Source organism: Micromonospora sp. ANENR4 (assembly GCF_015354395.1).
Lineage (GTDB): Bacteria > Actinomycetota > Actinomycetes > Mycobacteriales > Micromonosporaceae > Micromonospora > Micromonospora aurantiaca.
In genome coordinates this window covers 1-56,120 of the sequence record NZ_JADKYQ010000015.1, presented here as the reverse complement: position 1 = coordinate 56,120, position 56,120 = coordinate 1, and the positions used below count along the sequence as shown (strand labels likewise).

Below are 56,120 nucleotides of genomic sequence, written 5' to 3'. Positions count from 1 at the left end.
TTTCTGGCTGGGGTGAAGTGAGCCAGCCGGGCAAGCTTCATCTCCGTCAGCTCGGCGGCGACCGCGAGGTCGAGCGGCCCAGTCATGGGGCCACCGTCACCTGGTAGAGGCCCGAGCCGGCTGACGGGAGTAATGGGGTCAGCTCACCGGTGTGAGTGATGATGAGTTCGTCGCGGGCGCGGGTGACGCCGACGTAGAGCAGTCTGCTCTCCCGGGCGGCGGCCTCATCGTAGCCGAACGCGGCTACCGTCTCGGGGTCGGGACATCGGTCGGTGCCGCAGAACGGTAGGAATACCACGTCGAACTCCAGGCCCTTCGCGGAGTGATAGGTGCCGGCGTATACCCCTGCCGTAATCTCCCACTGGTCAAGGCCGTCGTGCAGCGCGCGGACTCCGGGGATGCCCCGTGAGGCTCTGCGGGCTTCGGCGCGGGTGCGGGTGAGGATGCCGACCCGGGAGACTTTGCCGAAGCTGGCCGCGTTCGCCGCGACCGCGAGCGCCTCGACCTCAACCGACGAATACCGGACCAGCGTCGGTTTCGCGCCGGCCGCTCGCTGCGGTGCCCGCGGCTCGACCAGGTCGGCGGAGTCCTGGAAATGCGGCATCTCGCTCATGCCGATGGCCAGCCGGGCGATCTCCGGGCTGTTGCGGTAGTTGTCGAGGAACTCCTCGGTCTTGGCCACCGTCAGACCGCAGGACCGCCAGGACACCCGCTGCCCATAGATCTGCTGGGCGTAATCAGCGAACAAGGTCAGGCTGCCGTCGGCCGGGATAGCTGCGGCGAGGGAGCGGATCGCCTCCGGCGATAAGTCCTGCGCCTCGTCGACCACGATGTGCTTGTACCGGCGCGGCTGCACGTCATCGGCGAGCGCCGCGCGCACTGCGGACGGCACACCGGCCCAGTCGTAGGGCAGCCCGGCCCCCGTGCGTGTGGCGAGATAGCTCGTGCGGATCGCCCAAACCGCCTGTCGCTGCGACGGTTGCAGTGGTTCCATCCGGCCGACGCGCCGCACCGCGAGGTAGTCCGTGGGCGTAGCAAGGCCGTTACCGTCGATCCACTCTAGCTCGTCGAGGAAGAAGTCAGTCGGCCGGTCAAAGAACGGGCTCGGGCGGTAGGCGGTGGCCGTGGCCTTGACCGCCTGCTCGACGTAGTAACGCCGTTGGCCTGGGGTCGCAATCTGGTGGTTGCCCATCCGGCCACGAGCGGCCAGATATCCGCGGCCGAACCGGCCGTACGTCTCGACCGTGACCCCGGGCAGGCCGGCGGCGAAGTGCCGCAAGTAGGCAACTAGCGAGTTGGTGTAAGTCAGCAACAGCGTGGAGCCGCTGTTCTGGGTCCGCGGGTCGGCCAGATGCGCCGCACGGTGCACGGCCATTACGGTCTTGCCCGTGCCGGCAGTGCCGAGGATGACGTGGTGCCCTCGCCCAGCCATGTAGACCACGTCGTGCTGACGGCCCTGCGGTGTCGGCAGACTCATGCCCACTCCCTGTAGATCACCGGCGGGCGGGAGATGCCGCCGAGAGGCTTACGACCCTATCAGTAGATCCACAGTCGACACCCGCTGAGCCGTTCTCATCACGTCGGGGTTGCCGCGGTAGGCGCCGTCGGCCATGACCGGCCGTCCGGTCAGCTTCTGGTCGATGCCGCTGCTCCGGTAGACGATGGTGTCGTTGCGGTTGCCGGGTTGCGGATCGCCGAGAGCGACGACGAGGCGGGTGTGGGCGTCGATGGCGACCTGCAGGTTCGTTAAGTTGGCCGTTGTCGTTGAGCCGGCCGATTGCGTCCGTTTCGCGGATTTCGAACTCGGTCAGATCGAGCGCGGCGTCGATGAGCGCCGTCCGGCCGACCGGCGTTCGGGCGTACTCGATCACCTCGCTCTGCGAGAACCCGGTGATCGCGATCCGGCCGGCGAGGCCGGTCAGCTGCTCGGTGTCGCCGATGAACTCCAGCTGGGTGGAGCCGTCCTCGAAGTACGCCCGGCGCACGAGGCACCGCGCATGGCCACGGGTAAGGACGACCTCGACAGTCGAGCCGGAGGTGAGGGCGTACTTGAGCCGGGAGTTGACCTCCTTGCGAACCTGGGGGGAAGTCGCCGGCGTCGGTCTGCTGGTCGAGGGCGAACCGGACCAGCTCGATCAGCAGCGACTTGCCGGCGCCGGTCCCGCCGAGCAGGCAGTTGAGGTCGCACGAGAACTGGAACCGCTGTCCGTCGAGGAACCCGCCGGTCACGGTCACCGACTCGATCACCGTGTGCTCCGGCGCTCCGGGCTCGTCCAGGCCGACACGCAACTCCGGATCCGCCAGTGCGTGCCGGAGGCCGCGCAGGTCGGGCCGCGACGCCTTGATCCAGGTGCGGCGATGACCGATGCCGCGCAGGACATGCCAGCTCACGCCGGGTGCGGTGGTGTCGGAGCTGCGGACGAGCGCGAGCTCGCGCCGGCCGTCGAGCCGGGCCTTAATCCGCTCAGCCTCGGTGACCTCGACGATCTCGACCGCGCTGATGGCGTCGTCGAGCAGCGTCTGGTTGATCCGGTCGGCGACGGCGAGGCGGAGCAGGCCCTTCTCCCGGTCGGCGTGCGCCGGGATCGACAGGCCGCCCCGGCCGGCAATGATCTTTGCGGTGTCGGCGAAGCCCTTGTCCAGGGCCTTGTGCAGGTCACCGTGGTCGGAGCGGACAACGCCGAGTTCGACGAGCACGTCCTCGAGATGCTGTGCAGGGGTGCCCTCCTCCCGGATGGCGAGGAGATGCCCTTCGGGCCGTGCTGAGTTCCAGACCGGGCAGCACCACGAGGGTCGTGTCGCGAGCGGCCTCGGCCATCCGGTCGCACCAGCCGGCGGTGTTGTGGTCGGTGACGGCGATCGCGTGGAGTCTGGCGGCGATCGCCGCGTCGACGATCTGCCGGGGCTCGGTGGCGCCGTAGGTGTGCACGTCGACGTCGCGCGAGGCTGGGGTGTGGACGTGGAGGTCGACAGCTCAGAACCGTGCGGGTCCGTGCTTCGCGCTCACCGGCGATGCTGCCTGGCTGCTTTCCGTTGGTGCCGTTGCTGACGTCAAAGCACTCGCTCCGATCATTCGCCGCCGTCTGAGCGTCCGGCTCGACACCCTAACGCTGAGTGAGCTGAAGAAGAGGGGCGACACTCGCCCATACGTACGAACAGGCGCCAACCGGATGAAGGTTCACCGGACCATTGGCTCGACCAGCCGTCCGATCCGCCGAGGCGTTCCGGCTTGGCGGGTGGTCGGCCGCACCGGTCAAGGACGAAGCCAACCACCCGCACGTTCCGTTACCGACCCGTGCTGAAGCCCGCAGGCCTTCTGGCCCTGATGGTCGGCAGCCGCATCGTGTCCAACGGCTGCAGCACCGCGCCGATGCGTCCTTCGACCCGACGCACGATAGTCACCTCGGTGTCCGGGATCAGCGGCACCACCATCAGGCGGGTCCAGCGTGTGGCCAGACCGGCTCGTACATGCTCCTGGATACGGTCGTCCACGTTGGCCAGCCCCGACCGGACCGCGCTCCCGACGTAGCGAACGGCGTTGTTCGAGTCGGCCGCGATGTAGACGGCCGTCGCGAACTCCGACCACAGCTTCTCCTCGACGATCTGTAGCAGCGTCGCAGCCGCCGGGATTCGTCGTAGGAGGCTCGCGCCGGCAAGGTCGCAGGCGGTGTCATACGCCTCCGGGCTCAGCGCCCGCCTTCGGCGGGTCACTCTTCGCCCCCGCTGTCGTCCAGATCGGCACGCATCCGGTCGGCTCGGCGACGTGCGGCCCGCCATTCCGAGACGAGATCGGAGACTGCGGCGAACATGCGCTTCATCTCGGGATCGTCGTAGCCCTTGGTGTCGACCAGAGCGACGCCCTCGCCGTCAACGACCTCGTTCAGGTTGATCGCCGCGGCGTGCAGCTCATCGAGGCGGTCGCGGAACTCCCTGATCGCGGCGGCGAACAGGTCCTCGGGACTCTCGTGCGTGACGCTCTGCTCGTCGGAGATCTGCGCGAGCTCGCGCAGCCGGCTGGCCGTCAGCTTTTCGGCCCGCAGAAAGCGCCTGTTCTTGGGCATCGTCCCGTCGGGCAACTCCTGCGGGTCGCGACCCGCCCGGCCGTCGAGCACGACCTGGCACAGCTGGCGGAGACCGCCCTCAGACCTCGTCATCTGCCGGAGGATCTGCTGGGGCTCGGCGTTGCTCCCGCGCCCGCCGAACTCGGAGCGGGTCAGCAGCTGGGCCTTCGCCGCGACCAGGTGGTAGCTGGCGAGCGTGGCGAGCTCTGCGGTGGCCGGGCCGACGCCGTCCACATCGTCGAGTTCGTCCTCTGCTTCGGCCAGGAGGTCGAGCGGCTCCGAACGGGACAGCGCGACGCTACGAAGGGCCGACCAGCGCCACGCCCGTTCCAGCGCCGAGCGCAGCGCCGTGAGCCGCTTGTCCGCCGGGAAACCGCGCAAGGCGACCTCGGCCGCGAGCTGCGTGCGGTCGTCGACCTTCGGCCGCGCGCCCGTGAGGTCGATGATCGCCTCGTTGACCGCCCGGGCCTGCCGCGTGTTCGCCTGAGGGTTGAGCGCACCACAGGCCAGGACCGCGAGTTCGTCGTCGAGGAGGTCGTGGTCGCGGTCGGTGCCGTCGAGGATGTCGCGGATCTCCTCGGCGGTCATCTCCCCAACGGCCGGCAGTTGGTCGCGGTGGTAGAGCTTATCGACCGCAGCGTTGGCCTTGGCGTTGAGCGTGGTCGCGGTGGTGAAGCTCATCGGCGGCGCCATATGCAGGTGCGCCACGAACCGCCGACGGGCCCGGTCGTACTCGCGTGAGGCGTTGAAGTCGATGATGACCCGGGCGTTGGGCATGATCGAGCAGCGGACCTTGCGGGCCTTGTCCTCGGTGACGTCGTCGCTCTCAGCCCACTCGGCCAGGTTGCGGTGCAGGGTGAGCGCGCGACGGCTTCCCGGCCGCAGGTTCCAGACCGCGTCCTTGAACGTGATCCCAAGCCCTTGGTGAGCAGCGACGGTGCGGCCGAACCCGTCCGTGGACTCCAGGACGGTCACCGACCCGAGGTCGGTGGTCAGCCGCAAGAAGCTCAGCCACCCGGGCGTCTCGATGCCCCGGTCCTGGATGGAGGCGACGTGCGGGTTGTGCGCGGCCATGTCGGCGATCCTCGGCGCCATCTGGTCAATCACGTCCTCGGCCGAGTCCATCTCGAAGGTCAGCAAGGGCTGCCCCTCGATCGCCCCGAATCTGGGCATGTTAATCGCGCCGCGGGCGTGCTCACCCTCGAACCGGATGTTGTCCGGCGACGGCACGATCCGCCACGCGAGGACGTCGAACTCGACGTACGTGAACTCATCCGTACCGAACCGCTGGACCTTCGGCGCCCGCAGTGCCCGCCGGAGTTCCTGCTGGTCGGCGGCGGCATGGGCCAGCGTTTCGGCGAGCTCCTCGCTCAGCCCGGCGGTTACACCGGCTGCGACGCTCTTGGCGATCACCGCCATCGACGCGGGCGGGCGCAGCCGCGCGCCGATCAACTGGTGATCAACGATGTCCGACTCGTCTGCGGGGTCCGGCTCGACGGTGGGCGCGGAAACGGGCGCCATGGAAGTCCTCCTCGGCTCTGACCTGCTCACCACGATGGTCAACAGAAGGGCGAGGATCCGGCCCGACGCGGCACCGTCTCCCCACCTGTCCCTCCCGGCCGGGTGGCCGTCCAGGGTGTGTGGCGCGCCGCCGACTCACCGCTCCTTCAGGGCACCCGCCGATCAGTGACGGGTGGAGCCTTGGCTCGGTCGGGACCTCGGAGATCAGGCGACCGAGCTGGAGACAACGATCCAGCGACGAAACAACTAGCGACGGCAGGCTAGCAGACCCGCTCGCGCGCCGCCGTCGATAAAGTACTCGGTGGTAAACACTCCGCCTGCTCGTGGCACCGACCATCCGGCGGCAACATCATCACCGCCGTGCCGGGCCTCCCGCTCAACCAGCGGCGGCTTGATCGCGGTTCCGGCGCGACGCGTACCGGTACGCAGGGTGGTTTCTCAATACGCCACCGTGTCCACATCGACGTCCTGGCGAAGCTGCCGCTCCAGCACGACTGCGCACCGGACTGGTCCCGGGGCCCCCGGCCCGTCGGTCCTGAGCATGTGAGCTGTTTCCGCGTGGCACAAGCCGTGCTTGGTGCTCGACTTTCAACGGGTGACCTGAGCCGGCCGGTTGCCATTCCGGCTTGGCGTCGGTACGCAGGGAGCTCCCTGCTCCCAATCTGCTCCCAATTTAAGGGGCAACAGCCGAGAAGCCCGTTACCGGTGGTTCCGGTAACGGGCTTCCACATGCGCATATTCATGGTGGGCGATACTGGGATCGAACCAGTGACCTCTTCGGTGTGAACGAAGCGCTCTCCCGCTGAGCTAATCGCCCTCAGCGCGCATGACTCTACCCGATCACCCGCCCGGACCAAAAACCGGGCCTCAGTGCGTCGCGAGGTAGTGCAGCGCCTCCGCCACCACGTCGATGCCGAAGCTGTACTTGAGCGACAGCCACACCACCACGGACACGAACGCGAGCCCGACCGCGCCGAGCACGAACCGCACACCCAGCGACCGCATCTTCACCCAGCGCGTCCAGGAGTTGACGTGCCGGCGGGTGAACGCGAGCAGCCGTCGCGCCCAGTGGAACTCGACCGCCCAGACGCCGAGGCCGGCGATGACCAGCAGCCAGCCGGGCCCTGGTAGCGGGATCAGCGCGATGCCGACTGTGACGACGATGGCGCCGAGGATGCCGATGAAGATCTTCAGGGCGACGCGGCCGGTGGGGTTGGCGCGGATCAGGTCGAGCGTGGTGTGCAGGCGCCCGCGCCAGCCCCGTCGCCGCCGGCGCTGCTCCATGAGAGCGCCTTGCGACCGCCCTTCCACCGGCACCTCGTACCCCCGACTTTTGGCTGCTCGGGCCGCACCTTTCGGCGATTCGGCCGTGGCCCGCGACGTCACCGAGGAGCCCCTCGTGACCATTTCCACCCCCAGTGTGGCGCGGGACCGTCACCCCTGCTCACGACTGGACGTTACCGGAGTAAGTCGACGACTGAACCACCCGTTGCCGGGCGGAACGACGGAGTGGGCGGAACCGGAAATTCTACGCGGGGCCACGCGGTCCCGGGGGCTTTCGGAACCCCTTCCCACCACTGGGTGAAGTCAGCGTATGGCGGAGCGTAGCCAGGAGCAGCACCTGAGTATGGGAAAAGCGGGACACGCGCGTTCCGCAGCGGTGCCGGGGGGAGAACGTCCATGAGTGTCATCCGACCGACGACCGTAGAGGTCGAGACGTCGCTAAGGCTCGTCGCGCCTGACGCCACCGCCTTGCCGGTGCGTGCCAGCCTGCGTTACGACCCTGCTGACCCGTATGCGGTCCATGTCCTGTTCCACGCCGAGTCCGCCGGCGGCGAGGCGGTGAGCTGGTCGTTCGCACGCGAACTGCTGGTCACCGGGCTCGACGAACCGGCCGGCATCGGTGATGTGCGGGTCTGGCCGTGGGCCACCCCGCGCGGCGACTTCGTCGCGCTGGCGCTGTCGTCGCCGGACGGCAACGCCCTGTTCGAGGTTCCGCGCAGCGTGCTGGTGCGCTTCCTGCGCCGGACCTACGTCGTCGTCCCGCGCGGCCGCGAGGCCGAGCACCTGGACGTCGACACCGCGGTGAACCGGCTGCTGGCCGGTCGCTGACACGGCGACACCCGGGGCCGCGCGGATCTGCCGAGTCCGCGCGGCCCCGGGCCGTCTGCAACCGGGGGTACGCCTCAGCCGCGCGTGGTGATCCCGCCGTCGACCGGGATGACCGCTCCGGTCAGGTACGCGCCCGCTCGGGACGCCAGGTAGATCGCGGTGCCCGCCATGTCCTCGGGGCGGCCGATCCGGCCCAGCGGCACCTGCTGTTCGATGGCCGCGCGCGACTCGGGGTCGTCCAGCGCGAACGCCATCATCTTGCTCTCGAACGGTCCGGGCGCGATCGCGTTGACGGTGATCTGCTCGCCGGCGAGCTGGTGGGCGAGGCCGCGGGTGAGCATGTGCACCGCTGCCTTGGTGGCGGAGTACGCGTACACCTCCATCCACGGCACCCGGATGCCGTCGATCGACCCGATGTTGATCACGCGGGCCGGGTCGTCGGCGCCCGCCGCGGCGCGCAGTTGCGGCAGCAGCGCGGTGGTCAGCCGGAAGACGGCCTTGACGTTGACCGCCCAGAGCTTGTCGAAGGCGCCCTCCGGGTACTCCTCCAGTGGCGCGCCCCAGGTGGCGCCCGCGTTGTTGACGAGCACGTGCAGCCGGTCATGGCGCTCCCGCACGGCCTCGGCGAGCGCCAGCGCGCCCGCGTCGCTGCCCAGGTCGGCCGGGATCGCCTCGCAGTGGCCCTCGGCGGACAGTTCCTTGGCGACCGACTCGCACACGTCGGCCTTGCGCGAGGAGATGATCACCTTCGCGCCGGCCCGGACGAAGCCCCGCGCGATCATCAGCCCGATGCCGCGTGAGCCGCCGGTCACCAGGACCGTCTTGCCGTCGACCGAGAACAGATCCGTCATGCCCATCCCATCGCCGTCGCCCGGCCGCGGGCCGGTCGGCCGGGGCCGCGTCGGCCGGGTGCACGACGCACACCGGCCCCAGGGTCTTACCGATCGGTAACCTAACCGTCCGGCTCGGGTGCCGACAAGAGCGGCCCGAGCGGGTGAAACCGTCGAGATGCAACGTGCGGGCGCTCCGGTTACCGTCGGGATGATGGTCACTACCGGTCAGCCCTCCCCGGCCACCCGCACCGGCCTGCCGGAGCTCCGCCCCGGCACCGACGAGATCGTCACCGGTGTGCTCGGCGACCTCGCCGCCGAGCCCGGCTGGCCCCGCCCGGTCCTGCTCGACCGTGATCTGCTGATCCTGGTCACCCACGGGCACGGCACCGCCGAGCTGGACTTCCGTCCGGTCCCCTGCCGTCCGGGCACGCTGCTGCGCGCCCGTCCCGGCCAGGCGCTGCGGTTCGTCGGCGCGCAGCTCGACGCGACTGTGGTGAGCTGGCGGCCGGACGCGCTGCGCGGCCTCGACGTCGACCCGGACGCGGTGCCGGCCCACCGTCAGCTCGCCGGCGAGGACGAGGACGCGGTGATCAGCGAGGTGAGCCAGCTGGCAGTGGACGCCGAGCGCCACGCGCTGGTGCCGGCCGCCGCGGCGCTGCTGCGCCACCAGCTCGCCGTCCTGCTGCTGCGGCTGAGCCTGCTGCCGCACCCGCGCGACGGCGCGACGCCCCGGGCCGAGACGGAGACGTTCCGGCGGCTGTGCCGCGAGGTGGAACGCGGCTACCGGCACACCCGCCGGGTGGAGGACTACGCCGCCCAGCTCGGCTGTTCGGTGCGTACCCTGACCCGGGCCTGCCTGGCGGTGACCGGCCGCAGCGCCAAACAGGTGATCGACGAGCGGGTGGCGTTGCAGGCGTGCCGGCTGCTCGCCGCCACCGACGAGTCGATCGCCGCGATCGGCCGGGAGCTGGGTTTTCCCGAGCCGACGAACTTCGGCCGCTTCTTCACCCGGGAGGTCGGGGTGAGCCCGGGGACCTTCCGGGCCGAGCGGGAACGCCCGTTGCCCGTCCGTCTGGTGCGACCCCGGCCGCCCGCCGACTCCCCCGTACCCGGCGGCCAGGCATGATGGCACTGTGCAGATCTCCGCGCGCGGCGACTACGCGGTCCGGGCAGCCCTGAGCCTGGCCACCGCGTACCCGACCCTGCTGTCCACCCAAGCCATCGCGGCGGAGCAGGACATGCCGCGCAAGTTCCTCGAGGCGGTCCTGGCCGACCTGCGCCGGGCCGGGGTCGTCCGGGCACAGCGCGGCGCCGAGGGCGGCTACACGCTGGCCCGGCCGCCGCGCGAGATCACCATCGGGCACGTGTTGCGCGCCGTCGACGGTCCGCTCGCCGGGGTACGCGGGCTGCGCCCCGAGGAGACGCAGTACGAGGGGGCGGCGGAGAACCTGCCCCGGCTTTGGGTGGCGGTCCGCGCCTCGGTGCGCCGCGTGGTCGACGAGGTGAGCCTGGACGAGCTGGTCAGCGGCCGGCTGCCGGCCCACGTACGCAAGCTGACCGCCCAGCCGGACGCGTGGGAGCCGCGCTGACTCACAGCGTGTCGACCACCTCCTCGTAGGGCAGGCGCGGCAGCCGTTCCCGCCAGGCGTCCGGCGCCGGGCGGCCGATGTTCATCAGCAGCAGCACCCGGTGCCGCCCGCCGGGGAAGAACTCCCGTTCCACGCCTGCGGCGTCGAACCCGGCCATCGGTCCGGCGGCCAGCCCGGCGGCGCGGACACCGACCAGCAGGTAGCCGATCTGGAGCGCGGCGTTGAACCGGGCCTGCGCCTCCCGGCCGACCGGGTCGCCGGTGAACCAGTCGCGGGCGCCGGGGCGGTGCGGGAACAGCTCGGGCAGCCGGTCGTGCCAGTCCACGTCGGCGGCGAGCACAGCGGTCAGCGGCGCGGAGGCCGTCTTGTCCCGGTTGCCGGCGCTGACGTACGGCAGCAGCCGCGCCCGGGCCGCCGCGGAGCGCAGCAGCAGCACCCGCAGCGGCTGGGCGTTCATCGCGGTCGGGCCGTACCGGATCAGGTCGTGGACGGCGCGGACGTGCTCGTCGGCGACCGGCTCGTCGGTGAACGCGTTTGCGGTGCGGGCCGCCCGGAACAGCAGGTCCTGGGCGGCCCGGTCGAGCGCGATCAGCTCCTCGGCGGCGGTGGTCACCACGCCTCGGGCCAGTCGCCGAGCGTGGTGGTGTAGGTGCCCCGGTGGTGCAGCAGCGGATCGCCGTCCTCGCCCGCGCCGAGCGCGAGCGGTTCGCCGAGCAGGATGGTGTGGTCGCCCGCCTCGATTCGGCGGACCACCCGGCACAGCAGCACGGCGAGCGCGTCGCCGATCAGTGGCACGCCGAACGGCCCGGTGGTCCAGCCCGGGTGGGCGCTGAACCTGTCGATGCCGCTGGTGGCGAAGATCTGGGCGATCTCCTGCTGGCCGGAGGCGAGCAGGTGCACGGCGACGTGCTCGGCCTGCTCGACTGTGGGCCAGCTCGACGACGCGTGGCCCAGGCAGACCGAGACCAGCGGCGGGTCGAGCGACACCGACGTGAACGAGGTGGCGGTGAAACCGGCCGGCGGCAGGTCCGGCCGCATCCGGTTGCCGCGCAGGCCGGGGGTGGTGACCACGGTGACGGTGGACGCCTGGCGGCGCAGCAGGCCGCGGAACGAGTCGACGTCGACCGGGCGCAGCTCGACGGTGGTGGCACCGGGCCGGTCCACGGTGGTCACGACGCCACCAGCTCACGACGTGACGGTGCATGCACGTGGTCCACGAGAGCCTCCAGTCCAGGGGTAGCAGCGGCGGCGCTGTGTTCTCTCTCGGTACCCCCGGATGAGGGAGGCGATGCGGGGCGACCCGGCACTCATGCTGCCGACCACTCACGGCGCCGGTCAACGCCCTTCCAGTCAGTGAGACTTTCATCGCTGGCTTTGTTACAGCGCGTATCCACCAGCATTTACTACTCCTTAACACCTACCCGTTGGATAGAGATTCTGCCGGGCGCCGGTCCCACCGTCCAGAGCGGATCGGGCAGGGTTTCGCGAATCGTCGATCCGGGCATGTTCGATGCCGCGAAGGCATGCAGACGACTGCAGAGGCAGGGAGACGAAGGAGGCACCCCCGATGGGCGTCCAGTTCCGCAAGCGTAAGAAGTACGGGCCGCTGATCCTCCACTTCACCCAGAACGGCTTCTCGTCGTGGAGCATCAAGATCGGCCGCTGGTCCTGGAACTCGAACACCCGCGCCCACCGCGTGGACCTTCCGGGGCCGCTGTCGTGGAAGCAGGACAAGGCCTGACCTTCCAGGCGACGAGCGGGGTGCCGGCGATTCGCCGGCACCCCGCTCGTCGTCTGCGGCCGGGATCGCGGTTCAGCCCGTCACGGCGTTGCGGTGGCCGGAGAATCGCCACATGGCGGACCTGTTGCTGCGGCGGATACGACGGCGGGCCGTGGCGGCCTGCCTGCTCATGCTCGTCGGCTACTTCCTGGTGCCGGTCGAGGCCGACCCGAACGGCCTGCGGCTGGTCCTGCGCTCGGCCGGCACGCTGGTCCTGGTGGCAGTGATCGCGTTCCTGGTCACCGGCCAGGTCCGCCGCCAGCTCGTCAAGGACCAGCCGACCGGCCGGGACGAGGACCGGGCGCTGACCCGGCTCGCGGTCGCGCTGATCGCCGGGCTGCTGGTCTTCGCGCTCGGCGACTACGTGGTGGCGAACACCCGGCCCGGCGAGTTCGTCGGCCTGCGCACCCGGGTCGACGCGCTCTACTTCGCGCTCGCGACGCTCACCACTGTCGGCTACGGCGACGTGCACGCCCAGGGTCAGATCGCCCGGGTGGCGGTGTGCGCGCAGATGGTGTTCAGCATCGGCGTGGTCGCCACCGGGGCGTCGATAGTGGTCAAGCAGATGACCCAGCGCTCGGGACGACGCTGATCGACACGTCCCCGCCGAGCCGGCCGTGCTCCGGGTCGCGGGTCACCGCGCCCGAGGCGAGCAGCGAGGCCAGCGCCCGGTTGGCGTCGGCGGCCCGGTAGACGGTCGCTGTGGTGGCGAAGCGGCGCAGATCGGTGACCGTCTGCGGGCCGGAGCGGGCCAGTTCGGCCAGCAGTTCCCGGCGCAGCGGGCCGGGCTCGGGATCGAGCGAGATGTCGAGCAGGCGGCCCTGCGGATCGGCCGGGTCGCGGTAGCGCACGCCGGCGTACTCGTCGACCGCCCAGAGCGCGTCCTTGACCGCCTCCAGCCCCCTGTCGGAGCCGGTGGCGTAGCCGAGCAGCCGCGCCGGGCCGTCCCCGTCGGGCACCAGCTCGACCTCGGTGACGAGCGGGAACCCGGCACCGGTGAGCGCCGGCCGCAGCGACCGTCCGGGCGTGGTGACGAGCAGCAGCTCGGCCGGGCGCCCGGACGCGGCGGCGGCGAGCAGGGCCGGGTCCGGGTCGGCGCCGTCGGCCACGACGAGCAGCGGCGCGCCGGCCGCACCTGCGGCCTTGAGCGCCACCGGCAGCCGGTCCGGGCCGCCGGGCACCAGGTGCACGGCGACGTCGGCGGGCAGGGTGGCCTCGGCGGCGCCGAGGCGTACCGGCAGGTCGGTGCCGTCGTCGGCGACCACCAGCACGGTCAGCCGCCGCCCGCGCAGCCGGTCGGCGAACTCGGCCACCACCCGCAGCGCATCCTCCGCGCCGGTGGCGTCTCCCCCGGCGTACGCGAGCGCGAGCGTGGCCCGCCGCGCCCGGTGCAGCGCGGCGGGGAGCCAGTGGTCGAGCTGGCGGACGAGCAGCTCGCGCAGGACGGCGTCGGTCGGCATGGTGCCGTTTCTACCGCACGGCGCGGCGGGCCCGGCCGCGAACCCCGCTCAGACCGGGACGGAGATGCCCACGCCGCCGCGGGTCTGCCCGCCGTAGCGCTGCCGCTCGCGGTCGAGGTCGAGCCGTCCGATGCGGGTACGCGCGGCGAGCGCGGCGTCGTCGAGCAGGTCGGCCGGGACGATCCAGACGATCTCGAACTCCAGCCCGTCCGGGTCGCGGCCGTAGAGGCTCTTGGTGGTGCCGTGGTCGGACGCGCCGACCAGCGCTCCGGCGGTGGAGAGCCGTTCGGCGGTGGCGGCCAGCTCGTCGAGCGTGTCCAGCTCCCAGGCCAGGTGGTAGAGGCCGACGGTGGCCCGGCCGGCCTGGGACGCCCCGGCCGCCGCGCCGATCTCGAACAGGCCGAGGTCGTGGTCGTTCGTGGAGTCGGGCGCCTGGAGGAACGCGGCGCCGCGGAAGCCCTCGGGCGTCATCGGCACCCGGCGGAAGCCCAGCACGTCGCCGTAGAAGGCGACGCTGCGTTCCAGATCACTGACGTAGAGGACGGCGTGGTTGAGTCGGTGGATGCCCATGTCACCGACCGTACCCCGGTTTTGTTGAGCGTTCAACTATCGACGGTATGATGGGCGCCATGACCCGGTGGCTGGACCCCGACGAGCAGCGGACCTGGCGGGCCTTCCTGACCGCCTCCCGAGGGCTCATGGAGACGCTCGACCGCGAGCTGCAACGCGACGCGGGCATGCCGCACGCGTACTACGAAATCCTGGTCCGCCTCTCCGAGGCCCCCGACCGGCGGCTGCGGATGAGCGAGCTGGCCGAGCTGACCGGCTCGTCGCGCAGCCGGCTCTCGCACGCCGCCGCGCGGCTGGAGGCGTCCGGGTGGATCCGCCGGGAGGGCTGCCCCACCGACCGGCGCGGGCAGGTCGCCGTGCTCACCGACGAGGGCTTCGCCACCCTGGCCGCCGCCGCGCCCGGCCACGTCGAGGGGGTACGCCGGCACCTGTTCGACGCGCTCAGCCCGGCCCAGGTCGACCAGCTCCGGCGGATCAGCGAGACGCTCGCCGACCACCTGACGGATTCGGGACCAAACTGATCCACTCCGGGTCTTGTACATACCGTCGCCGGACGAGCACGATGGGGCGTGTCCTCCGGCTTCGCTGACCTGACCGTCCAGGCGCACCATCTGGTGTCCGAAGGCGACCTCGACGGCGCGCACCGGCTGCTCGCCGACGCGCTCAGCGACGCCGATCCCCGACCCGGCAACGCCTCCCCCGAGCTGGCCGAGGCGGCCGGGCTCCAGGCCAAGGTGCTCGTCGCGCTCGGCGAGCCGCACTCCGCCCGCGGCTGGGCCGCGTTCGCGTACGCGGCCGCCACCCGGCTGTACGGCCGCTCCGACGAGCGCACCGTCACCGCCGCCGCGACGCTCGCCGCGGTGCTGCACCGGGTCGGCAGCGACGCCCGGGCCGCCCGGCTCTACTCCGACGTCATCATCGAGCTGACCGCCCGCAACGGCCCGGAGTCGCAGCAGGTGCTCGCCGCGCACGCCGATCTGGCCACCGTGGAGTACGCGCGCGGCCAGTGCGAGGTGGCCCGCGACCGGTTGCAGGACGCCTGGGAGCTGCACCGGGAGGTGTACGGCGACGGCCACCCCAGCGGCATCAAGATGCTGGCGAAGCTCGGCGCGATGGAACGCGACTGCGGCCGGTACGCCGACTCGCACGAGCACCTGACGCTCGCCGAGGAGCTGTGCCGCCTGCACCTGGACTTCGACGACCCACTCGCCGCCCAGGTGGCCGGGCTGGCCCGCGCCGCCGCCGACCCGGACCACGTCTGCCCCGCGCCCGCCGCTCCGCCGCCCGAGCCGCCGCCCGCCCGGACCACGCCCGTGGTGCCCGCCGCCCGGGTTCCCCCGGCCACCGAGGGCCCGCACGACCTGCCGCCCTACAGCCCGCCCGCGCTCGACGAGCCGGTCGAGACGCCGCTCTACCACCCGCCCGGCCGGGCCGCCGAGACAGCGCACGTGCCGACACCGCGTACCGCGCCGGAGGCCGACGGCGACGCGTTCGACGACTACCCGTGGCCGCCCGACGAGCCGGCCGAGCAACCGTGGCGACCGGGCGCGGACCCGCTGCCGCCCACTGTGGTCGGGCTCGCCGACGACCAGCCCGACGGGGTACGCCGCGTGCCGCCGCCACCGCCCGAGCCGCCGTCGCGCTACCTGCCGGTGCACGTGCCCCGGCCACCCGCGGCCGAGCGGCGCGCCCGTCCCTGGCTGCCGCTCGTGGTGCTCGGCGTGGCGGTGGCGCTGCTGCTCGGCACCATCGCGGTGATCGCCGGCGTGTCCCGGGTCGACGACGGCCGCGGCACCCCGCCGCCGGCCTCCAGCGCGCCGCCGGCGACCTCCGCCGCTCCCGCGCCGTCCACCCCCGCCGCCGCCGAGCCCGGCACGCCGCCCGGACGGCTCACCCTCACCGACCGGCGCGACAGCATCGTGCTGAGCTGGACGTACCCGGCCGGCGCGGAAGGACCGGTGGTGGTCGCCGGGGGCCGGGCCGGGCAGCCGCAGGGCACGTTCGCGACGCTGCCCGCCGGGTCGGCCGACTACATCGCCTACGGGCTCGACCGCACCACCGACTACTGCTTCACAGTGGCGCTGGTCTGGTCCACCGACAGCGTCGCCCGCACCGGGCCGGTCTGCACGAAACGCCGATGACCGCTCACTCCGGCTCGGGCTCGGCCAGCACGGGCAGCCGTACCGTCGCGCGCAGCCCCGGCGCGGCGGCGCCGGGCGTCGCGTCGGCGAGTTCCACCGTGCCGCCGGCCCGGCGCACCAGCTCGCGCACGATGGCCAGGCCCAGACCGGCGCCGCCCGCGTCGCGGGCCCGCGCGTCGTCGAGCCGGGTGAACCGGGCGAACACCCGCTCCCGGTCCGCCGCCGGGATGCCCGGACCGTCGTCGGTCACCGTGATCAGGTGGTACGCACCGTCCGGCCCGCTCACCGCCAGATCGACACCGGTGTACGCGTGCCGCAGCGCGTTGTCCACCAGGTTCACCAGCACCCGGCGCAGCTCCCCCGCGTCGCCCTCGACCCACCGGGGCGCGTCGGGCGGCGTCAGGCGCAGCGGCGGCGACGGATAGCGGGCGGCCACCGTACGCAACAGCTCCCCCAGCTCCACCGGGCCCACCGGGGACGGCCGGGCGTCCTGCTCGTCGAGGCGGGCAAGCAGCAACAGGTCGTCCACCAGGCGGCTCAGCCGCTCGGTGTCGGCGAGCAGGTCGTCGGCGACCGCCGGCCAGTCCGTGTCGTCGCCGAGACGCCGGGCCACCTCCAGCTCGGTACGCATGTTCGTCAGCGGGCTGCGCAGCTCGTGCGCGGCGTCGGCGACGAACGCCCGCTGCCGGTCCCGGGACGCGGCCAGCCGGTCCAGCATGTCGTTGAGCGTGACCGCGAGCCGGTGGATCTCGTCCTGCCCCGCCGGTACGGGAAGCCGCTCCGCCCCGGCCCGGCCGGTGATCTCGGCGGCGCCGCTGCGCAACTGCTCGACCGGCCGGAGCGTCGCGCCCACCACCCGCCAGGCCACCACGCCGAGCCCCGCCACCAGCAGCGGGAAGCCGACGAGCAGCAGGTTGCGGACCACGTGCAGGCTGTGCCGCACGTCGGTGAGCGACTTGGCGACGAGCACCGTCCGCGGCTCCTGCGGCGTGCCGGCCGGCACCGTGACCACCCGGACCGGGCCGGGCATCCCGGCGCGCCGCCCGTCCACCACCAGCCGCTGCCGCTGCCCGGGACGCAGCTCGTCCGGGCCCAGCATCGGCACCAGGCGGTCCGCGTCGATCGAAGCGGCCCGGATCCGGCCCTGCGCGTCGACCACCTGCACCCGCAACTGCCCGCCCGCGACAGGCAGCGGGTCCGGCAGCGCGTCCTCGGCGGTCAGCAACGCGACCGCGTCGGCGGTGCGCAGCGCCTCCTCGTCGACCGAGCGTTGCAGCGTCCAGCCCAGCGCGCCGAGCAGCAGCGCCCCGCCGAACGCGAACCCGACCACGAGGCCCAGCACGCCCAGCGCGAGCAGCCGGGCGCGCAGGCCCAGGCGCGGCAGCGGGCCGCGTATCCACCGGCTCATGTGGCCAGCCGGTAACCGGCGCCGCGTACCGTCTCCAGCCGCTCCCGGCCGATCTTGCGCCGCAGGTAGCCGACGTAGACCTCCACCGCGTTCGGCGCGGTTTCGACAGAGGCGTCCCAGACGTGGTCCAGCAGCTCGGTCTTGGAGACCACCTCGCCGGGGCGGCGCATCAGGTAGTCCAGCAGCGCGTACTCCCGGCTGGTCAGCACCACCTCGACGTCGGCCCGGGTGACCCGGCGGCGGGCCGGGTCCAGGCGCAGGTCGCCGACGGTGAGCACGGCCGGCCGCCGGGGCGCGCCACGGCGCAGCAGCGCCCGCAGGCGGGCCAGCAGCACCACGTACGAGAAGGGCTTGGTCAGGTAGTCGTCGGCGCCGCAGTCCAGGCCGTCGGCCTGGTCGTACTCCCCGTCCTTGGCCGACAGCATCAGCACCGGCAGCCAGCGCTGCTCGGCGCGCAGCCGACGCACCACCTCGTAGCCGGACAGGCCGGGCAGCATCACGTCGAGGATCATCGCGTCGTACTCGCCGTGCCGGGCAGCGTCCAGCCCGTCCGGGCCGGTAGCCGCCACGTCGACCACGAAACCCTCCGCCGACAGGCCCCGGCGCAGCGCCGCCGCGAGCCGCGTCTCGTCCTCCACCACCAGCAACCGCACCGGTCCAGGGTGCCACCACGGGCTCACCCGTAGGGGATCTCCTCAGCGTGGTCACAGCGACGGTCGCGCAGCATGGAGCGCAGGAGGTGCACACTATGTCAGTGATGAAGAACCGCGCCGTGCTGCGCTGGCTGGTCCCGGTGACCGCGGGGGTCGCCGTGATCGGCGGTGGCGCCGCCGTCGGCACGTTCGCCGCCGGCGCCGACCCGGCGCTGCCGCCGCGCAGCGCCGCCCAGCTCCTGGAAGACCTGCGCACGTCCCGCCTGGACGGGCTCTCCGGCACCGTGGTGCAGCGCGCCGACCTGGGCCTGCCGCCGATCGCCGCGCTCGCCGGCCAGGCCACCGGCAACGACCTGGCCGGCCTGGTCTCCGGTACGCACACGCTGCGCGTCTGGTACGGCGGCGAGGACCGGCAGCGGCTCGCGCTCGTCGACACGCTCGGCGAGCAGGACATCCTGCGCAACGGCCGCGACGTCTGGACCTGGAACAGCCGGGAGAACACCGCCACGCACCGGAAGTTGCCGGCCGACGCGCCGGAGCGGGCCACCGTGCCGGCCACCCCGGCCGACGCCGCGGACCGGGCGCTGGAGGCGATCGACCCGACCACTGCGGTCACCGTCGGCCGCACCGCCACAGTCGCCGGGCGGGACGCGTACGAGCTGGTGCTCACGCCGCGCGACAAGGTGTCCCTGGTCCACCAGGTCCGGATCGCGCTGGACGCGAAGGAGCACGTGCCGCTGCGCCTGCAGGTGCTCGCCGACGGGCAGGACGAGCCGGCGTTCCAGGTGGCGTTCACCCAGGTCGACTTCCGCACGCCGGAGGCCGACCAGTTCCGGTTCAACCCGCCGCCCGGCGTGAAGGTCACCGAGGCGACCGAGGGCGAGCGGCCCGGACCGGCGGGCAAGCGGTTCGAGAAGAAGGACGCCGAGAAGCCGGACGTCCGTACCGTCGGCACCGGCTGGACCACGGTGGTGGTCGCCAAGATCGGCGACGCGGCGACCGGCGGCGGTGCGAAGCCCGGCGCGGACGCGCCGGACGCCCAGATGCTGGCCGGCGTGCTCGGTGACCTGCCGAAGGTCAGCGGCGACTGGGGCAGCGGCCGGCTGCTCAGCGGCAAGCTGTTCAGCGTGCTGCTCACAGACGACGGCCGGGTGATCGCCGGTCTGGTCGCGCCGGAGCGGCTCTACGAGGCGGCAAAGGGCTGAGAATCGCCGTGCCCGGGGCTCGGTCGGCTGACGCCGGCCGGGCCCCGAGTCGTGTCCGGGCTTGGTCGGGTGGCTGCCGACGCGCTATCTTTCTCAGTTCAGGCACAAAAAAGGAATGGCTTCTGAATGCCATTCCTGCGGCAATTTTAGTCAATGAGGAGCCGGATTGTCAACGCACTCCGACGTGTCGGCTGACCTGCGCCAGGACGACGAGATCGGCCGGGAACAGGAATACGTCTCGATGCTGTACGACCGGCTGGACGGCATGCGGGAACAGGCCGCCCGGCGGCTCGACGAGGAGTTGCGCCACACCGGTGGCACGCAGCAGGCCCGCTCGCAGCGCGACTCGACAGTGGCGATGTACGCCGACCAGGTCGAGCAGTTCTCCGCGGTGGAGAGCGGCCTGTGCTTCGGCCGCCTCGACGGCGACGACGGCGCGGTCCGCTACATCGGCCGGATCGGGATCTTCGACTCGTCCGGCGAGTACGACCCGCTGCTGATGGACTGGCGCGCCCCCGCCGCCCGGCCGTTCTACCTGGCCACCGCCGCCAACCCGCAGGGCGTACGCCGCCGGCGCCATCTGCGCACCCGCGACCGCAAGGTGACCGGGCTCAACGACGAGGTGCTGGACATCACCGCCGCCTCCCCCACCGCGCACGAGGAGCTGACCGGCGAGGCGTCGCTGCTCGCCGCGCTCAACGCCGGGCGTACCGGCCGGATGCGCGACATCGTCGAGACCATCCAGGCCGAGCAGGACCGGATCATCCGCGCCGACCTGCCCGGCGTGATGGTGGTGCAGGGCGGGCCCGGCACCGGCAAGACGGCGGTGGCGCTGCACCGGGCCGCGTACCTGCTCTACACCCACCGCCAGCAGCTCTCCACCCGGGGCGTGCTGCTGGTCGGCCCGAACGCCACGTTCCTGCGCTACATCTCCCAGGTGCTGCCCACGCTGGCCGAGACCGGCGTGCTGCTGCGTACCCAGGCCGACCTGTTCCCCGGCGTACACGCCCGCCGCGCGGAGCCGGCCACCACCGCGGCGCTCAAGGGCCGCGCGGTGCTGGCCGACGTGCTCGCCGCCGCCGTCCGCGACCGGCAGTGGGTGCCCGACGAGCCGGTCACCATCGAGCTGCCGCAACGGGAGGTGCTGACGCTCGACCCGGAGACCGTGCGGCAGGCCCGCGACCGGGTACGCCGCACCGGCCGCCCGCACAACCTGGCCCGGGCCCTGTTCGACGTGGAGATCGTGCACGCGCTCGCCGACCAGGTGGCCGAGCGGATCGGCGCCGACCCGCTGGGCGGGGAGAACCTGCTCTCCGAGGCCGACCGCGCGGAGATCCGCCGCGAGCTGCGCGAGGAGCCGGAGATCCGGGCCGCGCTGGACGAGCTGTGGCCGGTGCTGACCCCGCAGCGCCTGCTCGCCGACCTGTACGCCTCGCCGGAGCGGATCGCCACCGCCGCGCCGATGCTCACCGATACCGAGCGGGCCGCGCTGCACCGCGAGCCGGGCGGCTGGACGCCCGCCGACGTGCCGCTGCTGGACGAGGCCGCCGAGCTGCTCGGCGAGGACGAGCGCGCCGCGGTGGCGCGCCGGGAGCGGATCCGGGCGCTGGAACGCGAGTACGCCGAGGGTGTGCTGGAGATCTGGCGCGGCTCCCGCTCCATCGACGTGGAGGACGAGGCAGACGGCGGTGAGATCCTCGGCGTCACCGACCTGATCGACGCCGACCGGCTCTCCGAGCGGCAGGAGGAGTCCGACCGGCTCACCACCGCCCAGCGCGCCGCCGCCGACCGTACCTGGGCGTTCGGGCACGTCATCGTGGACGAGGCGCAGGAGCTGTCGCCGATGGCGTGGCGGCTGCTGATGCGCCGCTGCCCGAGCCGGTCGATGACGATCGTCGGTGACGTGGCGCAGACCGGCGCGCTCGCGGGCACGCCGTCGTGGGGCGAGGCGCTGGCGCCGTACGTGGCGGACCGGTGGCGGCTGGAGGAGCTGACGGTCAGCTACCGCACCCCGGCCGAGATCATGGCGGTCGCCGCCGACGTGCTGGCCGCTATCGACCCGGCGCTGCGGCCACCCCGCTCGGTACGCGCCACCGGCGTACCGCCGTGGGACCGGACCGTACCGGCGGACCGGCTGGTGGCGGAGCTGGTCGAGGCCACCGCCCGGGAGGCCGCGTCGCTCGGTGACGGGCGGCTCGGCGTGCTGGTGCCGACCGGCCGGGTGGCCGAGCTGGGCGGCGCGGTGGTGACGGCACTGCCGGAGGCGACAGTGGGCGAGCAGCCGGAGCTGGCGAACCGGATCGTGGTGCTGACCACCGAGCAGGCAAAGGGCCTGGAGTTCGACTCGGTGCTGGTGGTCGACCCGGCCCGCATCGTCTCCGAGTCCCCGAGGGGCCACAGCGACCTCTACGTGGCCCTCACAAGAGCCACCCAGCGCCTGGGCATCCTCCGCACCCCGTAACCCCCACCCCCTCCCACCCTCCCACCCCGTTGATCATGAAGTTGGCGGCGATGTGGATCTCCAAATCGGCCGTCAACTTCATGGTCAACGGGGTCGAGCACGTGCTGCCTCAAGTCCCGCTGCGCCCCCTCTCCGCCCCCTCTCCGCCGTCGCTCCGCTCCGCGATCATGGAGTTGCGGCCCGTTCGCCAGATCGGGGAAGTTGCTACATCACGGCCACCCTCACCACACCACTTCCCCGAAGTGGCGGGACGTCGCCAGCGCCAGCCGGGGAAAGCACATGGCCAGAGAGGGCGGGATCGGGTGCGGCGAACACGCCAGCGCCGGAGTGGTGGTCGCGTGCGCCACATCGGGGAAGTTGCCACAACATGGCCGCCCTGACTGCGCCACTTCGGCGAAGTGGCGCAGTCAGGGGTGCGCATGGTGGGGGCGGCCGGAGGCCGTCCCGCCGTCCCTGCCTCGGTCAGCCCGGGTTGGAGCGGTTGTTGGTGAAGTTGCCAACCTGGGCACCGGTGGCCGAGTTGTCGCTCGTGGAACCGCCGGCCGGGGTGCTCAGGCCACCCGTACCGGCGTCACCGGTCGTCGTGGGCGCCACCTTGCCCGGGTGCTTCTCGGGCTGGCGGGCCACCCGGCGCACACTCGCCGGCCCCGCCGTACCGCCGGTCGTGGTCACCGCGCCCTGACCCCGGGTCGGTCCGCCGTCGCGCAGCACCGTCGGGTCGACGGGTACGTCCGCCGGGTCGTCCGGGTCGAGTTCCTGCCGCACCCGCTCCACGTCGGTCTGCGGCACGTTGACCTCGTCCAGCGCGCCCTCGCCGTACACGCCTCCGGCGACCCGCTGCTCGGCCCGCCGGGCGGCGTCCTGCCGCATGTCGTCCTCACGCACGTCAACCACCTCGCAGCTCTCTCGGGGTATCGGTGGTGCGTGCCCGAGGGCGGGTGGCTGAAACCGGAAGCGGCGGCGGGAGGACCGGTGTGCGCCCCGGTGTCCGGTTCCGGCCGCGAGCCGAGCGCGGCGGCCATTCGACGGTGACCGGCGGTTACCTTGTCTCCGGCCCCGGGTAGACCCAGGGTGCCCCCGCCACAGAGCGCGAACCGCGCCGTGGCCGACCTGCGGTAGCGGGGCGAGGGTGTGCAGGTACGACTCATCAAATCCTGAGGAGGACCAGATGAGCACGCAGGCTGCATCCACCAGGCCGATGAACCGGCCGATGTCCGACGTCCAGAACCGGTCGAGCATGCAGGACACGTCGACCCGGCACATGCCGTCGATGCACGACGGTCACCGGGAGAACATGCCGTCCCCGGGTACGGAGACGAAGCAGGCGTTCCTGACCACCGAGTTCTGGGTGTACGCCGCAGCGGTCGCGGTCGTCGTGATCGCCGCGTTCTGGCGAGGCGCCGCCACCAACGGCCTGAACATCAACAACCCGAACCAGGCGTGGTGGTACCTGACCGCGCTGACCGGCGCGTACCTGGTCAGCCGTGGCCTGTCGAAGGCGGGCAGCGCGCGCCGTTCCGGCAAGGAGCGCCGCGGACGTTGACCGTACGCCGCGCGAACGGCGACGCCCCCGGGATCCGTCCCGGGGGCGTCGTCGCGTCCGCTCACTCCTCGCCGAAGTCCCCGAAGTCGTCGCCGCCGCCGTCGAACGCGTCGTCGAGCATCTCCCCGGCGATCATGCCGCCGGCGACACCCAGCGCGGCGCCCGCGACCACGCCGCCCATGCCCGGGCCGCGCCGCCCGTGGCCGGCATAGCCGTGGTGACCCGGGTAGCCGTGGCCGCCGTGCGGCATGCCGAAGCCCTGGGCCCGCATGCTGCCGTAACGGCCGGTGGTCTCCCGCAGCCAGCCGTCGACGACCTGCACCCAGTCGGTACGGGTGGCGTCCGTGTGCGGGACCGAGTAGCGGCCGATGACGTCGTGCCCGGGGCTGAGGAAGCCGCCGCGCTTGTCGCACTCCAGGATCACCTCGACGCCCTGCTGGCTGGTCACGAACGTCAGCTCGACCTCGGTGACCGTCTGCGCGTACTGCGGCGCGGCGAAGAACTCGATCTCCTGGTAGAACGGCAGCGTCTGCGGCACGCCGTAGATGTGGCCGCGCTCCAGGTCGGCGTGCTTGAACCGGAAGCCGAGCGCCTGGCACGCCTCCAGGATCCGCTCGTGGATCGGCAGCGGGTGCACCGACACCTGGTCCAGGTCCGACTTGTCGACGGCGCGGGCCACCGCCAGCTCGGTGCGCAGGCCCATCGTCATGCCGTGCAGGCGCTGGCCGTACACGTCGGTGATCGGGGTCTCCCACGGCACCGGCATCTGGAACGGGATGGAGAGCTGCTGCTTGGGGGCCAGCTCGAAGGCGCCGCTGACCGGCATCCGGTGGAACTCCATCACGCCCGCGTACTCGTGGTCGCCACCCTCGATCTCGACGCGGGTGACCAGGCCGAGGTTGATCTGCTCGATCCGCGCCGGGCTGTCGCCGCCGACCAGGTTGACGTGACCGTCCAGGGTCAGCCCGGGCCGGGTGTTCGGGTTGGTGAGCACCGTGTCGACACTCGGGCCACCCACGCCGAACGCGCTCAACATCTTCTTGAAGACCATCGGTCACTCCCGCTGAACGGCACTCCGACATGGACCGTCGGACGCTTCGTCAGGGCACCCTAAACGGCCCGGCTGAAAAGTGGCTGTGAGGCACGCCGTGGCCTCAGTCGGCGCGTACCACCACCAGCTCGCCGACCTGCTCGCCGAGCTGCCGGCGGGCCTCCGGCGGCAGGCCGCCGTCGGTGATCAGTACGTCGGCCTCCTCCAGCGGCGCGATGGTGGCGATGCCGATGGTCTCCCACTTGGTGTGGTCGGCGAGCACCACCAGCCGCCGTGCGGACCCGATCAGCCGGCGGTTCACCGCCGCCTCCAGCAGGTTGGGCGTGGTGAATCCGGTACGCGGGCTCATCCCGTGCACGCCGAGGAAGAGAAGGTCGACGTTGAGGGCGGCGATGGCCGCCTCGGCGACCGGGCCGGTCAGCGCGTCCGACGGGGTACGGATGCCGCCGGTCAGCACCACCGTCTGGTCGGCGCGGGGATTCTGGTAGAGCGCGTCGGCCACCGGGATCGAGTTGGTGACCACAGTCAGCCCGCGTACCTCGGCCAGCCGGGCGGCCAGCGCGGCGGTGGTGGTGCCGGCGGACAGCGCCACCGCCATGCCGGGCTCGACCAGGCCGGCGGCCCGCTCCACGATGGCGCGTTTCTCGGCCTGCTGGCGTACCGACTTGGCGGCGAAGCCGGGCTCCTCGGTGGAGCCCGGTCCGGCCAGCGTCGCGCCGCCGTGCACCTTGTCGATCAGGCCGCGGTCGGCCAGCACCTCCAGGTCGCGGCGGATCGTCATGTCGGACACACCGAAGCGGCTGACCAGGTGACTGACCCGGACGCCGCCGCTCTGGCGGATCAACTCCAGGATGGCGCTCTGCCGTTGCTGGGCGAGCATGGGGGACCTCCTCGGCGCGAACGGCCACGTACCGGTCAGGCGGTCGCGGGCACCGGCGCGGGCTCCTCGCGGACCACCGCCACCTCACCCGCCGGCACCTCCAGCTCGCCGTCGCACCGGGCGCCGCCGAGCAGCTCGGTGCCGGTGACCGCCAGCCGGGCCGGCTCGGTGGTGTGGTTGACCACGAACAGCCAACTCCGGTCCGCCGAGCGACGGCGGACCACCTCCACCCCGGGCGGCGCGCCCACCGGCGGACGGACACCCGTCTCGTCGAGCAGCCGGGCCACCAGCCGGTCGGTGGCCTCGTCGTCGAGGCGAGTGCCGACGTACCAGGCGGCGCCCGCGCCGACGGCGTTGCGGGTCAGCGCCGGCACGCCGGGCAGGGGCCCGTCGGTGTACGCGGCCAGCACGTCCGCGCCCTCGGCGTGCAGCCACTCGGTCCACACGTCGGCGCGGGCACCGTCGTCGAGGCGTACCGTCTCGCCGGCCCGCAGCGGGAAGAACTCCTCGACGCGTACGCCGAGCAGGTCGCGGAACGCGCCGGGATAGCCGCCGAGCCGGATGTGGTCGTGCTCGTCGACGATGCCGCTGAAGTAGGTGACCACAGCCGTGCCGCCCGCCTCCACGAACCGGCGCAGCGCGTCGGCGTCGGCGTCGCGGACGAGGTAGAGCGTGGGCGCCAGGACGAGCCGGTAGCGGGACAGGTCGGCCGACGGGTGCACCACGTCGGCGGTGACCCCGGCCCGCCAGAGCGCGGCGTGCAGCGCGGACAGCCGGTCGGTGTAGGTGACGTCGACGCTGGGGTGGGAGTCGAGTTCGGCGCCCCACCAGGCCTCGTAGTCGAACAGGATCGCCACGTCGGCGTCGACGCGGCTGCCGCGTACCTCGGCGAGCGCGCGCAGGTCGGCGCCGAGCCGGCAGACCTCGCGGAACACCTTGGTGTCCGGCCCGGCGTGCGGCACCAGCGCGGAGTGGAACTTCTCCGCGCCGGCCCGGGAGGCCCGCCACTGGAAGAACAGCACCCCGTCGGCGCCGCGCGCGACGTGGGCGAGGCTGTTGCGGCGCATCTGGCCGGGCGTCTTCGCCACGTTGCGGGGCTGCCAGTTGACCGCGCTGGTGGAGTGCTCCATCAGCAGCCACGGCGCACCGCCGGCGACGCCCCGGGTGTGGTCGGCGGCCAGCGCCAGGTCGACCTGCGGCTGCGGCTCGGCGGCGGTGAGGTAGTGGTCGTTGGCGACCACGTCCACGTCGGAGGCCCAGGAGTGGTAGTCCAGGTACTTGATGCCGGTGCCGATCATGAAGTTCGTGGTGACCGGCTGCGGGACGAGCCGGTTCAGCAGCTCCCGCTCGGCGCGCAGCTGGGCGCGCTGCTCGTCGGAGGAGAACCGCAGGAAGTCCAGCTGCTGGGTCGGGTTGGCGAACGTCGGCGCGGTACGCGGCGGATTGATCTCGGCCCAGTCGTGGTAGCGCTGGCTCCAGAACGCGGTGCCCCAGGCGGCGTTGAGCGAGTCCAGGTCGCCGTAGCGCTCGCGCAGCCAGCCGCGGAACGCCTCGGCGCTGACGTCGCAGTAGCAGTGCACGTTGTGGCAGCCGAGTTCGTTGGAGACGTGCCAGAGCACGACCGCGGGGTGCCGCGCGTATCGCCGGGCGACGGCCTCGACCAGGGCGAGCGAGTGGTCCCGGAACACCGGCGAGCTGGGGCAGTACGCCTGCCGGCCGCCGGGCCAGAGCACCGTGCCGTCGGCCCGGCGGGGCAGCGTCTCCGGGTGCCGGTGTGCCAGCCACGGTGGTGGGCTGGCGGTGGCGGTGGCCAGGTCGACGCTGATGCCGCCGTCGTGCAGCAGGTCGATCGCCCGGTCCAGCCAGTCGAAGACGTACCGCCCCGGGGTGGGTTCGAGCAGGGCCCAGGAGAAGATGCCGACCGAGACCAGGTTGACCCCGGCGCGTCGCATGAGGTCGACGTCCTCGGCCCACGTCTGCTCGGGCCACTGCTCCGGGTTGTAGTCGGCGCCGTACCAGATGCCCTCGCCGTGCCAGTTCCGCATGACAGCAGAGGTTGCCCCCGAACAGCACCCAAGTCAACACTTTCCAACATCGACTGAAGTTCCAACGTTTACCGGCTCTTTGCCCTGCCCTGCCGCTGACAGCGTCGTCTTTTTGCCCTCTTGACAGCGCCGCGCCAAGGGGTAGCTTCAAGCGCCACCGGCTGTTTGTGTTCGGACGTGTGGATTCTCGGTGGATCTGCCACTGCCGACACGAACACCGCTCACCGCCAACGATCACGGTCCATGAGCGCAGCGCACCTCTTCCACGCAGGAGGCACCATGTCCCGTCCCCGCTCGCAAGCCGAATACCTCGCCCGGCTCGTACCCCCGTCCGTCGCCGGCCTGAACCGGCGCTCGCTGCTCGCCGGCGCGGCCGGCGCGGGGGCGCTGCTCGGCACCGGGCTGCTCGCCGGCTGCGGCGACTCCGACTCCGGTTCCGGCGGCGACGCCAAGAGCGTCTCGCTCGGCTCGAACCAGTCGGACCCGAAGCCCAAGGACGTCGTCGCCAAGGTGATGGACGGCTTCAAGACGTCCTCCGGCGTGACCGTCGACATCAACACGGTCGACCACAACACGTTCCAGGAGAACATCAACAACTACCTGCAGGGCAAGCCGGACGACGTGTTCACCTGGTTCGCCGGCTACCGGATGCGGTTCTTCGCCGCCAAGGGGCTGGCCGGTGACCTCAGCGACGTGTGGGGCAAGCTCGACGGCTACTCCGACGCGTTCAAGAAGGCGTCCACAGGCGACGACGGCAAGCAGTACTTCGTACCGGCGTCGTACTACCCGTGGGCCGTCTTCTACCGCAAGTCGGTGTGGCAGCAGCGCGGCTACGAGGTGCCCAAGACGCTGGACGACCTCAACACACTCGGCGCGCAGATGAAGAAGGACGGCCTGAACCCGATCGCGTTCGCGGACAAGGACGGCTGGCCCGCGATGGGCACGTTCGACATCCTCAACCTGCGGATCAACGGCTACCAGTTCCACATCGACCTGATGGCCGGCAAGGAGGCGTGGACCTCCGACAAGGTGAAGAAGGTCTTCGACACCTGGGCCGGGCTGCTCCCCCTGCACCAGCCGGACTCGCTCGGCCGCACCTGGCAGGAGGCCGCCCAGTCGCTGCAGCAGAAGAAGAGCGGCATGTACCTGCTCGGCCTGTTCGTCGGCCAGCAGTTCAGCGGCGCGGACCTGGAGGACCTGGACTTCTTCACCTTCCCCGAGGTCGACTCCACGATCGGCGCGAAGGCCCTGGACGCCCCGATCGACGGCTACATGATGGCCCGCAAGCCGAAGTCCAAGGACGCGGCGGAGAAGCTGCTGACCTACCTGGGCTCCAAGGAGGCGGCGGACATCACTGTGAAGAACGACCCGAGCACGCTCGTCGCCAACAGCGGCGCGAACACCGGCGCCTACACCGCGCTGCAGAAGAAGGCGGCCGAGCTGGTCGGCTCCGCCACCGAGATCGCCCAGTTCCTCGATCGCGACACCCGGCCGGACTTCGCCTCCACCGTGATGATCCCGGCGTTGCAGCAGTTCATCAAGGACCCGAAGGACATCAGCGGGCTGCTCACCAGCATCGAGAACCAGAAGAAGTCGATCTTCACCAGCTGACGGCGGAAGGGGGAAGGACATCATGTCCGACCTGCCCCTGATCCAAGCGGATCGCGCCGTGCCGCCGCCGGCCGCGACCACCACGAACGGTGGTCGCGGTCGCCGGCTACGGCTCCTGTCCCGCACCGACCGCGTGGTCATCACGCTCATGGTGCTGGTACCCCTGCTGCTCGTCGCCGGGCTGGTCTGGCTGCCCGCGGTGGCGACGGTGCTGCTCTCCGGCACGAACTGGGACGGCATCGGCCCGATCTCCGAGATCGAGTGGGTCGGGGCCAAGAACTACGACGACGTGGTGAACATCTACCCGCCGTTCGTCCCCGCCGTGCAGAACAACCTGCTCTGGCTGGCCGCGCTGTTCGTGGTGGCCACCCCGTTCGGCATGTTCCTCGCCGTACTGCTCGACAAGGAGATCCGCGGCAGCCGCTTCTACCAGACCGCGCTCTACCTGCCGGTGGTGCTGTCGCTGGCGCTCATCGGCTTCGTCTGGCAGCTCATCTACAGCCGCGACCAGGGGCTGCTCAACGGCGTGTTCGGCGGCGAGACCGACTGGTACGGCGACCCGAACGTCAACATCTGGGCCGTGCTGGTGGCGGCCGGCTGGCGGCACGTCGGCTACATCATGCTGCTCTACCTGGCCGGCCTCAAGGGCGTCGACCCGTCGCTGCGCGAGGCCGCCGCGGTCGACGGATCGTCCGAGACCAGCACGTTCTTCCGGGTCGTCTTCCCGGTGCTGCGCCCGATCAACATCATCGTGCTGGTGGTGACCGTGATCGAGTCGCTGCGCGCGTTCGACCTGGTCTGGGTCATCAACAAGGGCCGCAACGGGCTGGAACTGATCTCCGCGCTGGTCACCCAGAACGTGGTGGGCGAGGCGAGCCGGATCGGCTTCGGCTCCGCGCTGGCGACCATCATGCTGGCCGTCTCGCTGGTCTTCATCACCATCTACCTCTGGACCGTGATGCGGGAGGACAAGCGATGACCGCCGTCTCCGCCGGCCGCCGCCGCCCCGTGCGACCCGCCCGGGTCGTCCTGCACCTGTTCCTGGGTGCGGTCGCCGTGGGCTGGCTGTTCCCCATCCTCTGGGCGGTGCTCACCTCGTTCCGCTCCTACGAGTACACCGCCGCCAACGGCTACGTGTCGCTCGGCGGCTGGACGATCGACAACTACGTCACCGCCTGGCGTACCGCCGAGTTCGGCAAGCACTTCCTCAACTCCGCGTACATCACCGTCCCGGCGGTGCTGCTCACGCTCTTCCTCGCCTCGTGCGTGGCGTTCGTGATCGCCCGGTTCAGCTGGAAGCTCAACATCGCGCTGCTCGGCCTGTTCACCGCGGCGAACCTGCTGCCGCAGCAGGCGCTGCTCATCCCGCTGTTCCGGATGTTCACCGAGATCCCGCTGCCGGCCTGGATGAGCGACTCGGAGCTGCTGTACGACAGCTACTGGGGACTCATCCTGGTAAACGTCGCGTTCCAGTGCGGCTTCTGCGTGTTCGTGCTCAGCAACTACATGAAGGCGCTGCCGCACGAGCTGTACGAGGCCGCGATGGTCGACGGGGCGAACGTGTGGCGGCAGTACTGGCAGGTGACGCTGCCGCTGTGCCGCCCGGCGCTCGCCGCCCTCGCCACGCTCGAGGTCACCTGGATCTACAACGAGTTCTTCTGGGCCACTGTCCTCATGCGGACCGGCGACAAGTTCCCGGTCACCAGCTCGCTGAACAACCTGCGCGGCGAGTTCTTCACCGACAACAACCTGGTCTCGGCCGGCTCGGTGCTGGTCGCGATCCCCACCCTGGTGATCTTCTTCCTCCTCCAGAAGCAGTTCGTCCGGGGTCTGACGCTGGGAGCCTCCAAGGGATGACGATCGTCCACCTGCGCCGCGCGCGGACCAGCCTGGTGCTCGACGCCCGCGGCCCGGGGCTGCCCCGGGTCGTGCACTGGGGCGCCGACCTCGGCCCGCTGCCCGACGAGGACCTGCCCGCAGTCGTCGACGCCACGGTGCCGCCGGTGGTGCCGAGCAGCTTCGACGCGCCGACTGTGCTGTCGCTGCTGCCCGAGGCGAGCGCCGGGTGGAGCGGGCGGCCCGGTCTCGCCGGTCATCGCGACGGCCGGGACTGGTCGACGGCGTTCCGCCTCACCGGCCTCGACGTGCACGATGCACCGTCCCCGCCTGGCGGCACGGCGGGCATGCCCGCTCCGGGCGGCGTGGCCGAAGGCGGGGACGCGGTGCGCGTATCCGATGAGGAGCGCAACCGCGACGGGGCCGGCGCCGCGCGGGTCACGGTGCGGGCGGCGGACCCGGGCGCGGGGTTGAGCCTGACCGTCGAGATCACGCTGGATGCGGCGGGGGTGCTGACGCTGCGGCACCGGCTGCGCAACGACGGCGACGGCCGGTACGAGGTCCGGGAGCTGACGCCGGTGCTGCCGGTGCCGGCGGTCGCCACCGAACTGCTCGACCTGACCGGCCGCTGGTGCCGGGAACGCGCCCCGCAGCGGCACCCGTGGCCGATGGGCGCCTGGGTACGCGAGGGACGGCACGGCCGTACCGGCCACGACGCCACTCTGCTGCTGGTCGCCGGCACCGCCGGGTTCGGCTTTCGGCACGGCGAGGTGTGGGCCGTGCACACCGCGTGGAGCGGCGACCACGTCACGGCCGCCGAGCGTCGCCCGACCGGTGAGTCCACGCTCGGCGGCGGTGAGCTGCTCGCACCCGGCGAAGTAGTGCTCGGGCCGGGCGAGGAGTACACCACTCCCCTGCTCTACGCGGCCCACTCGGCCGACGGGCTGGACGGGCTCAGCGACGCGCTGCACACGCACCTGCGAGCACGCGCGTCGCACCCGCGCACGCCCCGGCCGGTGACGCTGAACGTGTGGGAGGCGGTCTACTTCGACCACGACCTGGACCGGCTGCGGACACTGGCCGACCGGGCCGCCGAGGTCGGGGTGGAACGCTTCGTGCTCGACGACGGCTGGTTCCGCGGCCGGCGGCACGACCAGGCCGGGCTCGGCGACTGGTGGGTCGACGGCGAGGTCTGGCCGGACGGGTTGCAGCCGCTGATCGACCACGTTCGCGGGCACGGCATGCAGTTCGGGCTGTGGGTCGAACCGGAGATGGTCAACCCCGACTCCGACCTGTTCCGCGCCCACCCGGACTGGGTGCTCCAGGCGCCGGGCCGACTGCCGCCACCGTGGCGGCACCAGCAGGTGCTCGACCTGGCCCACCCGGACGCGTACGCGTACCTGCTCGAACGGCTCGACGCGGTGCTGAGCGGGCACGACGGGCTCGCGTACCTGAAGTGGGACCACAACCGCGACCTCACCGAGGCCGGGCACGCCGGACGGCCGGGGGTGCACGCGCAGACCCTCGCGGTCTACCGGCTGCTGGACGAGCTGCGCGCCCGGCACCCGGACGTCGAGATCGAGAGCTGCTCCTCCGGCGGCGCCCGGGTCGACCTGGAGATCCTGCGCCGCACCGACCGGGTCTGGGCCAGCGACTGCAACGACGCGCTGGAACGGCTGTCCATCCAGCGCTGGACCGGCCTGCTGCTGCCGCCGGAACTGATCGGCACACACATCGGCCCGGAACGCTCGCACACCACGCACCGCGTGCACGACCTGAGCTTCCGGGCGGTCACCGCGCTGTTCGGCCACCACGGCATCGAGTGGGACATCAGCGCGATCGACGCCGGCGAACGGGCCGAACTCGCCGCCTGGGTGGCGCTGCACAAGCGGCTGCGCCCGCTGCTGCACACCGGCCGGGTGGTCCGGGTCGACCACCCGGACCCGGCCGTGCAGGCCCACGGCGTGGTCGCCCATGACAGCTCCCATGCGGTGTACGCGGTCAGCCGGCTCGCCACCTCCGCGGCGCAGGTGCCGGGCGCGGTACGGCTGCCGGGGCTGGACCCGCAGCGGCGCTACCTCGTGCGCCCGCCCGCCGGGGTGCCGGAACCGGCTCTGCTGGAGCTGTCCCCGCCGGGCTGGCTGGCCTGGCCGGGCGACGGCATCACGGTGAGCGGTTCGGTGCTGGGCACTGTCGGCGTTCAGCTCCCCGCCCTGCACCCCGAACAGGCCCTCCTCTTGGAGGTGGTCACGGCCTGACCGCTCCCTGGGGCTCACCCCGCCTCACCCCGGTGATCAAGGAGTTTGCGTCTCCGTCGAGGTCCGATCTGGACACAAACTCCTTGATCAACCACTAGGGGTGCGGGTCAGCTCGCGGTGCAGGTAGTCGCGGGGGTGGAGTTGGTGCCGGTCCAGCTGCCGATGAAGCCGAACGTGGTGCTCGCGCCGGCGCCGAGGCGGCCGTTGTAGTCGACGTTGCGGGCGGTGTACGCCGACCCGCTGTTGCTGACGCTCGCGTTCCACGCCTGGGTGACGGACTGGCCGTTGGCGAACGTCCAGCGCACCGTCCAGCCGGTGATCGCGGCGGCTCCGGCGGTCACCTTGACCTCGCCCTGGAAGCCGCCCTGCCACGAGTTCGCGACGGTGTAGGTGGCGGTGCAGCCACCGGCCGGCGGGGGCGTGGTGGGCGGCGGCGGGGTCGGGCTGACGGTCGGGCTGGTCGTCGGGCTCACGGTGGGGCTGACCGTCGGGCTGACGGTCGGGGTGGTGCTCGCGTACACCGACGCCTCGCGGGAGGTGGCGGCGATGCCGTTGGCTCCGTTGAAGATCCGCTGACCCCAGCTGGTGAGCTGGGCCGGGTTGAACGCGGTGGTCATGTCGAGGTACTCCACGCCGCCGCCGTTGCCGCTCCACGACCAGCCGAGGTAGCCGATGCCGTTGGCCTGCGCGTACGCCATGATGGCGTCCTCGTCGGGGTTGCCGTCGGAGTGGTTGAAGCCGAACTCGCCGACCACGATGGGCAGCCCGGCGGTGCGGAACCGGCCGAGGTAGTCGCTGATCTCGGCGGCGGTGTCGAACACGCCGTACATGTGGATGGAGAAGACGGTGTTGCGCTGGGGGTCGGCGGCGAACACGGTGCCGGCGTTGTCGCGCATGGTGAACGACCAGTCCTGGCCCCAGTTCGGCGCGTCCACCATGATCGTGTGGGTCAGGCCGGCGGCGCGCAGCCGCTTGATCGCGTTCGAGGTGTCGGTGGTCCAGGCGCTGTAGCCCTGGTTGCCGAACGGCTCGTTGCCGATGTTGACGATGACGTACTTCTCCTGGCCCTTGAGCACGTCGGCGATGCTCAGCCAGTAGTCGGTGGCCTTCGCCAGCGTGGTGGCGGCGCCGTCCTCGCCGTACCCGGTGGTGTCGTGCACCTCCAGCACGCAGATCATCCGGTTGGCCTTGCACAGTGAGATCACGTTCGCCACGTCGGCGGCGCTGTTCTTCGTCCAGCGGTCGCCGCTGGACAGCACCACCCGGACGGTGTTCGCGCCGAGCGCCTTGATGTTGGCGAAGGAGCTGGTCTGCTGCGGGTACCAGGTGTGCGCGTGGTTGACGCCGCGCATCACGAACTCGACGCCACCGGCGTCGTAGAGCCGCCCGTTGGAGACGGTGAACCCGGTGGCGGCTTGGGCCGGCTGCCCGAGGGCGAAGACGGCGGCGAGGGCCGTCAGCAGGGCGGCGCCCGCGACGGAGAGCAGTTTCTTCATGGCTGTCCTCAGGGGAAGGTCTCCCCCGCGCCCGAGCGGGGGTGCGGTGACGGTGAGAGGGTGGTGGCGACTGAGCCCGGTAGCCGCCGCCCGGTTCCCGAACGGACGCAGGCATCAGCGTAGGGCGATGGAAGACTTTAGGCAACCGGTTAAGCGGAGCGCGCCGGTGGGCGACGGGGTTTGACCGGCCACACGTGCTGAACCGGTTAAGACAATCGACCGGACGCGGGCGGCGAAGCGGACAGCAGGGTTGACCCGCGCGGGGCGGGGTATCCGGGGACGATCCGCCCGGGAAGGAGACGTGTCATGGTCAACGTCGGTTACACCCTCATGTGCGAGCAGGCCGGCCCGAAGGAACTGGTCGACCACGCCGTACGCGCCGAGGCCGCCGGCTTCGACCATCTGGTCATGTCCGACCACTACTACCCCTGGCTGGAGTCCCAGGGCCACTCCCCGTACGCCTGGTCGGTGCTCGGCGCGGTCGCCCACGCCACCAGCCGGGCCGAGCTGATGTCGTTCGTGACCTGCCCGATCCGGCGGTACCATCCGGCGGTCGTGGCGCAGAAGGCCAGCACCATCGGGGTGCTCTCGGACGGGCGGTTCACGCTCGGTCTCGGCGCCGGGGAGAACCTCAACGAGCACGTGGTGGGCGGATGGCCGCACGTGCAGCAGCGGCACGAGATGTTCGAGGAGGCGCTGCAGATCATCCGGCCGCTGCTCAACGGCGAGACGCTGACGTTCTCCGGCAACCACTTCGACGTGCCGGACGCGTACGTCTGGGACCGCCCGGAACGGCCGGTGCCGATGGCGGTGGCCGCGTCCGGGCGGCAGTCGGCCACGCTGGCCGCCGAGTACGCCGACGCCATGATCGCCACCGACCCGCTGTCCCACCTGATCGACATGTACGAGGAGGCGGGCGGCGCGGGCCGGCCCCGCTACGGTCAGGTGGCCATCTGCTACGGCCCGGACGAGGACGAGTGCCGCAAGATCGTGCACGACCAGTTCCGCTGGTTCGGCCTGGGCTGGAAGGTCAACGCCGACCTGCCCGGCCCGGAGTCGTTCGAGGCGGCCACCCAGTTCGTCCGCGAGGAGGACGTGGCCGAGGGCATCTCCTGCGGCCCGGACACGGACCGGCACGTCGAGGCGTTCAAGAAGTTCGTCGACGCGGGCTTCACCCACGTCGCGCTGGTCCAGGTGGGCGGTGACACCCAGCCGATGTTCCTCGACTGGGCCCAGGAGGAGCTGCTGCCCCGGCTGCGCGAGCTGTGACCGCTGAGGAGTTGACGCCATGCGTATCGGGAACACCGAGATCCGTCCCGCCGGAGGCGGGCTCGGCTGCCTGCTGATGATCCTCTTCTCGATCGTCGCCTCGGTGGTGCTCACCGTGCTGCTCAACCTGGTCCTGTAGAACCCGGCCCGGCGCGCGCGACGGCGGCACCAGAATGGGGCATGCCCCTGCTGACCACGCTGCCGCTGGCGCTGGAGATGGTCGCCGGGTCGAAGCTCGTCAGCGCCGTCGTCCTCGCCGGCGGCCACCATCCGCGGCGCAGCTCGGCGGCCTTCCTGGGCGGCGTGGCGATCGGCGTCCTCGGGCCGCTGACGCTCTGGTACGCGGCGTTCCGGGTGGTACGGCACACCGCCGTGCACGGCATCGGGGTGGGCGGCAGCCGCCGGCTCATCGACTGGATCGTGCTGGGCCTGCTGGCCGTCCTCATGGTCGTCACGTTCCGCAGGCGGCGGCGCGACCGGCCGCCCGGGTGGCTGCGCCGGTTGCAGGACCCGCGGCCCACCTACGCCTTCGGTCTGGGGCTGGTGCTCGCCGTCGCGGTGCCGAGCGACGAGCTGGTCATGGCGTCGGTCGCGGGCAGCATGGCCGGGCACGGCCGCCCGTGGTGGCATCTGCTGCCGTTCACGGCGCTCACCGTGCTGCTGCTGGCGCTTCCGCTGCTGGCGCTGCTGCTGTTCGGCGAGCGCGCGGACCGGCTTCTGCCCGTGTTCCGCTCCTGGACCGACAGGCACTCCTGGCTGGTCAGCGAGGCGGTCATTCTGATCTTCGTGGCCTTCGTGGTGGCCGACCTGGCGTCCGGGTCGTTCAGCCGGCCGTGACGTCCACGTCGGCCAGCACCGGATAGTGGTCCGACGCCGTGTCCGCGTCACCGTCGCGGACCACCCGCACCGCGCGTACCCGGTCGGCCAGCGCCGGGGTGGCGAGCAGGTAGTCCAGCCGCATCCCGGCGAACTCGACGCCGCCGTGCCGGGTCGGCACGGTCAGGCCGCCGGATTCGTCGCCACCGGACCGCGGCCAAAGGTCCACCAGGCCGGCGTCGAGCAGCCGGGCCACCGCGCGGGTGTCCAACGTACGGCCGTCACGGCGCAGGTGCCGCCGCCGGTACGCCGTCGCCAGCCCGGCCAGCCGGGCGGTGTGGTCCACGGCGGGCTCCAGCGTGTTCATGTCCCCGGCGAGCAGGGCCAGGTCTCCCCCGGTACGCCGCAGCGCGGCGGCCAGCCAGTCCGCCTCCATCCGCCGCCGCCCACCCGAGTAGGGGTAGAGGTGCGTGCTCAGCACGGTCAGCGGTCCCGCGCCGGTGGCGACCTGCACCCGGGCGGCGGCGTGGTGGAACGGGCGGCGGACCCGGCCGGCACGCAGCACCCGCAGCGGCGGGCGGACCAGCACCGCCACCGGCTGACCGAAGCAGGACCGGGCCGGGTACGCCGCCATCCCGAGCCGGTCGGCCAGGCCGTCCAGCGTGGCGTCCATGCCGCGCAGCTCCTGCAGGGCCAGCACGTCGGGACGCTGCGCGGTGACGACCGAGACGATCCGGTCCCGGCGGTCGGCGCCGCCGCCGTCCCGCCCGCCGGTCCGGATGTTCCAGGTCATCACCCGCAGCATCGGCTCAGTCCGGCCGCGCGGCCTTGGCCAGCTCGTCGTCCAGCTCGTCGACCTGTTCGGACTCGATCGCCGGCCGGTTGCCCTCGTGGACGTCGGCGTTGGGCTTGATCACCCAGTACAGCAGCGACAGCCAGAGCGCGCCGAGCAGGATCGCGCCCATGAAGTCGGTCGGGTGGTGCATGCCCCGGTACATCCGGGAGGTCGCCACGCCGACCGGCATCAGCACGGCCGTGCCCACGAACAGCCACCGCCACCACCTGTCGGTACGCGGGAACACGATGACCGCAATGGCCACCCAGAGGCAGATGGTCGCCGCGATGTGGCCGGACGGGAAGGACGAGGTGGGCATCTGCCCGTCCAGGTTCTCCACCGGCGGCCGGGGCCGGTCCACCACGCGGGCGCTGGCCAGGAACAGGCTCAGCTCGCCGAACATCGCCAGCACCACGTACAGCACCGGCCGCCAGCGCCGCCACACGGCCAGCACGATCGGGCAGAACACCAGCGACACCAGCAGGATCGCGTGGGTGTCGCCGAACTTGCTCCACCACCAGCTCAGCTCCGTGAGCGCGTCGGTGTGCCGCTCGGCGAACCAGCGCGGCACCTCGGTGTCGAGCGTGTCGAAGAACGTGCCCTTGGCGTGGTAGCTGACGAACATGCCGAACGCGTAGAGCACACCGAAGACGAGCACCCAGCCGACCAGCAGCTCGGCCACCGCCGAGCGCGGGTGCTCCAGCACCTTCTCCTCGTCCGGCGCGAGCGCCAGGTCCTCGCCCGCCTCCGGCTCCAGTCCCTCGCGCAGCGGCGGCACCGGCCGGCCGCGCTCGCGCCGCCACAGCCGGAAGGCGTACGCGGTGACGCCGAGCCAGGCCGCGCCGAGCAGCCAGCCGCCGATCACGTCGGACACGAAGTGCACGCCCAGCGCGATCCGGGTCAGCCCGACCAGGAAGATCAGCACGCCGGCGACGGCGATGGCCGGCTTGCGCCAGCGCGGCGACATGGCCGGCAGGAACACCAGCAGCAGCGCCCCGTACGCGACGAACGAGCCGAGCGCGTGGCCACTGGGGAAGCTGTTCCCCGGCGCGCTGGCGATCGGCACGTCCACCACCGGGCGCAGCCGCCCGACCAGCGCCTTGAGCGACGGGTCGAGGATCAGCCCGCCGGCGCCGGTGACGATCAGGTAGACCGCCAGCCGGGACTGGCGGCGGATCAGCAGGCCCACCACCGCGATGGTGACCAGCCAGATCAACACCGGCCGTCCGCCCAGGTCGGTGATCGCCTGGAGCACTGTGACCAGCGGGCCGTGCGGCGCCACCAGGTTGTTGAACCACTCGGCCACCGCGTGGTCGGCGTCGCCCAGCGGGCTCCACCGGAACCGGACCAGCATGAGCAGCACGCCGAACCCGACTCCCGCGCCGGCCACGGCGAGCAGGCCCGCGAGGCTCCGTTCGGCGAAATGGCCCAGCGGCCGGCGCCCGGCTTCCTTGACCGCGGTCACACCGCACCTCCCTCGTTCTTCTGCGAGGCGCGCTGTACCCGATCGGCGTGTCCCGTACACGCCGCACCGGCGCGGCGTCTCACGCCGTACCGGCGCGGCGTCAGAGCGAGGTCATCTCACCGGTGTCGAAAAGTTCCTCGCGTTGCGCCTCCGGCTCCCACAGGTCCGGCTTGGCGGGCTCCTCCACGCCGATGCGCATCGCTTCGAGCTGCGCGGCGAACGCCAGCCCGCCGAACAGCGCGATCCCGGTGAGGTTGGCCCAGAGCAACAGGGCCATCATGCCGGTCAGCGCGCCGTAGGTCTGGCCGAATCCGCCGCTGTACTTCACGTAGGCGGCGAGCAGCAGGCTGGCCAGCCACCAGATCGCGATGGCGATGGACGCGCCGAAGAAGAGCCAGGACAGGCCGGGCTGGCGACGCCGGGGTGCGTGCCGGAACAGCACCGCGACGGCGAGCACGGTGAGGCCGAGGCTCAGCGGCCAGCGGATCACGTCCCACCCGGCCATGGCGAGGTCGCCCCACTCGTAGTGCCGCCGTACCGACTCGCCCATCGCCCGGCCGCCGACCAGGATCAGGAAGCCCGCAAGCGCGGGCACGCCGGCGACCACCGCGAGGATCGCGGCGCGCAGGTACTTCGCCAGCGCCGGGCGGTCCCGCTCGACGCCGTAGATCCGGTTGGCGCCCCGCTCGATCTGCGCCATCGTGGTGGTCAGCGCGACCAGCCCGGTGAGCAGACCGAGGGTCAGCGCCAGCTCGCCGGCGTCCTCGGTGCGCTCGCTGTCGGTCAGCAGGTCCTGCACCATGGCTTCGCTCTGGCCGGGCGTGATGGCCAGCACCGTGTCGGCGACGACCTTGCCGCCCTCGTCCACGCCGAGGTCGGTGATCAGGCCGGTGAGCGCGATCAGGAACGGCACCACGGCCAGGCAGAGCTGCAACGCCAGCGCCCGCGAGTGGCTGAACCCGTCGCCGTAGCGGAACCGGATGAACGCGTCCCGCAGCAGGCACCAGCCGCCGTGCCGGCGCAGTGTGTGCCAGGCGTCGTCGGCGGACAGCTCGTTCTCGGTCATCAACCGGGTCTCGGGGACCAGCTTGGTGCTACTCACGGCGGGCCTCCTCGACCAGGTGCTCTCCGCGCTCACCGACCGCGTCGGCGTCCACCGCCAGGTCGGGGTGCTCCTCCGGGCGCGGTACGCAGAGCCAGAGCGACTCGGGCCGGATGGTGGCCTTGAGCGAGCGGCCCGGCTCGATCAGGTCGCCGTCGAGTTGCCGGGGCTGCGCCCGGGTGCTGGTGATCTCGACCGAGCGGGCCCGGAACACCTCCATCCCCGGCACCCTGTCGCGGCGGCGCAGCACCGCCCAGCCCATCGCGAGCCAGTGGCGCAGCGTACGCGGCGTCAGCACCGCCACGTCGAGCCAGCCGTCGTCCGGTTCGGCCTCGGTGAGCAGGCGTACCCCGCCCTGCAGGCGCCCGACGTTGGCGACCAGGACCGAGCGGGCCCGGCGGCGCAGCGGCGGCTTGCCGTCGATGCGCACCGAGACCCGCATCGGCCGGTCGCGCAGGTGGCGGGCGGCGCCCACCACGTACGCGGGCCAGCCGATCCGCTTCTTCGTGGTCTCGGAGGTGGAGTCGAGCATCTGGGCGTCGAAGCCCATCCCGGCCATCACCGCGAAGCACTTGTCGCCGACCACGCCGACGTCGAGGCGGCGCATCCCGCGCTCGACGGCGACCTCCAGCCCGGCGGCCAGGTCGTTCGAGAGGCCGAGGTTGGCGGCCAGCAGGTTGCCGGTGCCCTGGGGCAGCACGGCCAGCGCCACGTCGGTGCCGGCCAGCGCGGTCACGCAGGCCATCACCGTGCCGTCGCCGCCGCAGGCGAAGACTACCTCCGCGCCCGCCTTCACGGCCTGTTCCGCCTGCCCGCGGCCCGGGTCCTCGACCGTCGTCTCGTACCAGGTCGGGGCCGGCCACCCGGCGGCGGCGAGCGCGCCGTCCACGGTGCGGCGGAACTCGTCCAGGTCGGCCACCTTCACCGGGTTGACCACCACTGCCGAGCGCGGGGTGCGGTTCTCCGCGTTCACCGGGCGCTTGTCGTCTGCACCGTCCACGGCGTCAGTGTGCAGGACACGGGGCGTGACGGCGACCCGGCGCAGCGGGACGTTGCGAGGACCGCAAACAGGTTTGAAATCCGGGTGCGGGTCAGGCCGCCTCGCGCAGCGCCGCGTCGACGCGCCGCCGCAGGTCGTCGATGTCCACCCCGGCCTCGGTGAGCACCACGGCGGCCGGGCCGTTCCCCTCGCGCAGCAGGCCGAGCAGGATGTGTTCGGTGCCGATGTGCCGGTGACGCAGCCGCAGCGCCTCGCGCAGCGACAGCTCAAGCACCTTCTTGGCGCGGGGCGAGAACGTGCCGTGGTGCGGCCCACGACGCCACCACCGGCGCGGACGCGGGGTCGCCTCGCGCAGCGCGTCGGGGCCGAAGGACTCCTCGATCCGGGCCACTATCGCGGCGAGGTCGATGCCGATCTCGCGCAGCGCCGCGGCGTCCGCCGCGCCGAGCCCGTCCACGCCCTGCGCGGTGTGGCGGGCCACCGCGGCACGCAGCGCGTCGGCCTCGACGCCGCCGGCCGCGAGCAGCCGTACCGCCAGGTTGTCGCGGTCGGCGAGCACGCCCAGCAGCAGGTGCTCGGTGCCGACCGGCCGCCGTCCCTCGGTGCGGGCCTCGTCGAGCGCGTGGTGCACCACGCTGCGGGCCCGGTCGGTGAATCGTTCGAACATCACGCCTCCCAGCTCTCGCGCACCGCCGGTCGTCCGGCGTGCTTCTTGTGGACCGCCTGCCGGCTGACCTCGAGGGCGTCGGCGATCTCCTGCCACGACCAGCCCTGCCGGCGGGCGTTGTCGACCTGGATCACCTCGAGCCGCTCCAGCAGCCGGCGCAGGGCGAGTACGGCACGCAGGCCGACCTTGGGGTCGGTGCTGCCGGCCGCCGCCGCGAGTTCCGTCGCCTGACTCATGCTGTCAATGTAGGTTGACAGCACCCAACTGTCAACCTTGGTTGACAGGCGACCCGGCCTGCCGCTGCCCGGCCCGTCCCGGTGTTACGGTCCGCTGGTGTTCCGCCGCCGTCCGCTGGACCGGCCGGTCGAGTCCGCGCGCCGGCTCACCGCCGGCCGCCTCACCCTGGAGATCGCCGGGGGCAGCGTGGTCGGGCACCGCTACCCGGAGAACTACGACGTGCTGCACGTCGACCCCGAGCTGCCGTTCGCGGTGGTCTGCGACGGGATGGGCGACGGCGAAGGCAGCCGCGTGGCGGGCACGACGGCGGCCCGGACGTTCACCGCGCGGGTCCGCGCCGACTGGCCCGCCGTCGGCGCCGCCGCGCTGCGCGCCGCCGTGGCCGATACCCAACGGCGGGTACGCCAGGCCGGCGCGGCGCACCCGGGCCTGACCGGGTGCACGCTCACCGCGCTCGTGGTCGAGCCGGACGGCGAGCAGGGCTGGCTGGTGCAGCTCGGCGACTCGCGGGCGTACCGGCTGCGCGACGGGCTGCTCGAACTGGTCACCGTCGACCACACGATGGCCTGGCTCGGCCTGCTGCACGGCTGGTGGCCGGCCGACTCGCCGGAGGCGGCCCGGGCGCGCTACCAGCTGCTGCGCTACGTCGGCCACCCGGACCGCCCCGAACCGGACCTGCTCGCCGTGCCACTGCGCCGTGGCGACACCTGGCTGCTGTGCACCGACGGCATCAGCGACCAGCTCGGCTACCACCGGCTGCGCGACCTGCTCGCCGCGCGGCGCGACCCGGCGCGCACCGTCGAGGCCCTGCTCGCCGCCAGCCTGGACGAGGGCGGTGAGGACAACGCCACAGCCGTCGTACTGCGCGTCCACCCGGCGCTGCCCGCCCCGCGCTGACCGCCAGTTCCGCCGACCCGCTCCGGCGCACCCGGTCCCGCGACTACGGTGAGTGAAAAGCACGGGTCGGGAGGTGAGCCGGGGTGGCCGCACCCAGCCACGGCGCGGTGGTGGTCGGCGTCAGCCGGTCCGAGGCCGACCTGACGGTGGTCCGCACGGCCGCCGCCGAGGCCGCCGCCCACGACCGGCCGCTGCACCTGCTGCACGCGTTCAACTGGGCCGCCACGCCCGGCCCGGCCCCGGCCGGTGGCACCCGCACGGACGCGGAGAACGTGCTGGAGCACGCCGGGCAGGTCGTTGCCGAGTGCGCGCCGCGGGTGCCGGTCAGCGGCCGGATCGTCGAGGGCTCGCCGGTCGAGGCGCTGCTGCGGGTCGCCGACACCGCGTTCCTGATCGCGCTCGGTGACGGCGGCATGTCCGCCCACCCGGACCGCGTACCGGCCGACACGCCGGCGGTGGACGTGGCCGCCCGGGCCGGTTGCCCGGTGCTGGTCGGGCGCACCCAGCCGGCCCCACCAGGGCCGCTGCTCGTCGGCTTCGACGGATCACCCAGCTCGCAGGCCGCCCTCGGGTACGCCTTCGACTGCGCGCAGCACCGTGGTGCCCGCCTGCTCGCCGTCCGGGTGATCGAGCCGGAGTCCGGCGACCGCGTCGACGGGCGGCTGGAGGAGGCGGTCACCCGGACGGCCCGGCGGTACCCCCGGGTCGCCGCCGACTGCGAGACCGTCCACGGTGACCCGAAGTCCGTCCTGCTCGACCGGTCCCGCGCCGCGCAGCTCGCGGTGGTCGCCGCCTGGGGAGACGGGCCGGTAGGGTCCACTCTGGGCGCGGTCAGCCAGTCCCTGCTCTACCACTCGCCGGCTCCGCTGATCGTGGTGCGGGGAGTCGCCGCAGGTGCGGAGGACGGGTCATGACGCCCGCGCGAGGCGGGACCTACGGCCCTGACCGGCGACCCCCGATGGGGACGACGCTGGACGCGCCGGGGAGAAGACGTGGTCCCCGAGTGGCAGCCGACCCCGAGCCACGAGAGGCTAAGGCAGCATGGACACCGCGGTGAACCTGCACAGCCCCCTGACCGAAGCCGAGTTGCGCCGGCTGGACGCCTACTGGCGCGCGGCGAACTACCTGACCGTCGGCCAGATCTACCTGCTCGACAATCCGCTGCTGCGCGAACCGCTCAGGCCTGAGCACGTCAAGCCTCGCCTGCTGGGCCACTGGGGTACCAGCCCCGGGCTCAACCTGCTCTACACGCACCTCAACCGGGTCATCGTGAACCGGGACCTGTCCGCCATCTTCGTCACCGGCCCCGGCCACGGCGGCCCGGCACTGGTGGCGAACACCTGGCTGGAGGGCACCTACAGCGAGCTGTACCACCACATCCCCCGGGACGAGACCGGCATGCAGCGGCTGTTCCGGCAGTTCTCCTTCCCCGGGGGCATCCCGAGCCACGTGGCGCCGGAGGTGCCGGGTTCGATCCACGAGGGCGGCGAGCTGGGGTACGCGCTGAGCCACGCGTACGGCGCCGCGTTCGACAACCCGGACCTGCTCGTGGCCTGCGTGATCGGTGACGGCGAGGCGGAGACCGGCCCGCTGGCCGGGAGCTGGCTGTCGAACGTGTTCCTCAACCCGGCCCGCGACGGCGCGGTGCTGCCGATCCTGCACCTCAACGGCTACAAGATCGCCAACCCGACGGTGCTGGACCGGATCCCCGCCGAGGACCTGCGGGACATGATGCGCGGCTTCGGCTACGAGCCGTACGTGGTCGAGGGCGACGACCCGGCGACGGTGCACCAGTTGCTGGCCGGCACGCTCGACCGCGCGCTCGACGAGATCGCCGCGATCCAGCGCCGGGCCCGCTCCGGCGAGCACGTCGAGCGTCCCCGCTGGCCGATGATCATCCTGCGCACGCCGAAGGGCTGGACCGGTCCCAACCGGGTCGACGGCAAGCAGGTCGAGGGCACGTTCCGCGCCCACCAGGTGCCGATCTCCGAGGTCCGGGACAACCCGGAGCACCTGGCCGAGCTGGAGCGCTGGCTGCGCAGCTACCGGCCGGAGGAGCTGTTCGACGCCACCGGCGGCCCGGTCGCCGAGGTGGCCGGCCTGCCGCCCACAGGTGACCACCGGATGAGCGCCAACCCGGTCGCCAACGGCGGCCGGCTGCTGCGCAACCTGGAACTGCCGGACTTCCGCGACTACGCGGTCGACGTACCGACGCCGGGTGAGCCGATGGCCGGCGCGACCGGTGTGCTCGGCCCCTGGGTCCGCGACGTGATCGCCCGCAACCCGGAGACGTTCCGCCTGTTCGGCCCGGACGAGGTGGCCTCGAACCGGCTCGGCGCGGCGTTCGAGGTGACCGACCGCGCGTTCGTGGGTGCCGAGGTGCCCGGCGACGACCACCTCTCCCCCGACGGCCGGGTGATGGAGGTGCTCTCCGAGCACCTGTGCCAGGGCTGGCTGGAGGGCTACCTGCTGACCGGCCGGCACGGCATCTTCACCAGCTACGAGGCGTTCATCCACATCGTCGACTCGATGGTCAACCAGCACGCCAAGTGGCTGAAGGTGACCCGGAACATCCCGTGGCGGGAGCCGGTGGCGTCGCTGAACTACCTGCTGTCCAGCCACGTGTGGCGCCAGGACCACAACGGCTTCTCGCACCAGGACCCGGGCTTCATCGACCACGTGATGAACAAGAAGGCCGAGGTGGTCCGGGTCTACCTGCCGCCGGACGGCAACACCCTGCTGTCCACGATGGACCACTGCCTGCGCAGCCGGCAGTACATCAACGTGGTGGTGGCCGGCAAGCAGCCCGCGCCGAACTGGCTGACCATGGACGAGGCGATCCAGCACTGCCGCCGCGGCCTGGGCATCTGGGACTGGGCCAGCAGCGACGACGGCACCGAGCCGGACGTGGTGCTCGCCTGCGCCGGCGACGTGCCGACGCTGGAGACGCTCGCCGCCGTCGACCTGCTGCGCCGGCACCTGCCGGACCTGAGGGTGCGGGTCGTCAACGTGGTCGACCTGATGCGCCTGCAACCGCCGTCGGAGCATCCGCACGGCCTGCCGGACAACGAGTTCGACACCATCTTCACCCGCGACAAGCCGGTCATCTTCGCCTACCACGGCTACCCGTGGCTGATCCACCGGCTCACCTACCGCCGGACCAACCACGAGAACCTCCACGTGCGCGGCTACAAGGAGGAGGGCACCACCACGACGCCGTTCGACATGGTGATGCTCAACGACCTGGACCGCTTCCACCTGGTCATCGACGTGATCGACCGGGTGCCGGGGCTGCGGTCGCGCGCCGCGCACCTGCGCCAGGACATGGTGGACGCCCGCCAGTCCTGCCGCGACTACACCCGGCGCTACGGCGAGGACGACCCCCGGGTCGCCGAGTGGCGCTGGATCCGCGAGAACGACCCGGCCCTGAGGAGTGGCGAATGAGCGGCGAGGAGATCCTGGTCGGCTACGACGGGTCCGCCGACGCGTCGGTGGCCCTGAACTGGGCGCTGGACGAGGCGGGCCGGTCGGGGCGGCCGGTACGCCTGGCGTACGTCTTCGAGTGGCTGACAGTGACCGGCTGGATCGGCCCCGGCGTGGCACCCGGCGTGTGGCCGGACGAGGCGGCCCGGCAGCAGGTCGACGAACTGGTCCGCAAGGCGGCGGCGGACGCCGCCGCCGACCGGCCCGGCCTGACCGTGCACGGCGAGGTGTTCGACGGGCCGCCCGCGCTGGTGCTCCAGGAGCGGTCCGCCGACGCCGGGATGCTGGTGCTCGGCAGCCGGGGCCACGGCGGCTTCGGCGGGCTGCTGGCCGGCTCCACGGCGGTCTCGGTCGCCGCGCACGCCCACTGCCCGGTGGTGGTGGTCCGCGACGGCCAGGCCGCCACGTCCGGGCCGGTGGTGGTCGGATCGGACGGCTCGGAGTCGGCGCTGCGGGCGCTCGGCTTCGCCGTCGAGCGGGCCGCGCAGCGGGACGTGCCGCTACGGGTGCTGCGGGCCTGGGAGCCGCCTGGTGACAGGTGGGTGCCGCCGGACTTCGACCCGGAGCAGGTCGCCGCGAGCGAGCGGGCCGCCGCCGAGGCGGAACTGGCGCCGTGGCGGGAGAGCTTCCCCGACGTGCCGGTCGAGATCGAGGCGGTACCCGGCAGCGCGTCCGCGCTGCTGGTGGAGGCGAGCCGGTCCGCGCAACTCGTGGTGGTCGGCAGCCGGGGCCGGGGCGGCTTGCGCGGCATGCTGCTCGGCTCGGTCAGCCAGCAGCTCATCCAGCACTCGCACTGCCCGGTCGCCGTGGTACGCGAGCGCTGACTCAGCGGCCGGACGCGGTCGAGCCGTCCTCCGGGTTGAGCGAGAAGTAGTCCTCCTCCTCCTGAGCCAGGTGCAGGCGCAGCACCGCGTCCAGGCCGTAGAGCGCAGCCAGCAGATCGGGCACCTCGTCACGGCGCAGCCGGCCGTCCGGCTGCGCCGTGAGGTGCCCGCCGATCCGCTCCACCAGCCGCACGATCTCCACGTGCGCCCGGCTCATCGTTGAGGTCGCCTCGTCGCTGCCGAGCGGCCCGGCCAGCGCCGGGTAGAGCTGCCGGTCCTCGGCCGCCTCGTGCGGCAGCACCTCGTCGACCAGGCGCCGGTGCACCTCGCGCAGCGCCGGCAGGCACGCCGGGTCGTCCGGGCGGGTCGCCACCATGTCGGCGGTGTCCCGCAGCCCTGCGAGCACGTCGCGGACGCCGCCGTGCTCGCCCGCGTACCGGTCGAGCAGTTCGCGGGTGTGCGCCGGCAGGTCCCGCCGCCGCAGGCCGCCGCCGAGCGCGCGCAACGCGTTGAGGATCACCAGGACGTCGATGCCCTCCTGGAGGAACGCGCCGGCCACCGGGGGCAGCCGGCCCGCCGCGGCCACCAGCATCGCCAGCACCGCCAGTCCCATGCCGACGGTCGCGCTCTGCACCGCGATGCGGCGGGCGTACCGGGCGATCTCGACGGCGTCGGCGAGCCGGTCCAGCCGGTCCACGGTGAGCACCGCGTCGGCCACGTCCGCCGAGGCGGTCGCCCCGGTCGCGCCCATCGCCACACCGACGTGCGCCTCGGCCAGCGCGGGCGCGTCGTTCACGCCGTCGCCGACCATCACGGTCACCGCGTGCGCCGACTCCTCGCGTACCCGATCGGCCTTCTCCTGCGGCGAACACCGCGCGATCACGTCGTCCACGCCCACGATCTGCGCCACCTGCCGGGCCGTGCCCGGGCGGTCGCCGGTCACCATGACCAGGCGCTCCAGGCCCGCCTCGCGCAGCCGCCGCACAGTCCGGCGGGCGTCCGGGCGGACCGGGTCCTCCAGCAGGATCGCGCCGAGCGGCCCCTGGTCGTCGCTGACCCAGACCGCGGAACGCCCGGCCCGTTCGGCGCGTTCACCGAGCCGGTCCGCCCACTCGGGCGGTTCCCCGGCGAGCTGCCCGACGTGCACCATCCGTCCGTCGACGCGGCCGCTCACCCCGTGCCCCGGTTCCTCGGTGACCTGCGTCGGCTCGGCCAGCGCCAGCCCGCGCTCGCGGGCCTGCCGGACCAGCGCGGCGGCCAGCACGTGCGGGGAGAGCTGCTCGACCGAGGCGGCCAGCCGCAGCAGCTCGTCCCGGTCGCCGCCCGGCGCCACCACCACTTCGGCCGCCCGGGGCCGCCCGGCGGTGAGGGTCCCGGTCTTGTCCAGCAGCAGGGTACGGGCGCGGCCGAGCTGTTCCAGCGACCCGCCGTCGCGGACCAGTACGCCGCGCCGGGCCACCCGGGACAGCCCGGAGACCACGGCGATCGGGGTCGCCAGCAGCAGCGGGCACGGGGTGGCTACCACGAGCACCGCGACCGCCCGGGTGAACTCGCCGGACAGCAGCCACGCCAGCCCGGCCAGCACCAGCGTGAACGGCACGAACGCGGCGGCGTACCGGTCGGCCAGCCGTACCATCGGGGCCTTGCGGGCGGTGGCCTCGCCGGCCAGGCGGACGATGCCGGCGTAGGTGCTCTCCGCCGCGTTGCGGCTGGCCCGCAGCCCGAAGCCGGCGCCCGCGTTGACGACGCCGCTGGCGACCTGCTCCCCTGCCGCGCGGGTGACCAGCTGCGACTCGCCTGTGACCACCGACTCGTCGAGCGTCGCCGCCTCCTCGACCACGCCGTCCACAGGCACCACGTCGCCCGGCCCGACCACGAGGCGGTCCCCCGCCTCGACGCGGTCCAGCGGCACCACCTCGATCCCGCCGTCCGGGGTACGCCGCCGAGCCTGCCGGGGCGCGCGTTCCAGCAGCGCCCGCAGGTCACGGGTGGCGCGGCGCTGGGCGTACTCCTCCAGCGCCCGCCCGGTCGCGACCATCACCGCGATCACGGCGCCGGCCAGGAACTCCCGCACCAGCAGCGCGCCGAGCAGCGCCAGCACCGCGATGACGTCCACCCCGAACTGCCGCAGCCAGAGCTGGCGCAGCGTCGTCCAGGCCGCCGGCACCAGAGCGACCACCGTGACAGCCGCCCAGACCAGCCGGGCGGCGTCGTGCGCGCCGGCCAACCACAGCGCCGCACCGGCCAGCACGGCCACGGTGAGCAGCACCAGCGGCGCCCACTCGGCCCGGGCCCACCGCCGGGCGCGGGCCGGCTGCTCGGGTACGCACTCGCGTGGCTCGGTTCCCACGTGTGGATCGTCTCAGCCCCGACGTGGGACGGGCAGGGCGATGCGGGTAATCCGGGGGATGGAACGGCGTCCCCACCCGCCCGTGGGGCACGATGGGGAAAACAGGAAAGGTCGTGACGATGAGCCACGAGACGCCGGCCGGCGATCGCCCGTTGACCACCGCGCTCGCGGAGGCCGCCGGAATGGCCGGCCACGCCCCCTCGGTGCACAACACGCAGCCGTGGCACTGGACGGTCCTGCCCGACGCGCTGGAGCTGCGGGTGGTCCGCGAACGGCACCTCAGCGCCTTGGACCCGGAAGGGCACCTGCTGGTGGTGAGCTGCGGCGCCGCGCTGCACCACGCCCGGGTGGCGCTGGCCGCCGAGGGCTGGACCCCGGTGGTGGAACGGCTGCCCGACCCGGCCGAACCCGACCTGCTGGCCCGGATCACCAGCCTGAAGCACACCGGCGCCGACCCCGACGCCATGCGCGTCGTGCAGTGCATGCAGGTGCGGCACACCGACCGGCGGCCGGTCAGCGACGAGCCGATCCCCACCGACGCGCTGAACGACATCGACCGGGCCGCCACGCTGGAAGGCGTGAACCTGCAACTGCTCGACGACACCCAGAAGATCCAGCTCGCCGCCGCCGCCCAGCAGGCCGCCGCCGTCGAGGCGGACAGCCCGGAGCTGCGCGAGGAACTGGCGTACTGGACCAGCCGGGCCGGCACCGGCACCGGGCTGCCGCCGGAGGTGCTGCCCGAGCAGGCCCCGCAGACGACCGTTCCGGCCCGCGACTTCGGCCGCGCCGGCTCGCTGCCGATCGGGCCCGGCCACGACAAGGCCGCCGTGTACGGGATCCTGTGGGGCTCAGACGACGAGCTGATGAGCTGGCTGCGCGCCGGTGAGGCGCTCTCCGCCGCCTGGCTCACCGCCACCCGGCACGGGGTGTCGCTGGTGCCGCTGTCCGGCGTGGTGGAGGTCGAGGGCACCCGCGAGGTGCTGCGGCAGATGCTCTCCGGCCTGGGGTTCCCGTACATCAGCATGCGGCTCGGCCTGGCCGACCCGACGCACGCCGGACCGCCGCACACGCCCCGGCTGGACGTCACGCAGACGGTCGACACCTCGGCGGTCCGCGACCGGCTCGCCTGACCGGTCTCGATCACGGCGGCCACCGGGCGATACCATCGCCCGGTGGCCGCCGCACCTCAGTCCCCGCACGAGCACCTCACGCCGTCGCTCGGGCTGACCCCGCTGTCCCGTGTCCGCCTGGACGAACTGCTCCAGGAGATGCTCGACCGCGTCGGCGAGGTGGTGACCAGCCGCGAGCGGCTACGGGCCCTGCTGGACGCGGTCGTCGGCATCGGGTCCGACCTCGATCTGCGCAGCACGCTGCAGCGGATCGTGCAGTCGGCGTGCGAGCTGGCCGGCGCCCGCTACGGCGCGCTCGGCGTCATCGGCCCCGACCGCATGCTGCACGACTTCATCGTCCACGGCATCAGTCCCGAGCTGCACGCCAAGATCGGCGAGCTGCCGCACGGCCGCGGCGTGCTGGGTCTGCTCATCGACGAGCCGAAACCGGTACGCATGCCGGACATCACCAAGCACCCGAAGTCGTACGGCTTCCCGCCGAACCACCCGCCCATGCACAGCTTCCTCGGCGTGCCGGTACGCATCCGCGACCACGTCTGGGGCAACCTCTACCTGGCCGAGAAGCAGGGCGCGGCCGAGTTCACCGAGGACGACGAGGAGATCGTGGTGGCGCTGGCCGCCGCGGCCGGCGTGGCCATCGAGAACGCCCGCCTCTACGCGCTGGCGCACCGGCGGGAACGCTGGCTCGCCGCCGCCGCGGAGATCACCTCGGTGCTGCTCGGCGAGGTACGCCGTACCGACGCGCTGACGCTCGTGGCCCGCCGTGCCCGCGAGGTCGCCGAGGCCGAACTGGCGCTGGTGCTGCTCTACGACGAGGACGAGGCGCAGTTCACCGTCGAGGTCGTCGACGGCGCCGACCCGGTCACCCGGGAACTGGTCGGCGCCGTGCTGCCGGCCGCCGAGACCAGCTTCGCCGCATCAGTCACGCAGGGCCGCCACGACCAGGTCGACGACCTCGCCGCCGCGGCGCCCTGGCCCCGGCCGGTGGTCGCCGGGCCCGCAGTCGTCTCCCCGCTCGCCGCCGCGGACACGCTGCACGGTGTCCTGGTGATCGGCTACCGGCCCGACCACGGGCCCGCCGCCGACGACGACCTCGCGCTGCTCGCCAGCTTCGCCGGGCAGGCCGCGCTCGCAATGGAACGCGCCCGCGGGCAGGAGGAGCGGGAACTGCTGGTGGTCCTGGAGGACCGCGAACGCATCGCCCGCGACCTGCACGACGTGGTGATCCAGCGGCTGTTCGCCACCGGCCTGCAACTGCAGAGCGGCGCGATGAACGCCCGCCCCGAGGCCGCCAAGCGGATCAACCAGGCCGTCGACGACCTGGACGCCACCATCCGCGACATCCGCCGCACCATCTTCGAGCTGCGCACCCCGATGAGCGCGGCGCTGCGCACCGAGATCCGCGAGGCGATCGAGGTGGCCGCCGAGTCGCTCGGCTACCGGCCCGAGCTGGAACTGATCGGCCCGATCGACAGCGCCGTCCCGGACGACCTGCGCGGAGAACTCACCGCCGTGCTGCGCGAGGCGCTCTCCAACGCGGTACGCCACGCGCAGGCCGACCGGGTGTCGGTGCGCGTCCGCGTCGACTCCGGCCGGGTCGAGATCACCGTCACCGACGACGGGATCGGCTGCGACCCGGAGGCGGCCCGCAGCGGGCTGGTCAACCTGCGGGAACGGGCCGAGCGGCTCGGCGGCGAGTTCGCGCTGCGCCGGGCCGAGCCGCGCGGCACCGAGGTGCGCTGGAGCGCCCCGCTCGACTGACAGCCGTCAGGTGTTCTTGCCGAGCAGGCGGGTGGCCAGCACCGCCGCCTGGGTACGCCGCTCCAGGCCGAGCTTCGCGAGCACGCTGGAGACGTAGTTCTTCACCGTCTTCTCGGCGAGGAACATCTTCCCGGCGATCTCCCGGTTGGTGAGCCCCTCCGCCACGTACTCCAGGATCCGCCGCTCCTGCTCGGTGAGCGACTTCAGCTCCCGCGGCTGCTCCACACCGCTGCGGATGCGCTCCAGCACACGGGTGGTGATCGCCGGGTCGAGCAGCGACTGCCCGGCCGCCACCCGGCGGACCGCGTCCACCAGGTCGGTGCCGCGGATCTGCTTGAGCACGTACCCGGCGGCGCCCGCCATGATCGCGGCGAACAGCGCCTCGTCGTCCTCGTACGAGGTGAGGATCAGGCCCTTGATCGAGGAGTCCACGGCGCGGACGTCCCGGCAGACGTCGATGCCGTTGCCGTCGGGCAGCCGGGCGTCGAGGATCGCCACGTCGGGGCGCAGCGCCGGAATGCGGCGCGCCGCCTCCTGGGCCAGGCCGGACTCACCGACCACCTCGATGTCGCCGCTGCTCTGGAGCAGGTCGGCAAGGCCACGACGGACGACCTCGTGGTCGTCGAGCAGGAACACCCGGATCATCCGTCCTTTCTACCCGCTTTCCCGCCCCCGTAGCACGGGTCGAAAGTCCCGTCCTGCGCGCGCCGGCCGGGACCGACGGCCGGGCCCAGGTGGGGACCTCCGGCCCTGCTCACCGCGCCGTCCCCTGACGCACCGTAGTGGTGTACCCGGCCGGGGGAGCCGGCGCCGCACGAGAGGGAGCAGCACCATGACGACCGAATACACCGCCGAGCAACTGCGGGCCGCGGTCGCCGACGCGGTCCGGGCCCCGTCACTGCACAACACCCAGCCGTGGCGGTTCCGGCTCGTCGACGGCGGCATCGAGGTTTCCGTCGACCCGCTGCGCGGCCTGCCCGCCACCGACCCGACCGGCTGGGGCGCGCGGATCGCCGCCGGTGCGGCCCTGTTCAACCTGCGCCTGGCGCTCGCCGTGGCGGGCACCCCGGCCACTGTGCGGCTGCGCCCGTACCCCGCCGACCCGGACGTCGTGGCCCGGCTGGTGCCGGACGTGCCGCGCCGTCCCACCCCGGTCGAGCAGAGCCTGTACGGGGCGATCGGCCACCGGTTCAGCAACCGCGCACCGTTCTGGCCCGACCCGGTGCCGGCCGAGGCCCGCTGGCGGCTCGGCGAGGCGGCCCGCGCCGAGCAGTGCTGGCTGGAGCTGGTGATCGGCACCAGCGCCGTCAACGCGGTCGCCGAGGTCGCCCGCAGCGCCCACCGCGTGCTGGAACGCGACCCCGCTTACGTGGCCGAGCGGGCCGAGTGGATCCGCTCCGAGCCGGCCCCGGACGGCGTGCCGACCGGCGCCGGCGGGCCGCAGAGCGAACCGCAGGACCTGCTGCCGCAACGCGGCTTCGGCGGACGCAACCGCGCCCCCGGTCGCGACTTCGAGCCGGAGCCGCTGGTCGCGGTGCTCGGCTCGGCCGGCAACACCTCGGCCGACCAGATCCTGGCCGGACAGGCGCTGCAGCGGGTGCTGCTCACCGCCACCGACGCCGGGCTGAGCGTGTCGATGCTGTCCCAGCCGATCGAGGTGCCGGCCGCGCGTGAGGCGCTGCGGATGTCGCTGGGCCGGTTCGGCACCCCGCAGATGGTGATGCGGATCGGGTACGGCCAGCCGGGTCGTGCCACCCCGCGCCGCTCGGTCGAGGAGGTGCTCGACCTGCCGGTCGTGCCGGCCTGACCCGTATCCCTCCGCAGGCCAGGCCGGGAGTGCTCGCCCCGCCCGCCCGCGCCGGCCGGGCTCAGGCCGCCTGTGCGGGCCCCAGGTCCGCCGTACGGTGCTGTTCCCCGGTCAGGCCGGGAGCGCGGCCAGCAGGGCCGTCTCCCGCTCCGGCGCCAGCCCGACCGGTGCGCGCGCCGGCCGCCCCGCCCGGTCCGGCACGCGCCCCACCTCGCGCAGCCACCGCCAGGTGTCGGCGACCGTCTCGGTCACCGGCCGGCAGACCAGCCCCGCCGCGTACGCCCGTTCCACGTCCCGCTCCTGCATCCAGCGGTACTCGTGCCCGCGTGGAATCCACACCGGCAGGTCGTTCCACGGCTCCACCCCCGCGGCCAGGAGCGGCTCCGGCGCGGTCCACCGCAGCCTCGCGTCCGACCCGGTCACCGTCACCGCCGCGTCGAGCAGGTCACCCATCGTCGCGTGCCCGGTGCGACCCACCACGTTGTACGCCCCGCCGACGCCCTCGGCACCCCGGTCCAGCAGCCAGGTCGCCAGGTCCCGGACGTCCACGTACTGGATCGGCAGGTCACGCGGCCCCGGCGCCAGCACGTCCCCGCCCCGGGCGACCCGGTTCAGCCACCACGGCAGCCGCCCGATGTCCTCCCCCGGCCCGAGGATCAGCCCGGCGCGTGCCAGCAGCGCCCGGTCGCCGAACACCCGCGTCGCGGCGAGTTCCCCGCCGGCCTTGTTCGCCGGGTAGTCACCGTCGTCGGCGTTCGCGTCGGCCGCCACTGTCGGCGCCTCCTCGCCGCTGCCGGGCGCGACGGGTGGCGCGTACACCGATCCGCTGGACACGTAGACGTAGTGCGGCACCGCGCCTTCCAGCGCCGCCGCCGCGTCCCGTACCGCGCGGGGCGCGCCGTCCCACGTGTCCACCACCAGGTCCCACTCACCGCCGACGAGCGTGGCCAGCCCGTCCGGCGCGGTCCGGTCACCCCGCAACCGGTGTACGCCGTCCGGCACCCGCCCGTGCACACCCCGGTTGAACACTGTCACCTGCCAGTCGCGGCGTACCGCCTCGGCCACGACCGCACCATCGACAAAGCCCGTACCACCAAGCATGAGAAGTCGCATAGGCCCCAGCCTGCCGCCGCGCGTCGGGTACGGCTGCCCTGTTTCACGGTCAGCGGATCTGCCAACGGCAGAACCCAGCCCTCCCGTCACTGAGCAACACCCCGCCCCAACCTGTCCCGCGCCGTCCGGTCACCCTCGATCTTGGACTTGTGGCGCCTCGGATGCCCGGTTAGCGCAGTTCGCGAGGTGCCACAACTCCAAGGTCGACGAGTCCACCCCGGAGTTCACGAACCCGCCCCGACCTGGTTGATCATGAAGTTGACGACGTTCGGTGTCCGGTTTGTCGCCGCCAACCTCATGATCGACCAAGTGGGGGCGGGTGCGTGTGGTGCGAGCCGTGCAGGCGATGCAGAGGATGCCGGCGGGGCGGCCACTCTGCCGCCTGCCCCCCCTCCCGCCTGGCGACCCGAGCTGTCCGGAGACTTGGTGCGAAACGGCCCCTATGGGGGCACTTTCCTACCAAGCTCTGCGGATGCTCTCGGGAAACGGCCATGTGTCCCAGGTGATGGGAGACCGCGCTGGCGAGAGGGATCCGAGGTGCTGGTGAGGCGCGGCAGGTCGGGGGGCGTGTGGGTGGGGGTGTCCGGTTCGGGGGTGGTGGGCGGCACTCTGGCGGCGGAATCGTCGGCGGGTGGGTGGCGTTGTAGACGGGTGAACGACCGAGGACCAGCCGTGCCCCGCGAGCCGGGCGGCGTCCGTGAGCCCGGGAATCATCCCGGCGGGCTGGTCGTTGAACACGGTTCCGACGGCGTGAGCCGGCCCGGGAATGATGCCGGGTCGCAGGTCGTTGGACATGCTTCCGGCGCCGCGTAGAGGCCCCGCCCCCGCGAGCAGCCGAGAGATCCCCCCG

51 protein-coding genes, 1 tRNA gene and 1 pseudogene (1 of these 53 running past the window's edge) are annotated in these 56,120 nt (G+C 72.6%); 23 read left to right on the top strand and 30 right to left on the bottom strand.

Annotated features, from left to right (window positions below):
• From IRY44_RS24755 to IRY44_RS24720, 9 genes and pseudogenes are all read right to left on the bottom strand, one after another.
• Positions 1-86, bottom strand: the 5' portion of a protein-coding gene (locus IRY44_RS24755) for a DarT ssDNA thymidine ADP-ribosyltransferase family protein (RefSeq protein WP_194802608.1). The gene continues 628 nt to the left of window position 1, outside the view; the window shows 86 of its 714 coding nt (coding positions 1-86); it begins with the start codon at positions 84-86; its stop codon lies beyond the left edge, outside the window.
• Positions 83-1,477 carry a 3'-5' exonuclease gene (locus IRY44_RS24750; protein ID WP_194802607.1) on the bottom strand — a complete coding sequence of 465 codons (1,395 nt, stop codon included), beginning with the start codon at positions 1,475-1,477 and terminating at the stop codon, positions 83-85. The genes IRY44_RS24755 and IRY44_RS24750 overlap by 4 nt, the downstream gene beginning before the upstream one ends.
• Positions 1,478-1,573: 96 nt before the next feature.
• Positions 1,574-1,747, bottom strand: a pseudogene (locus tag IRY44_RS24745) (IS5/IS1182 family transposase); the annotation flags it as partial.
• The gene (locus IRY44_RS31095) at positions 1,747-2,697 is read right to left on the bottom strand and encodes an ATP-binding protein (RefSeq protein ID WP_255533181.1); all 951 of its coding nucleotides are present in this window, start codon (positions 2,695-2,697) and stop codon (positions 1,747-1,749) included. The pseudogene IRY44_RS24745 and the gene IRY44_RS31095, both read right to left, overlap by 1 nt.
• Positions 2,657-2,929: a PHP domain-containing protein gene (locus IRY44_RS30830; protein WP_370585005.1), complete on the bottom strand. Its 273-nt coding sequence runs from the start codon at positions 2,927-2,929 to the stop codon at positions 2,657-2,659. Before IRY44_RS30830 ends, IRY44_RS31095 begins: the two co-directional genes overlap by 41 nt.
• A 356-nt stretch (positions 2,930-3,285) precedes the next feature.
• Complete coding sequence (locus IRY44_RS24735; protein ID WP_194802606.1) at positions 3,286-3,711, bottom strand: GIY-YIG nuclease family protein; 426 nt, start codon at positions 3,709-3,711, stop codon at positions 3,286-3,288.
• Positions 3,708-5,582 (bottom strand): hypothetical protein, encoded by a 1,875-nt coding sequence (locus tag IRY44_RS24730; RefSeq protein ID WP_194802605.1) that lies wholly within the window; start codon positions 5,580-5,582, stop codon positions 3,708-3,710. Before IRY44_RS24730 ends, IRY44_RS24735 begins: the two co-directional genes overlap by 4 nt.
• A gap of 742 nt (positions 5,583-6,324) precedes the next feature.
• Positions 6,325-6,399: transfer RNA gene (locus IRY44_RS24725), tRNA-Val, on the bottom strand.
• A gap of 50 nt (positions 6,400-6,449) precedes the next feature.
• A complete protein-coding gene (locus tag IRY44_RS24720; RefSeq protein ID WP_194802604.1) occupies positions 6,450-6,989 on the bottom strand; it encodes a TIGR02611 family protein in 540 nt (179 codons plus the stop codon).
• A 273-nt stretch (positions 6,990-7,262) separates the two neighbouring features.
• Between IRY44_RS24720 and IRY44_RS24715 the strand changes: the two genes are divergently transcribed.
• Entirely contained in the window at positions 7,263-7,694 is a 432-nt protein-coding gene (locus tag IRY44_RS24715) for an SsgA family sporulation/cell division regulator (protein ID WP_007457244.1), read from the top strand.
• 74 nt (positions 7,695-7,768) lie between these two features.
• On the opposite strand, the gene IRY44_RS24710 is transcribed toward IRY44_RS24715, so the two are convergent.
• A complete protein-coding gene (locus tag IRY44_RS24710; protein WP_091427952.1) occupies positions 7,769-8,545 on the bottom strand; it encodes a glucose 1-dehydrogenase in 777 nt (258 codons plus the stop codon).
• 190 nt (positions 8,546-8,735) lie between these two features.
• On the opposite strand from IRY44_RS24710, the gene IRY44_RS24705 reads away from it, so the two are divergent.
• Entirely contained in the window at positions 8,736-9,653 is a 918-nt protein-coding gene (locus tag IRY44_RS24705) for a helix-turn-helix transcriptional regulator (protein WP_194802603.1), read from the top strand.
• A 7-nt stretch (positions 9,654-9,660) separates the two neighbouring features.
• A complete protein-coding gene (locus IRY44_RS24700; protein WP_104114498.1) occupies positions 9,661-10,116 on the top strand; it encodes an Rrf2 family transcriptional regulator in 456 nt (151 codons plus the stop codon).
• Between the two features lies 1 nt (position 10,117).
• Here IRY44_RS24700 and IRY44_RS24695 read toward each other — a convergent pair whose 3' ends face one another.
• Both IRY44_RS24695 and IRY44_RS24690 read right to left on the bottom strand, forming a co-directional pair.
• Positions 10,118-10,729 (bottom strand): malonic semialdehyde reductase, encoded by a 612-nt coding sequence (locus tag IRY44_RS24695; RefSeq protein ID WP_194802602.1) that lies wholly within the window; start codon positions 10,727-10,729, stop codon positions 10,118-10,120.
• The gene (locus tag IRY44_RS24690; protein ID WP_194802601.1) at positions 10,726-11,289 is read right to left on the bottom strand and encodes a flavin reductase family protein; all 564 of its coding nucleotides are present in this window, start codon (positions 11,287-11,289) and stop codon (positions 10,726-10,728) included. The genes IRY44_RS24695 and IRY44_RS24690 overlap by 4 nt, the downstream gene beginning before the upstream one ends.
• A 394-nt stretch (positions 11,290-11,683) precedes the next feature.
• Between IRY44_RS24690 and IRY44_RS24685 the strand changes: the two genes are divergently transcribed.
• Positions 11,684-11,857 (top strand): DUF4236 domain-containing protein, encoded by a 174-nt coding sequence (locus IRY44_RS24685; RefSeq protein ID WP_064498970.1) that lies wholly within the window; start codon positions 11,684-11,686, stop codon positions 11,855-11,857.
• A 112-nt stretch (positions 11,858-11,969) separates the two neighbouring features.
• Positions 11,970-12,488, top strand: coding sequence for a potassium channel family protein (locus tag IRY44_RS24680; protein WP_194802600.1), 519 nt, complete (start codon positions 11,970-11,972; stop codon positions 12,486-12,488).
• On the opposite strand, the gene IRY44_RS24675 is transcribed toward IRY44_RS24680, so the two are convergent.
• Complete coding sequence (locus tag IRY44_RS24675) at positions 12,454-13,356, bottom strand: hypothetical protein (protein ID WP_194802599.1); 903 nt, start codon at positions 13,354-13,356, stop codon at positions 12,454-12,456. The genes IRY44_RS24680 and IRY44_RS24675 overlap by 35 nt on opposite strands.
• 48 nt (positions 13,357-13,404) lie before the next feature.
• Positions 13,405-13,926, bottom strand: coding sequence for a VOC family protein (locus IRY44_RS24670; protein WP_194802598.1), 522 nt, complete (start codon positions 13,924-13,926; stop codon positions 13,405-13,407).
• A gap of 50 nt (positions 13,927-13,976) precedes the next feature.
• Between IRY44_RS24670 and IRY44_RS24665 the strand changes: the two genes are divergently transcribed.
• Positions 13,977-14,447 carry a MarR family winged helix-turn-helix transcriptional regulator gene (locus IRY44_RS24665; RefSeq protein ID WP_194802597.1) on the top strand — a complete coding sequence of 157 codons (471 nt, stop codon included), beginning with the start codon at positions 13,977-13,979 and terminating at the stop codon, positions 14,445-14,447.
• 48 nt (positions 14,448-14,495) lie between these two features.
• The gene (locus tag IRY44_RS24660; protein ID WP_194802596.1) at positions 14,496-16,067 is read left to right on the top strand and encodes a tetratricopeptide repeat protein; all 1,572 of its coding nucleotides are present in this window, start codon (positions 14,496-14,498) and stop codon (positions 16,065-16,067) included.
• A gap of 4 nt (positions 16,068-16,071) precedes the next feature.
• Here the strand turns inward: IRY44_RS24660 and IRY44_RS24655 are convergent, their stop codons facing one another.
• Positions 16,072-17,475, bottom strand: a complete 1,404-nt coding sequence (locus IRY44_RS24655) for a cell wall metabolism sensor histidine kinase WalK (protein WP_194802595.1) — start codon at positions 17,473-17,475, stop codon at positions 16,072-16,074.
• Positions 17,472-18,128, bottom strand: a complete 657-nt coding sequence (locus IRY44_RS24650) for a response regulator transcription factor (protein ID WP_194802594.1) — start codon at positions 18,126-18,128, stop codon at positions 17,472-17,474. Before IRY44_RS24650 ends, IRY44_RS24655 begins: the two co-directional genes overlap by 4 nt.
• 95 nt (positions 18,129-18,223) lie before the next feature.
• Between IRY44_RS24650 and IRY44_RS24645 the strand changes: the two genes are divergently transcribed.
• The gene (locus tag IRY44_RS24645; RefSeq protein WP_194802593.1) at positions 18,224-19,333 is read left to right on the top strand and encodes a sigma-E factor regulatory protein RseB domain-containing protein; all 1,110 of its coding nucleotides are present in this window, start codon (positions 18,224-18,226) and stop codon (positions 19,331-19,333) included.
• Between the two features lie 241 nt (positions 19,334-19,574).
• Complete coding sequence (locus tag IRY44_RS24640) at positions 19,575-21,794, top strand: AAA family ATPase (protein WP_228532760.1); 2,220 nt, start codon at positions 19,575-19,577, stop codon at positions 21,792-21,794.
• A 462-nt stretch (positions 21,795-22,256) separates the two neighbouring features.
• Here the strand turns inward: IRY44_RS24640 and IRY44_RS24635 are convergent, their stop codons facing one another.
• Complete coding sequence (locus IRY44_RS24635) at positions 22,257-22,679, bottom strand: hypothetical protein (RefSeq protein ID WP_194802591.1); 423 nt, start codon at positions 22,677-22,679, stop codon at positions 22,257-22,259.
• 283 nt (positions 22,680-22,962) lie between these two features.
• On the opposite strand from IRY44_RS24635, the gene IRY44_RS24630 reads away from it, so the two are divergent.
• Entirely contained in the window at positions 22,963-23,337 is a 375-nt protein-coding gene (locus tag IRY44_RS24630; RefSeq protein WP_036343163.1) for a hypothetical protein, read from the top strand.
• A gap of 61 nt (positions 23,338-23,398) precedes the next feature.
• On the opposite strand, the gene IRY44_RS24625 is transcribed toward IRY44_RS24630, so the two are convergent.
• From IRY44_RS24625 to IRY44_RS24615, 3 genes are all read right to left on the bottom strand, one after another.
• Positions 23,399-24,388 carry a sporulation protein gene (locus IRY44_RS24625; protein WP_194802590.1) on the bottom strand — a complete coding sequence of 330 codons (990 nt, stop codon included), beginning with the start codon at positions 24,386-24,388 and terminating at the stop codon, positions 23,399-23,401.
• Positions 24,389-24,491: 103 nt separating this feature from the next.
• A complete protein-coding gene (locus IRY44_RS24620; RefSeq protein ID WP_194802589.1) occupies positions 24,492-25,268 on the bottom strand; it encodes a DeoR/GlpR family DNA-binding transcription regulator in 777 nt (258 codons plus the stop codon).
• Positions 25,269-25,303: 35 nt separating this feature from the next.
• The gene (locus IRY44_RS24615; protein ID WP_194802588.1) at positions 25,304-27,313 is read right to left on the bottom strand and encodes a beta-galactosidase; all 2,010 of its coding nucleotides are present in this window, start codon (positions 27,311-27,313) and stop codon (positions 25,304-25,306) included.
• 243 nt (positions 27,314-27,556) lie between these two features.
• Between IRY44_RS24615 and IRY44_RS24610 the strand changes: the two genes are divergently transcribed.
• The 4 genes from IRY44_RS24610 to IRY44_RS24595 are packed head-to-tail and all read left to right on the top strand — an operon-like array spanning position 27,557 to position 33,018.
• On the top strand, positions 27,557-28,924 hold the full coding sequence (locus IRY44_RS24610; RefSeq protein ID WP_228532741.1) for an ABC transporter substrate-binding protein: 1,368 nt from the start codon (positions 27,557-27,559) through the stop codon (positions 28,922-28,924).
• Positions 28,925-28,946: 22 nt separating this feature from the next.
• Positions 28,947-29,903, top strand: coding sequence for a carbohydrate ABC transporter permease (locus tag IRY44_RS24605; protein WP_194802587.1), 957 nt, complete (start codon positions 28,947-28,949; stop codon positions 29,901-29,903).
• A complete protein-coding gene (locus IRY44_RS24600) occupies positions 29,900-30,781 on the top strand; it encodes a carbohydrate ABC transporter permease (RefSeq protein WP_194802586.1) in 882 nt (293 codons plus the stop codon). The genes IRY44_RS24605 and IRY44_RS24600 overlap by 4 nt, the downstream gene beginning before the upstream one ends.
• The gene (locus IRY44_RS24595; protein ID WP_194802585.1) at positions 30,778-33,018 is read left to right on the top strand and encodes an alpha-galactosidase; all 2,241 of its coding nucleotides are present in this window, start codon (positions 30,778-30,780) and stop codon (positions 33,016-33,018) included. Before IRY44_RS24600 ends, IRY44_RS24595 begins: the two co-directional genes overlap by 4 nt.
• Positions 33,019-33,125: 107 nt before the next feature.
• Here the strand turns inward: IRY44_RS24595 and IRY44_RS24590 are convergent, their stop codons facing one another.
• On the bottom strand, positions 33,126-34,514 hold the full coding sequence (locus tag IRY44_RS24590) for a cellulase family glycosylhydrolase (RefSeq protein WP_194802584.1): 1,389 nt from the start codon (positions 34,512-34,514) through the stop codon (positions 33,126-33,128).
• Positions 34,515-34,820: 306 nt separating this feature from the next.
• Here IRY44_RS24590 and IRY44_RS24585 point away from each other — a divergent pair, with 306 nt between their 5' ends.
• Together IRY44_RS24585 and IRY44_RS24580 are read left to right on the top strand one after the other, a co-directional pair.
• Positions 34,821-35,783 carry a TIGR03557 family F420-dependent LLM class oxidoreductase gene (locus IRY44_RS24585; RefSeq protein ID WP_121683197.1) on the top strand — a complete coding sequence of 321 codons (963 nt, stop codon included), beginning with the start codon at positions 34,821-34,823 and terminating at the stop codon, positions 35,781-35,783.
• 180 nt (positions 35,784-35,963) lie between these two features.
• Positions 35,964-36,620, top strand: coding sequence for a GAP family protein (locus IRY44_RS24580; RefSeq protein ID WP_194802583.1), 657 nt, complete (start codon positions 35,964-35,966; stop codon positions 36,618-36,620).
• On the opposite strand, the gene IRY44_RS24575 is transcribed toward IRY44_RS24580, so the two are convergent.
• From IRY44_RS24575 to IRY44_RS24550, 6 genes are all read right to left on the bottom strand, one after another.
• Entirely contained in the window at positions 36,607-37,404 is a 798-nt protein-coding gene (locus IRY44_RS24575; RefSeq protein WP_194802582.1) for an endonuclease/exonuclease/phosphatase family protein, read from the bottom strand. The two genes, IRY44_RS24580 and IRY44_RS24575, sit on opposite strands and share 14 nt — an antisense overlap.
• Before the next feature lie 4 nt (positions 37,405-37,408).
• Positions 37,409-38,899 carry a phosphatase PAP2 family protein gene (locus tag IRY44_RS24570; protein WP_194802581.1) on the bottom strand — a complete coding sequence of 497 codons (1,491 nt, stop codon included), beginning with the start codon at positions 38,897-38,899 and terminating at the stop codon, positions 37,409-37,411.
• A gap of 100 nt (positions 38,900-38,999) precedes the next feature.
• Positions 39,000-40,001: a YihY/virulence factor BrkB family protein gene (locus IRY44_RS24565; protein ID WP_194802580.1), complete on the bottom strand. Its 1,002-nt coding sequence runs from the start codon at positions 39,999-40,001 to the stop codon at positions 39,000-39,002.
• Positions 39,994-41,001: a diacylglycerol kinase family protein gene (locus IRY44_RS24560; RefSeq protein WP_194802579.1), complete on the bottom strand. Its 1,008-nt coding sequence runs from the start codon at positions 40,999-41,001 to the stop codon at positions 39,994-39,996. Before IRY44_RS24560 ends, IRY44_RS24565 begins: the two co-directional genes overlap by 8 nt.
• 91 nt (positions 41,002-41,092) lie before the next feature.
• Entirely contained in the window at positions 41,093-41,668 is a 576-nt protein-coding gene (locus IRY44_RS24555; RefSeq protein WP_194802578.1) for a Clp protease N-terminal domain-containing protein, read from the bottom strand.
• Positions 41,668-41,904, bottom strand: coding sequence for an HTH domain-containing protein (locus tag IRY44_RS24550; RefSeq protein WP_030275209.1), 237 nt, complete (start codon positions 41,902-41,904; stop codon positions 41,668-41,670). Before IRY44_RS24550 ends, IRY44_RS24555 begins: the two co-directional genes overlap by 1 nt.
• A gap of 97 nt (positions 41,905-42,001) precedes the next feature.
• Between IRY44_RS24550 and IRY44_RS24545 the strand changes: the two genes are divergently transcribed.
• From IRY44_RS24545 to IRY44_RS24530, 4 genes are all read left to right on the top strand, one after another.
• Positions 42,002-42,802, top strand: coding sequence for a PP2C family serine/threonine-protein phosphatase (locus tag IRY44_RS24545; RefSeq protein ID WP_194802577.1), 801 nt, complete (start codon positions 42,002-42,004; stop codon positions 42,800-42,802).
• Between the two features lie 83 nt (positions 42,803-42,885).
• A complete protein-coding gene (locus IRY44_RS24540; protein ID WP_194802576.1) occupies positions 42,886-43,716 on the top strand; it encodes a universal stress protein in 831 nt (276 codons plus the stop codon).
• 127 nt (positions 43,717-43,843) lie between these two features.
• A complete protein-coding gene (locus IRY44_RS24535) occupies positions 43,844-46,246 on the top strand; it encodes a phosphoketolase (RefSeq protein WP_194802575.1) in 2,403 nt (800 codons plus the stop codon).
• Entirely contained in the window at positions 46,243-47,109 is an 867-nt protein-coding gene (locus tag IRY44_RS24530) for a universal stress protein (protein ID WP_194802574.1), read from the top strand. The genes IRY44_RS24535 and IRY44_RS24530 overlap by 4 nt, the downstream gene beginning before the upstream one ends.
• A 1-nt stretch (position 47,110) precedes the next feature.
• Here IRY44_RS24530 and IRY44_RS24525 read toward each other — a convergent pair whose 3' ends face one another.
• Positions 47,111-49,459: a heavy metal translocating P-type ATPase gene (locus tag IRY44_RS24525; protein ID WP_194802573.1), complete on the bottom strand. Its 2,349-nt coding sequence runs from the start codon at positions 49,457-49,459 to the stop codon at positions 47,111-47,113.
• A 92-nt stretch (positions 49,460-49,551) separates the two neighbouring features.
• On the opposite strand from IRY44_RS24525, the gene IRY44_RS24520 reads away from it, so the two are divergent.
• The gene (locus IRY44_RS24520) at positions 49,552-50,589 is read left to right on the top strand and encodes a nitroreductase (protein ID WP_370585004.1); all 1,038 of its coding nucleotides are present in this window, start codon (positions 49,552-49,554) and stop codon (positions 50,587-50,589) included.
• 93 nt (positions 50,590-50,682) lie between these two features.
• A complete protein-coding gene (locus IRY44_RS24515) occupies positions 50,683-52,350 on the top strand; it encodes a GAF domain-containing sensor histidine kinase (RefSeq protein ID WP_194802696.1) in 1,668 nt (555 codons plus the stop codon).
• Positions 52,351-52,356: 6 nt separating this feature from the next.
• On the opposite strand, the gene IRY44_RS24510 is transcribed toward IRY44_RS24515, so the two are convergent.
• The gene (locus IRY44_RS24510) at positions 52,357-52,995 is read right to left on the bottom strand and encodes a response regulator transcription factor (protein ID WP_013284884.1); all 639 of its coding nucleotides are present in this window, start codon (positions 52,993-52,995) and stop codon (positions 52,357-52,359) included.
• Positions 52,996-53,182: 187 nt separating this feature from the next.
• Here IRY44_RS24510 and IRY44_RS24505 point away from each other — a divergent pair, with 187 nt between their 5' ends.
• Positions 53,183-54,157, top strand: coding sequence for a nitroreductase (locus IRY44_RS24505; RefSeq protein ID WP_194802571.1), 975 nt, complete (start codon positions 53,183-53,185; stop codon positions 54,155-54,157).
• 111 nt (positions 54,158-54,268) lie between these two features.
• Here the strand turns inward: IRY44_RS24505 and IRY44_RS24500 are convergent, their stop codons facing one another.
• Positions 54,269-55,270 carry an NAD-dependent epimerase/dehydratase family protein gene (locus IRY44_RS24500; RefSeq protein WP_194802570.1) on the bottom strand — a complete coding sequence of 334 codons (1,002 nt, stop codon included), beginning with the start codon at positions 55,268-55,270 and terminating at the stop codon, positions 54,269-54,271.
• Positions 55,271-56,120: the final 850 nt, after the last annotated feature.

What these genes read in the sequence shown, in the direction of transcription:
- IRY44_RS24610 (WP_228532741.1), top strand. Translation starts at nt 27,557, where the DNA reads ATGAGCGCAGCGCACCTCTTCCACGCAGGAGGCACCATGTCCCGTCCC.
- IRY44_RS24685 (WP_064498970.1), top strand. Translation starts at nt 11,684, where the DNA reads ATGGGCGTCCAGTTCCGCAAGCGTAAGAAGTACGGGCCGCTGATCCTC.
- IRY44_RS24615 (WP_194802588.1), bottom strand. Translation starts at nt 27,313, where the DNA reads ATGCGGAACTGGCACGGCGAGGGCATCTGGTACGGCGCCGACTACAAC.
- IRY44_RS24715 (WP_007457244.1), top strand. Translation starts at nt 7,263, where the DNA reads ATGAGTGTCATCCGACCGACGACCGTAGAGGTCGAGACGTCGCTAAGG.
- IRY44_RS24600 (WP_194802586.1), top strand. Translation starts at nt 29,900, where the DNA reads ATGACCGCCGTCTCCGCCGGCCGCCGCCGCCCCGTGCGACCCGCCCGG.
- IRY44_RS24675 (WP_194802599.1), bottom strand. Translation starts at nt 13,356, where the DNA reads ATGCCGACCGACGCCGTCCTGCGCGAGCTGCTCGTCCGCCAGCTCGAC.
- IRY44_RS24555 (WP_194802578.1), bottom strand. Translation starts at nt 41,668, where the DNA reads ATGTTCGAACGATTCACCGACCGGGCCCGCAGCGTGGTGCACCACGCG.
- IRY44_RS24590 (WP_194802584.1), bottom strand. Translation starts at nt 34,514, where the DNA reads ATGAAGAAACTGCTCTCCGTCGCGGGCGCCGCCCTGCTGACGGCCCTC.
- IRY44_RS24710 (WP_091427952.1), bottom strand. Translation starts at nt 8,545, where the DNA reads ATGACGGATCTGTTCTCGGTCGACGGCAAGACGGTCCTGGTGACCGGC.
- IRY44_RS24575 (WP_194802582.1), bottom strand. Translation starts at nt 37,404, where the DNA reads ATGCTGCGGGTGATGACCTGGAACATCCGGACCGGCGGGCGGGACGGC.
- IRY44_RS24640 (WP_228532760.1), top strand. Translation starts at nt 19,575, where the DNA reads ATGCTGTACGACCGGCTGGACGGCATGCGGGAACAGGCCGCCCGGCGG.
- IRY44_RS24505 (WP_194802571.1), top strand. Translation starts at nt 53,183, where the DNA reads ATGACGACCGAATACACCGCCGAGCAACTGCGGGCCGCGGTCGCCGAC.
- IRY44_RS24625 (WP_194802590.1), bottom strand. Translation starts at nt 24,388, where the DNA reads ATGGTCTTCAAGAAGATGTTGAGCGCGTTCGGCGTGGGTGGCCCGAGT.
- IRY44_RS24510 (WP_013284884.1), bottom strand. Translation starts at nt 52,995, where the DNA reads ATGATCCGGGTGTTCCTGCTCGACGACCACGAGGTCGTCCGTCGTGGC.
- IRY44_RS24605 (WP_194802587.1), top strand. Translation starts at nt 28,947, where the DNA reads ATGTCCGACCTGCCCCTGATCCAAGCGGATCGCGCCGTGCCGCCGCCG.
- IRY44_RS24585 (WP_121683197.1), top strand. Translation starts at nt 34,821, where the DNA reads ATGGTCAACGTCGGTTACACCCTCATGTGCGAGCAGGCCGGCCCGAAG.
- IRY44_RS24520 (WP_370585004.1), top strand. Translation starts at nt 49,552, where the DNA reads ATGGGGAAAACAGGAAAGGTCGTGACGATGAGCCACGAGACGCCGGCC.
- IRY44_RS24630 (WP_036343163.1), top strand. Translation starts at nt 22,963, where the DNA reads ATGAGCACGCAGGCTGCATCCACCAGGCCGATGAACCGGCCGATGTCC.
- IRY44_RS24680 (WP_194802600.1), top strand. Translation starts at nt 11,970, where the DNA reads ATGGCGGACCTGTTGCTGCGGCGGATACGACGGCGGGCCGTGGCGGCC.
- IRY44_RS24750 (WP_194802607.1), bottom strand. Translation starts at nt 1,477, where the DNA reads ATGAGTCTGCCGACACCGCAGGGCCGTCAGCACGACGTGGTCTACATG.
- IRY44_RS24645 (WP_194802593.1), top strand. Translation starts at nt 18,224, where the DNA reads ATGTCAGTGATGAAGAACCGCGCCGTGCTGCGCTGGCTGGTCCCGGTG.
- IRY44_RS24730 (WP_194802605.1), bottom strand. Translation starts at nt 5,582, where the DNA reads ATGGCGCCCGTTTCCGCGCCCACCGTCGAGCCGGACCCCGCAGACGAG.
- IRY44_RS24595 (WP_194802585.1), top strand. Translation starts at nt 30,778, where the DNA reads ATGACGATCGTCCACCTGCGCCGCGCGCGGACCAGCCTGGTGCTCGAC.
- IRY44_RS24655 (WP_194802595.1), bottom strand. Translation starts at nt 17,475, where the DNA reads ATGAGCCGGTGGATACGCGGCCCGCTGCCGCGCCTGGGCCTGCGCGCC.
- IRY44_RS24550 (WP_030275209.1), bottom strand. Translation starts at nt 41,904, where the DNA reads ATGAGTCAGGCGACGGAACTCGCGGCGGCGGCCGGCAGCACCGACCCC.
- IRY44_RS24535 (WP_194802575.1), top strand. Translation starts at nt 43,844, where the DNA reads ATGGACACCGCGGTGAACCTGCACAGCCCCCTGACCGAAGCCGAGTTG.
- IRY44_RS24620 (WP_194802589.1), bottom strand. Translation starts at nt 25,268, where the DNA reads ATGCTCGCCCAGCAACGGCAGAGCGCCATCCTGGAGTTGATCCGCCAG.
- IRY44_RS24665 (WP_194802597.1), top strand. Translation starts at nt 13,977, where the DNA reads ATGGGCGCCATGACCCGGTGGCTGGACCCCGACGAGCAGCGGACCTGG.
- IRY44_RS24705 (WP_194802603.1), top strand. Translation starts at nt 8,736, where the DNA reads ATGATGGTCACTACCGGTCAGCCCTCCCCGGCCACCCGCACCGGCCTG.
- IRY44_RS24670 (WP_194802598.1), bottom strand. Translation starts at nt 13,926, where the DNA reads ATGGGCATCCACCGACTCAACCACGCCGTCCTCTACGTCAGTGATCTG.
- IRY44_RS24500 (WP_194802570.1), bottom strand. Translation starts at nt 55,270, where the DNA reads ATGCGACTTCTCATGCTTGGTGGTACGGGCTTTGTCGATGGTGCGGTC.
- IRY44_RS24530 (WP_194802574.1), top strand. Translation starts at nt 46,243, where the DNA reads ATGAGCGGCGAGGAGATCCTGGTCGGCTACGACGGGTCCGCCGACGCG.
- IRY44_RS24580 (WP_194802583.1), top strand. Translation starts at nt 35,964, where the DNA reads ATGCCCCTGCTGACCACGCTGCCGCTGGCGCTGGAGATGGTCGCCGGG.
- IRY44_RS24720 (WP_194802604.1), bottom strand. Translation starts at nt 6,989, where the DNA reads ATGGTCACGAGGGGCTCCTCGGTGACGTCGCGGGCCACGGCCGAATCG.